This is a genomic window from Bacteroides sp. (assembly GCF_028690125.1).
Taxonomy (GTDB): domain Bacteria; phylum Bacteroidota; class Bacteroidia; order Bacteroidales; family Bacteroidaceae; genus Bacteroides.
In genome coordinates, this window is sequence record NZ_JAQVBV010000008.1 from 115343 (window position 1) to 173013 (window position 57671).

Consider the following 57671-nt stretch of genomic DNA (forward strand, 5'->3'; position numbering starts at 1 on the left):
GAACCTGGCAAATTAGCTTAGGAGTAATTTTCTAAGTTCATTTTGGAGGCGTTGCTTCACTTCGTCCATTGGCACATCACATTTCAATTCCTGACGAAGAGAAGTGACGCCTTTATCTATAAATCCACAGGGATTAATATAACTGAAATAATGTAAATCGGTATTCACATTTAAAGCCAATCCGTGCATAGTGACGAAGTGACTGCTCCGTACTCCTATCGCACAAATCTTACGGGCAGAGGATGTCTCACCTTCCAACCAAACTCCGGTTGCTTTTTCCAACCGACCCGCTTTTATGCCATATGTAGCACAAACACATATTACTGCTTCTTCAAGCAAATGTATATATTCCTTTAATCCAAGTTGAAAATCTTCAAGATTCAGGATTGGATAACACACAAGTTGCCCGGGACCATGATAAGTGATATCTCCTCCCCTGTCAATATGGTAAAGAGTAGCATCTATTGCTTTAAGCTGTTCATCAGCCAGCAACATATTATTTTCTTTCCCGCTACGCCCCAACGTATAGACATGAGGATGCTCGCACATGATAATCCGGTTCTCATATGGTAGGCTCTGTGCCTTCGCATGAACCAGAGCATCAAACCATTCCATTTGTCGTTGCCATGCGTCGGCATACGGCACTAAGTTCCAATTTACAAAAGTTGTTTTCATAAAACAAAGATAAAAAATAAAAAGAAAATGTGTACATTTGCGAGAGTAAATAAAAACGACCGACCTTATGAAAATGGATTTTCCACAAGTAGATTTACCTCTTGAGGTTTTAGCCTGGACTGATGTCACTGAGGATATTCTTAATATTTACAAGCAATCTTGCCGACTTCAAGCCTGCATTGTAGCTATATGTACAGAAGGATACATGAAAGCCTCCATTAATCTGCTGGACTATGAGATACGTCCCAATGACTTGATCACATTACTTCCGGGAACAATCATCCAGTTTAAAGAAAGAACCGAAAAGGTTCGTCTCTGTTTTGCCGGATTCTCTTCGACCTGCGCCGGACGTATCAATCTGATAAAGGCTATCGGCGATGCTTATCCCAAATTACTGGAGCAGCCGGTTATGCCTCTTTCGGAAAATGTTTCCAGATATTTAAAAGAATATTTCACCTTATTATCTCATGTCAGTTGTGACGATTCTTTTGATATAGATCCGGAATTATCTGATATATCTCTTCAAACGATTTTAACAAGTGTACGACTTATCTACCGGAGACTAACTGTAAAAAATGACAATTCGAACCGCAAAAAAGAAATTTGCCGTGAATTGATCCACTCAATTACCGAGCATTACAAACAGGAACGACGTGCGCAATTCTATGCTGATCAACTCGGCATTTCCCTTCAACACCTAAGCACCACAGTCAAGCAAGTGACAGGAAAAAGCGTGCTTGATACGATAGCCTATATTATTATTATGGATGCTAAAGCTAAATTGAAAGGAACCAATATGACTATTCAGGAAATAGCATATTCTCTGAATTTTCCAAGTGCTACCTTTTTTGGTAAATACTTTAGACGGTATGTAGGAATGACGCCCGTAGAATTCAGGAATACATAAAAAAGTATGCCAATGAGTTTCTGCAAATAACTATACTCAGATATTGCAAAGCTCATTGGCAATTTATTATTTTTTCCCCAGACTCAATGAATTGAGAACCACGCTCACACTTGAAAATGCCATAGCGGCACTTGCTAACATCGGATTAAGCAATAAACCGTTAATTGGGAATAAAACTCCAGCAGCAATCGGAATACCAATCAGATTATAAATGAACGCCCAGAAAAGATTCTGGTGAATAAGCCTTACTGTTTGTTTGGATAATTCGAAAGCTTTAGGAAGTAGCAACAGATCGGATGTCATCAATGTTACCATCGCTACATCCATTGCAATATCTGTACCTTTTCCCATCGCAATGCTGACATCAGCTAAAGCTAATGCTTGTGAATCATTGATTCCGTCACCAACCATGGCGACCTTCTTTCCCTGCAACTGCAATTCACGTACAAATTCGGCTTTATCATCCGGCAAAGCATCTGCAACAAAACGTTCAATCCCCAATCGGGAAGAAACAGCCAGTGCCGTACGTTGCCCATCACCTGTCAGCATACATATATCGATGCCCAAACGTTTCAGTTCTCTTACAGCTTCGGCAGAAGTTGCCTTCACGGGATCTGAGACAGCAATAATAGCTAATAGTTGATTCTCACGACCAAAATAGATGATCCCCTGACCATCCGACTCATATTGAACTAGCATATCGGTCATAATATCCACTACTATTGCATTGAAATCTTTCAGAAGTTTATGACTTCCGACCCAATATGTATGCCCTTCATAAGACACTTTTATTCCTTTTCCAGTGATACTCTCAAAGCTTTCTAAAGTAGCGGGCTTGATATCTTCTTCCTGAAGAGCTGATACAATAGCTCCCGCAAGTGGATGCTCAGATTTCATCTCCGCTGCCAAAAGCACATCTTTGAAATGCATCTGCTGTGGCTGCGCCCATAGCCATCCGGTAGCAGTAGGATGACCTTCGGTTAAGGTTCCTGTTTTATCGAGTACAACTATATCTACTTTTCGCATTTGTTCCAAAGCAACAGCATCTTTAATAAGAATATGTTGGCTGGCAGCTTTGCCAATTCCTACCATTAATGCAGTAGGAGTAGCAAGTCCTAAAGCACAAGGACAAGCAATCACAAGCACTGATACAGCAGAAAGAATTCCATAGGATATATATTCACTACCCCCAATCACTATCCACAAAATAAATGTCAAAATAGCAATACCTAACACTACAGGAACAAAAATACTTGTAATACGATCTACAATACGCTGCACAGGTGCTTTACTACCTTGGGCTTCCTGCACCATACGAATAATACGGGCAAGTACTGTTTCCATTCCCACTTGAGCAGCATGAATAATAAAAGAACCACGTTGGTTGATTGTTCCCGCCAGCACTTTATCCCCTTTTTTCTTTTCTACAGGAACAGGTTCACCACTGATCATGCTTTCATCTACATAAGAGTCTCCTTCAGAAAGCTCCCCATCTACGGGAATCTGTTCACCAGGACGAACTACGACCAGATCACCTACTTGCAATTGATCAATCAAAATCTCTTCTTCCACTCCATTCCTCAAAACGCGAGCTATTTTCGGCTGCATTCCCATCAGTTTGCGGATAGCAGTAGATGTATTCCCTTTGGCACGTTCCTCCATCAGTTTTCCAGTCAGCACAAAAGCGATAATCACAGCAGAAGCTTCGTAATAGACGTGTGGTTCCAATCCGCGGTTATACCAAAATCCCGGAAAAAACGTATTAAATAAACTGAATAAAAAGGCAATAGATGTACTCAATGCCACCAGTGTATCCATGTTGCTACGCCCTAACTTCAATTGTTTCCAAGCTCCAGTAAAAAAAGAACCTCCAAACAAAATCATTACCGGAATCGTAAGTACTAGCTGAATCTCATTCGAATAAGGCATATGCATCAACACCATAGAAAACAAAAGTAGTGGAACGACAAATATCCACGCGCCAATAACTTTCCGTTTCAGACGAACATAATGTTTATGCTGCTCTTCTTCCTGACGTTTTTCTTTATGTGATTCTTCAATTATTAAATCGTATCCTGCAGCAAGTACGGCTGCACGAATTTCTCCGGGAGTCAGTTGCCCACCCTCATAAGATACAATCAATGTATTCGTTGCAAAATTGACCGAAGCCTCCACAACTCCAGTCAGTTTCCTCACTGTTTTTTCAACATTATTAGCACACCCTGCACAATGCATATTCAACACAGGGAACGATTTCTTTACTATATTACCCATATGATCTATTTTTTAAAGACGTGTCAAAAGCCTACAATTATTATCTATTAAGCACACACTACAGAGAATACACGGTTTTAGTTAATCAAAGAGCCATAAAGTCCTTATAATCCGAGCCTTAGTAGTTTTATACAAATAGATTATTCTACTTCTGACACAGCCTCCTATTCTTTGATTTATAAACAAGCAGATACGGGGCTTTGTTCAATTACTTCTTATCCGCTTTTTTATCTTCTTTCTTCGTTTCTTTCACAAATTCCGCTTCGTACTCAAACTTCTTAAATCCAGCTTGTAAGTTCTTCACATTTGTCTTTTCAGCATCATAAGTAATGGTTACCGTTTTTGTTTTCAGTTCGGTAGCCAGCTCTTTTACGCCTTTTTCAAAACGTATGTTATTTTTTACTTTCCGTTCACAATTTTCACAGTACATTTGAGACACTTTGAATAATACCACGCGGATATCCTTTGCCATTACGGCTACCACGCTGAAAAGCAACACTATACAAGTAACCATCCATCTTTTTGTTTTCATTTCTTCTTATTTATTTAAATATTATATAATCAATTTCTTGCCAGATTAAATCGTACACCAATATATGCTTTTGCTCCGTGTACAGGTCCCCATATCATTGTAGAATCGAAGTTATCCCCCCAAGGGTTTGAAGCATCTATAATTGGATTTTTCTGTTTAAAATTAGTAATATTTTCTCCTCCAATGTAGATAGACCAACGACGGAAATAACGGGTGATCTGTGCATTTAACTGTTCAAAACTACCGTAACGAGAACTCCAAGATAGTTGTTCATCTGCCAGTTCGTAAGGAGAGGGCATTCTGCCACCCCCGTTCAACTGAAGCGTTGCATCAAATTGCCAGATTCCCAATGGAGTCTGATAAGAAGCGGTCAATAATCCTTTATACTTACTTGTAAGGGGCTTTTCCATTCGCATACCTTTGTAGGTTGTTTGGGCATCTGTCATTCGGTAAGCTCCGGTCAGTGTAAATCCTTTAAAGAAAGGATAGCTCACTTCTAACTGAAATACATGGGAGTACGAACATCCGTCTAAATTATAAAAGGACACTTCGTGTGGATTACTATCCATATCTACAATGACTTGTTTCAGGAAATTCGTGTAATAATATTCAGCATTGATATTTAGTGTTTTTCCAAAAACCGGGATATAAGTAGATACGCTAGTACCATAGTTCCAGGCTTCTTCCATATCCAAATTTTGAGCTATCTCTACTTTACGGCTACTAGAAAGCAAATAATTGTTCTCTGCCAACACATGATTTGCCCGATATCCTTTCCCTGCCGAAAGTCGGAAATGGATGTAATCGTTCGGATTGTATTTAAGATGTGCACGCGGAGTCATAAAGAAACCTGATTTGGTACTGTAATCTCCACGCAAACCTGCCATCAACATCCATTGATCATTTAAGTTCAATGTATACTGTACATAGGCACCAGGAACAGCTTCTTTATCAAAAACTTTACGAGACATTCCCTCTGCATCGTTTTCCAGACGAAAGTATTGATCAAAAGTATCATAATTAAAGCTTAATCCTGCAGAAAGACTATGCTGTTTGTTCAACTCTGTTTCAAACATTAATGAAGCATACGCATTGGTCTGATCTACATTGTAAATTTTCTTTCCGTACAATGCATCCTGATTATGCCATGTAGCAGATAGAATGAGTGCTAAATTTGTATTTTTTTCTTTATTAAAAATATAGGCATTCTTGGTAAAGAGTTCATAACGTTCTGTATCAATTCCCACTTTATATAGGTCTGTAACAGGCTTATTCGCATGATGTGATTGTCCACTCATACGACTTTCCGATAATGCTTTAAATCCTGCTTGAAAGACATAATGATCACCCATATATGCCCAACGGTTCCAAACGTTGTATTGCTCCACTTGAGGAATATCTATAAATCCGTCATCATTACCATCATGAGCTTTTGTCTCATTCTCGTAATGGGCTAGCAGTGAAGTACTCCAACGTTTAGATACTTTCAGAGTAGCATCCGCATTCGCTTCATAACGATTGGTAGAACTTGCGAAAAAATTGGCAAATACCCAATCAGCTTCCGGTAATTGGGGTTTCTTAAATTCTACATTAATTTGTCCGGTAATGGCTTCATAACCATTTTTCACGGTAGAAATTCCTTTGGAAACTTGTATACTTTGCATCCACGGACCGGGAACATATCCCAGTCCATAAGCTGCTGCAGCCCCCCGATAATTCGGAATATTCTCAGTAAGCATTTGCACATAGGTGCCGGATAAGCCTAAAAGTTTAATTTGCTTTGCTCCCGTCGCAGCATCCGAATAACTTACGTCTACCGAAGGATTAGTCACGAAACTTTCTCCCAGATTACAACAAGCAGCTCTGCTTAATTCGGCACTAGTTATTATTTCTTCATTGAGAACACTATTACGCAATTTCATCCTCCCCATCTTACGCCTGACAATACTGATTTCATTCAGTTCTACCCCATCTCGAAGTATAATTTCTAGTTCTTCTTTCTTATTATGAACATGGATTGTATCATTCTGAAAACCGATAAAACTGATGACTAACATATCGTTATGGGCTGGTTTATGAATAGAAAAACTACCATCCTCCTTTGTTGTCACTCCCTTACCTGTATTCATCCAAAACACATTCGCTCCCGGAATTGCTTCTCCGATATTATCTTTTACTATTCCTCGCACTTGTGCCAGCACATTGGCTGCCAATAGCAAGAACAGACTTAACATTAAATATTTCATTTTTCCCTACTTACTTTCAGAATACAAAAATAGATTATTTTTGATGCAACCTGGTTGCATTGCTACACACTCTTTACTTTCAGAAAAGAACGACTAAAAATAAAGTTATAAATTAACGCCGACTATTAAGAAATCCACGTTAGAAAAATAGAAGAAATAGGCTAAATGAGAAGCACAGAATGCATCACCAACTTTTGTCGAGGTAAAACAGGTGGTGGATCCATAAAACGAGAATAAGTTTCCGCATGGTCCATATAGATGGAAGCCATCATTTCGTGTAACTGTTCATGAAAAATAGCAATCACCGGAATAGAAACTGTTATTTCAGAAGTATGCTTCACCAAGTCTACCTTATAAATAGTAGCCGTGCAGCCTTCTTCTTTACAGTCTTTCTTTGAATCACAAGAATAAATTTTCCGGCACTTAGTACAACCATCCACACAACAATTCTGCTCAGTTTCACAACGAGCACAACAATAATGCATAACAGAGATTCCTACTCCTGAATAAATTATCAGAAGAGAAAGAAGCATTATTATAGTATATGATAGTTTTTTCATTATGGGAACAAAGATAAGGATAATAATAGAGTATCCTATATTTTTAACAATAATAATATGTCTTGATATTAGCCGTTGATTCAAGAATATTCAGATAAGCAGTATAGGTAATATATCATAAAAAACTACTCATCAGCACTAAATTCAGATAAATAAGTTCTATTTTATATTAGTAAAGAATATATATAATCTATATTTCATTCGACCAGATATATCATTTATTAAAAAAGACAATGGTAATATTAGACAAAATTCAATTCCGACTAAAACTAATAAGAAAACGGTTGTTTTGATATTTAACAATAGTCAAAATAGCCGTTTTCGAAAATAAATAATATCTTACTTTATTAAATGCTTCTTTAATAGATAATGACCTTTTTACCATAAAGCAGAAAGTCCAGAATTTTCATAATAATATTTGTGCCAATTGGCAAATTCAAAACCTTTACTAGCCTCCAGACTACCTTCTAATCCTTCTGCATACATACCAAAGGTAATAGTAGTCATTTTTTTATCATCTTGTTGTTTTGTATTATAGACTTCAGCACCTTTTTTCAGTTGCTGAAGTCCCTCAATCTAAAAAATAGGTGCAACATCAGACTGGCCAGGATTTGCAAGGCATGCAGTTAAACCATTTACATTTTTGTCAAGCCCAAAGAATTTTCCAATGTGGCGTTGCAACAGACTCCCTGACTGATCACCCAAGAAACGAAGTCCAAGTTTATCAGACATAAATCCTACAATTGCACGGATAGTAACCGAAACTTCAACACGTTCGTTAGGATATTGTTTTTCATGACCTGTTGATACATAATTGGTAATAGTATAATCAACTACTAAATCATTCATATCATAATCGGAGAGATCAGGTCATCCATCTTCAAATATTACACCGCCCGACGTAATATACTTCTTCATTAAATGTTCATCACTAACTGTAGTAGTCCATAAACCTAATAACTCATCTGTTCCTACATCCATACGTCCTCGTTCAAAAAGATTGACATTACAAACAGTAGAAATTTGATTCTGAATTTTAACTTTTGATATATCAGTGATAGACTCTTTCGTCGGATATTTCACATAGAGATATTCATTTGAATCAGGCCACGTCCACATAACCTTCTACCACATTCTCTGGTCCTACAGGTAATTCTGCAACCGAACTTTTAGCCGAACAATCTGCTTCGGTATATATAGAAACAACAGAAGTTACCGGGACAGTTACTGCCAAATTTACATTACGAAAAGTATTCCATGAAAAATCACTTGGAATATAAAAATCAAGAGTCGTTTGCTGAGAACTGTCAGGATCCGAATAATCCTTATCATTATCAACACACATGCCATACATAAATTGTCCCCCCATCAGCGAGTACAATATCCACTTTTTCATTGTTCTCAGTTGTAATAAGACTCCCAACACATCTAATATTTTTTCCTTTTTATTCGTCTGATTCGGTAAATTCATTTATATTTGTCGATAAGGAAAGAGATAACAAATATAGAATTTATAGAAAAAACGAATATGAAAAAACAATATGTCAGCCTGCTTGCGATTATCCTTTCTGCAAACGGCTTTTTGTTTTCTTGTCATGACAAGATGAATAAAAATACAGGGGCACTAAAATTCGATAGTATCCAAGTAAATGAGACTGTACACCTTTTTAGTGATACGGCTAAACCGGCTTGTAACATTGTTATCAACTTTACATATGCTACTAAGTCATCAGATCAGATATTGAAAGACAGTATCAATGCTGATTTCATCTCTGCCTTTTTTGGTGATAAATACATAGGAGAGCAACCTAAAGAAATCTTGAAAGAATACACTGAAGAATATATCAATACATATCTTCATGACCAAGAACCAATGTATCTGGAAAGCGAAAAGAATAAAGATGACGAATCGGCGATTGGATCATGGTACTCCTTTTATAAAAGTCTCGAAAGCCACGTACAACTTTATGAGAAAGACCTCCTCGTTTACCGTATTGACTATAATGAATACACCGGAGGTGCTCATGGTATGTACATGACTACTTATCTGAATATGGATCTCACCTTAATGCGCCCACTTCATCTAGACGATCTTTTCGTTGGAGACTACAAAGAAGCACTCACCGACCTGATCTGGAGTCAGTTAATGGCAAATAACAATGTGACTACCCATGAAGCCCTGGAAGACTTAGGATATGCTTCAACCGGAGACATTACTCCCATCGAAAACTTCTATTTAAGTAAGGATGGCATTACCTTCTATTATAATATATATGATATTACGCCATATTCAATGGGACCAGTAAAAGTAACCATCCCTTTCTCCATGATGGAACATTTGCTAGGTAGCAATCCTATTTTAGAAGATTTGAAAAACTAATAAGTCATAACTGAAAAAATATAATTCAAAACAAGAAAGTGGAAATCATTCTAAAATATTTTCCGAACCTCACGGAACAGCAGCGCATACAATTTGCTGCTCTATACGACCTCTACATTGACTGGAATTCTAAAATCAATGTAATCTCACGTAAAGACATCGAGAACTTATATGAGCATCATGTACTCCATTCATTGGGTATCGCTGAAGTCATCCAATTCCATCCTGGCACAAGTGTTATGGATCTAGGTACCGGAGGAGGTTTTCCAGGAATCCCTTTGGCAATTCTATTCCCAGAAACAAAATTTCATCTGGTAGATAGTATTGGCAAGAAAGTGCGTGTGGCAACAGAAGTAGCCAATGCCATTGGACTAAAAAATGTCACTTTTCGTCATGCCCGTGTAGAAGAAGAAAAACAACAGTTTGACTTTGTCGTAAGCCGTGCCGTGATGCCTTTAGCCGATTTAATAAAGATCATACAAAAAAATATATCACCCAAGCAGCAGAACGCATTGCCCAACGGATTAATCTGCCTTAAAGGCGGAGAACTGGAACACGAAACAATGCCATTCAAGCATAAGGTCGTGGTGAATAGCCTCAGTGACAATTTCAAAGAAGAATTTTTCAAAACCAAAAAAGTCGTTTACGTTCCGATTTAAGGAAAAATCAGATATAAAATCATGAAAATAAAAAGATTTGAATTTAATATGTTTCCTGTAAACTGTTATGTTATATGGGATGACACCAAGGAAGCTGTGGTTATAGACCCCGGTTGCTTTTATGATGAAGAAAAACAGGCTTTAAAAAACTTTATTCAGACTAATGAGCTAAATGTAAAGCATCTACTCAACACTCATCTACACCTGGACCATATCTTTGGTAACCCATTCATGTTGAAAGAATTCGGTCTTTCAGCAGAAGCCAACAAAGCGGATGAATATTGGATTGACGAAGCTCCAAAACAAAGTCGTATGTTTGGTTTCCAATTACGGGAAGAACCCGTTCCATTGGGAAAATATTTGCATGACGGAGACATCATTAGCTTCGGACACACCAAACTGGAAGCCATTCATGTGCCAGGACATTCTCCTGGAAGTTTGGTCTATTATTGCAAAGAAGACAACTGTATGTTCTCAGGCGATGTATTATTTCAGGGAAGTATTGGTCGTGCAGACCTTACAGGAGGTAACTTCGATGAACTGATTGAACATATTTGCAGTCGCCTATTTGTACTTCCCAATGAAACAGTCGTTTACCCAGGACATGGTGCACCTACGACTATCGGGATGGAGAAAGCAGAAAATCCGTTTTTCAGGTAAATCACCTCTAAAAAACTTTAAATTAATACACGTATGGACAATACAGAAATTTCCAGAAATTCTTTTTTCTTTGTCGGAGAAAACTGGGGAACGACTTTTGCCAGTCGTCATATTGGTATCAATGAAGAAGACACCACTGTGATGCTCCGCAAAATTGGTGTGAATTCATTAGATGAATTGATTGAGAAAACAATTCCTGCCAATATCCGATTAAAAACACCACTGGGGCTGACTTCTCCACTGACAGAGTATGAATTCAGCCGCCATATTTCCGAACTTGCAAATAATAATAAGTTATATGCCACTTATATCGGTATGGGCTGGTATGATACAATCACTCCTGCGGTTATACAACGAAATATTTTCGAAAATCCTGTATGGTATACTTCCTATACTCCTTATCAAACAGAAGTTTCACAAGGACGATTGGAAGCTCTGATGAATTTCCAGACAGCAATTTGTGATCTCACTGCCATGCCACTCGCCAACTGTTCATTGCTGGACGAAGCAACCGCTGCAGCTGAAGCAGTCAGTATGATGTACGCTTTACGCTCCCGAACTCAACAAAAGGCAGGTGCTAACGTAGTTTTCGTGGATGAAAACATTTTTCCGCAAACATTAGCAGTAATGAATACACGTGCTATACCGCAAGGGATCGAATTACGCATTGGGAAATATAAAGAATTCGAACCGACACCGGAAATATTCGCCTGCATCTTGCAATATCCTAATTCCAATGGAAATGTTGAAGACTATACCGCATTTACTAAAAAAGCGCATACAGCAGAATGCAAAGTTGCGGTCGCAGCCGATATTCTCAGCCTTGCTCTATTGACTCCTCCGGGAGAATGGGGAGCCGATATTGTATTCGGAACAACTCAACGTTTGGGAACACCGATGTTCTACGGAGGACCTTCCGCAGCTTATTTTGCAACACGCGACGAATTTAAGCGAAATATGCCCGGAAGAATCATCGGATGGTCTAAAGATAAATACGGAAAGCTCTGTTACCGAATGGCTTTGCAAACTCGCGAACAACATATCAAACGTGAAAAAGCAACTTCAAACATCTGTACTTCACAAGCTTTGTTAGCTACAATGGCAGGTTTCTATGCTGTTTATCATGGACAAGAAGGGATCAGAAAGATTGCTTTCCGAATTCACAGCATCACTGTCTTACTCGAAAAAGAATTAAAAAAGTTCGGATATACACAAGTCAATGTACACTATTTTGACACACTCCGTTTCGAATTACCGGAGCAGACCTCCGCTCAACAAATACGCACTATCGCGCTAAGTAAAGAAGTCAATCTACGCTATTACGACAATGGAGATGTCGGCTTCAGCATTGATGAAACGACGGATATAGCAGCTGTTAATATTCTGCTCTCCATCTTTGCTATCGCTGCCGGAAAAGACTATCAAAAGATAGAAGAAGTACCGGAAAAATCTAATATTAATCAAGCACTGAAACGTTCAACACATTTCTTGACACACGAAGTATTCTGTAAATATCATACCGAGACAGAAATGATGCGATACATCAAACGCCTTGATCGCAAAGATATTTCTCTTGCACAATCTATGATCTCACTCGGTTCATGCACAATGAAACTGAATGCAGCATCAGAAATGTTACCTCTAAGCCGGCCGGAGTTCATGGGTATGCATCCCCTAGTTCCCGAAGAACAGGCAGAAGGATATCGTGAATTAATAAAAAATCTCAGTAATGATTTAAAAATTATCACAGGCTTCGCAGGAGTTAGTTTACAACCCAATTCGGGTGCCGCCGGAGAATATGCCGGTCTTCGCGTTATCCGTGCCTATCTCGAAAGTATCGGTCAAGGACATCGTAACAAGATATTAATTCCGGCTTCGGCTCATGGAACAAATCCGGCATCTGCCGTTCAAGCAGGATTCGACACAGTCATCTGTGCGTGTGATGAGCATGGAAATGTAGATATGAATGATCTCCATGCAAAGGCAGAAGAGTATAAAGACGAATTGGCTGCACTAATGATCACATATCCTTCCACACACGGTATCTTTGAGACTGAAATAAAAGAGATCTGTGATACTATCCACAACTGTGGTGCACAAGTCTATATGGATGGTGCAAATATGAATGCACAGGTCGGACTGACAAATCCAGGATTTATTGGAGCAGACGTTTGCCATTTGAATCTACACAAAACGTTTGCTTCACCTCATGGAGGTGGAGGTCCGGGAGTAGGTCCTATATGTGTAGCTGAACATTTAGTCCCTTTCCTCCCTGGTCATAGCAATTTGGGAAACTCACAAAATCAGGTATCTTCTGCTCCTTTCGGAAGTGCAGGTATTTTGCCCATTACTTATGGATATATCCGAATGATGGGAATGCAAGGTCTCACTCAAGCCACTAAAATTGCAATTCTAAATGCCAACTATCTAGCCGCTTGTCTAAAAGATACTTATGGTATTGTATATCAGGGAGCCAATGGATTTGTCGGCCATGAAATGATTTTGGAATGTCGCAAATTACACGAGGAAACCGGAATATCAGAGAATGATATTGCTAAACGTCTTATGGATTATGGTTATCACGCACCAACCCTCTCCTTCCCAGTTCACGGCACATTGATGATTGAGCCAACAGAAAGTGAAAGCCTTTCGGAATTAGATAATTTTGTGAATGTGATGCTGAATATTTGGAAAGAAATTCAGGATGTGAAAAGTGGCAAAGCAAACAAGGATGACAATGTATTGATAAATGCTCCTCACCCAGAATATGAAGTTGTTAGTGATCATTGGGAACACAATTATACACGTGAGAAAGCCGCCTATCCTATTGAAAGCCTCCGTGAAAATAAATTCTGGATAAATGTAGCCAGGGTGGACAATACGCTTGGAGATCGTAAACTATTGCCAACACGTTACGAAACATTCGAGTAGATTTTTACTCCACTAATAAAACAAATTCCACGGTTCACTTTTGTCGGACCGTGGAATTTGTTTTATTAGTAATATTATTATAGAACTTATGAAAAATATAGAAACTGATTCTTCAAAAGTTAATAGGACTATTGAAGTACTCATTTAGATATCAAACTGTGAGAATACTTCAAAAAGTTATTTAACAATTCCCACATTTGAAATTCATTAATTAACCTTTTTATAATGAATAAATAATGTCTATGAACATTTCAAACATCGAACAAAGCAACAATTAATGGATCAGAACTAAACCCAATTCTCCATTAGAGACAACAATTATTTTTTCATATACCAATCAGTATCCTTTGTACCACTAGAACTAACCCAACTTCTAAAAGACACATACTGTCCTTCCTCGTCAATTCTTTTTCTTTCATCGGCCGGCACAAAACCAATTATTGGTATATCAACAGCAAACGGATATTTACCATCTTTATCAACATAATAGGCGTCATTATTTGTATATAGTTTAGCCCTATCCGCTAATTCCGTTGGGGAATGTTTAGGGAGATGAACTTCTGCACGCCCTTTATTCGTTTCACGAATTCCTTTCACCAGAATATATGGATTAAAGTCAGACTTTATTTCATCTTTATTTATTGATGAGCTAAAAGAGCGTACAACCTTAAACGTTTTTTTCTTTATATCTCTCACACTTTTTGTTATGACAATCGAACGAGAACTATTTTCTATTTCACATCCTTCTGGAAGAGTAACAGCTCCCAGATTTTCAATCTGATAAGCAAATATATTCTCAAATGTTGCAGCATTATCCCTTTGCACAGACGTGAAACTTTCTTCTATTTGTTTTGCATTATTATGCTGATCATAAGTGATCATTCTTTTATATTCGATAATTACATCATTCATATCATAATCTCCAGCATTTGGCCAATTATCTTCAAACGCTAACGTACCTTCTACTGTTTCTGTTTCAGGTTTTACTTCTGGATTTCCATCTGGAATTTCAGGAAGATTACCCGCAGACATTTCAGGAGTTGTTTTTACACAAAACAACACATCATCGAAGTCATTATCACCTTGACTTCTTCCAAATTCATCTTCAACACCTACAACAAACAATTTTGATGCTTTATCATATAAAGTAATAAATTGACGCTGATCATCCATTTCATTTGAGAAACAAATATTACGTGTTATTTCATTGGTAACATCAGTATATAATTGATCAATCTTCTTAATATTAATACCATTGTCACTAGCATATGGCGCTCCATTACTCAACAAAAACCATCCAACAACATAACCTTCTGGAAAAGTTTCTGTAGGAACATCTCCATTTTCACCAAAGAAAAGTAACTTTGCCGTATCACCACATTTCAAAGCGCGACTTTCATTTATAACATTAGGGAAAATCACATATTTACGCATATTAAAATAATCGGCACGAGTCTTCGGCTCCTGATCTTTATAATAATAGTATCCAAAAACATTATCAAAAGCTCCTGCTTCACTCAAAAATGTTACTTCGATTTTAGAACCACCCTGCGGAATGACTATATTTAAATCTTTAGCATCTCGACGAAGATTTTCATTTTTTCCCCCATTTACTTTTGCATTTTCTGTCAAATAGTTCTGAACTCTAGAAGTCAATCCATTCATGTCATAAGATGTTTTAATCAAATAATCTGACTGCATTGGTCTCCCATTCGAATTCCATGTACAAAGTGAATACATATTATCATTTCTTCCCTGAGGAGCCAAGAGGTAGGGCACTTGTTCAGTTAATACACCAGCCGCAACTGCACGAGTCACTGCACGAACTCCTGTTGTTTTAGTAGCGTCATATGAAAATCCATTTGAACTAACCTGCAACTGTACACAACGCGGCAATCCTATCCGTTCTGTATAAAGCCATGCTTCTTTCACTACAAATGGAATATCCATTTTAGCTGATAACTTACCATCATTAATAAATGCACTGTAAATAGGCTTAATACCCTCTATCTTTACATTCCTTTCATCAACAGGCTTTTGGCTATAAACCTCCACATTAGCTACAAAACCAGAAACACCATAATTAACATCTAATGCCAATTCTCCTTTCATTTCAAATCCGAAATAAGAATCTTCAGAAGGTAATTTTGACTTTCTGTCATTTTCATCATTGTTGTACAAATCCTTTTCTGCACAACTAGTAACAGCACCTAAAAGTATCAATAGAATAATACTTTTTGCCAATTTCATAGAATAAAATAATTTCTTCATCGTTTTGCTTGCTTTTTATGATGGAAAACAATTTCCATATTGCAAATATAATTTAAAATTGTATTCATTACAAAATAAAAACAAACATATATTATTGAAAATTATAATAATTAACTAAAAAGATTATTCAATACAACGATTTTAAAATATTTTTGCCATATTCACCTTATATACAACAACATAGAGTGCATATGATAAATTCAGCAACCAAAGAAATAATACTTCTTTTTCTTTGGTTTTCAGTAACCTAATGAGATTATACAATACCAGTTTTGAGATATAAATCCATTCCGTTTTATTTCATCTAAAAAAATAGATAGAAAAAAAAATAAATTCTTATAACAAATAAAGAATATCAATATATTTCAGAAGTTTAATCTTTTCAGTTATTTGAGTATATTTTTCATTCTCTCATTTACTGATGAATAAAATGCTAAATCTAATAGGTTTTATGACATCTAAACTATAATAGTAATATTTTTTACTATACTAACGTTTCTGATCAAAAAAAAGTCGAATAATAAAAAGGTATAGAAATCAATGACAATAACTAAATGGAAAAATAAAACCAATATCTTTCAATAATCCCTGAGATTAACTAAGCTAATTCCGCAGATTATTGAAAGATATTGGTTTCAGGACATATTGAAGATTTATAGGAATCTTACTTAACAATAGTCACTGTTCCTACTTTTACAGCTTTTGTTTTTATTAGTGTTTTTGGATTGGCGAATCCTAATGCGACGCAACCATAAACTTTATGGTTTTCCGGAACACCTAAAAAAGTGATGAACTCTCGCACTTCCGGATCATCACAAGTCGTTCCCAACTGATTAATCCAGCATGAACCAATTCCTAAAGAAGTTGAAGCTAAAAACATATTTTCAATAGCACAGGCACAATCCATACCAGCCCACCATTGAGTCGGTTCATTGGAAACAATCACCAGAGTTGGAGCATGGTAATAACAACAATAATTCGGATTGTGTGCTCGTTCCTGCAGATGTAAATCATCACTTTTAGCAAACGCTCCTTTGATACGGTTATTCAATTCTATAAGTTTATCGCAATTCCGAATAGCAGTAAAATGCCATGATTCATAATGCATTCCGTTTGGAGCATAAGTAGCCGCTTCCAAAATAGCCAGCAAATCTTCTTCCGACACTTGCTGATCTGTAAACGTTCTTACACTACGGCGTGCCTTGATATTTTCTATAACCTCATTTATTTTCATATTACTATCCCATTTAACATTAGTTCAATACAAATAAACCCATCCAAATAAGTCATCCGAACAGAAAGGTAATAATCAAAACCAATTTTATTATCTTATGACCTAACTAGCCATCCTTACCGTTTAGTTAATCCAATTTTAGCATTCAACTTGAAATAATACGTGCCATTCTCTTTTTCCAGAAAACCGTACTTATCCTTATCCAACGAACCTTTCTCCAAGCGTGAATTCTGGAACAGGAAATCCTCCATCACCTGTTTTTCTGATTTATGGTAACAGAGAATGTCTCGGTTTCCATCCATGAGTAAAATACCTTCTACCGCAGAATCCTGTCCATTATATATCTTTGCAGGGCGCATTCCTAAACCCAATGCCATGAGAAATTGTTTCATTTTGAACTCATAAAAACAATGCTTACTTATCAATTCATCCTTTATCTTAAGAGGATTGATTTGTTTGATAATTTCAGTAAGTTCACTGATACGAGTTATATCGTCCAAATGCATTATACGAACCATTTCTGCCAACACCCGAGGAAAATGAAGATCTATCATCAGCAGATTGCTACGGAAAACGCGGTCGGCCACGTCTGAATATTTAAGCACACCACCTAAACGTTCAATCATCATGATTCGCTCAGCCACCTCAGTCGGTGATTCCGGTAGCGAATTAATTTTATTTACTGTAGGAGTAGCAAATTTGATTCCACTCTGTTCTAACTTTAAGTTTGCTGCACGCCCTCCATCCAGTAACGGATTCATAACACTTAGTCTTGAACGGACATTAAACCCTCTTAATGGTGCTTCAGGATGCCAGAAAGCAATGGAGAAATCCGTACGGTCCTTGGTGTTTGCTTCCAAATCGAAGATAGCTGCTTGGTCCAAGAACTCTTCTACTGCATCCGGAGAGGCAACTTCATTCTCTGTAGAACTCTTTACAGCCTGTAATATTAAACCAGCTACTATACCAAAGTCTTCACGAGGGATCGATTTATCTTTTTTTTCACTTTCGATGCGTATATCTTCTTTCCCTATATAATAATGACGTGTACCATCATGTTCTTCCCGCTGAATCATAGCGATAGGCCAGTACACATCTCCTTTTTTCGCGTCTGCCGTACCTAACACAACTTTTCCGTCTGAAAGTAGACGAAAAAAAGTTGCCAGCTCACACCATTCTCTTTTTGTTGCTTCAAATGCCATATATGTTTCTATTTTTATTTGTTATCTACAATACGTGCTGTCTCTACCTTTTCAAGCCTTATGCGCAACTTCGACATCATAGAGCTACGGATACGTAATGTCATACTACAATCCATATCATAGGTCTGGCTGAGGATCTCTGGTTCTTCTTCTTTTACGATACGCATTATGTCATTCATAAAAGGATATTCAAACATCACCGTTATTTCTTCATCAACTGTTTTCTCTATTATGGTAGCAGTTGCGATTGCTTCAGCTGCAGCAGCCTTATAAGCCACAATCAGCCCACTGGTACCCAACTTGATTCCCCCAAAGTAACGGACTACAATAATCAGAATATCAGTCAGTTCATTCGAATTTATCTGCCCGAGTATAGGTTTTCCTGCCGTTCCGGAAGGCTCTCCGTTATCATTTGCACGAAAGTCTTTTCGCATTGCCCCCAACATATAAGCATAACAAACATGACGGGCATCATAATATTTCTTCTGATACGTTTCAAGATGAGTTTTAATCTCATCAATTGTTCGCACGGGAAGAGCAACAGCAATAAACTTGCTTCGCTTTTCTGTATAAATACCTTCGGAAGGTTCGATTATGGTTTTATAAGTATCTTCAGCAGTCATGTTGCAAAGATACTGCTTTATTGATAAAACTCCACAGTCAATCTGACTATTTCATAGGATTGATTTTATAAAAGAATTGATCAATTTGACAATTTGGATCTTATAAAAAGAAGCAGTCAATCTGCTACAATCATATTATTGATTGTAGCCAATTGACTGCTCTAATTTATAAAGAATATTTTTTAGTCCAATTTATGAATTACCAGACCTGAACGGAGTTTGGGCTCAAACCAAGTAGTTTTCGGAGGCATAATATTTCCTGTATCTGCAATATCCATTAATTGCTTCATCGATACAGGGTAGAGTGCCAAAGCAACTTTCATTTCACCATTATCGACCCTTTTCTTTAATTCTCCTAAACCACGGATACCACCAACAAAGTCAATACGTTTATCGGAACGAAGGTCCTTTATTCCCAAAATTTCATCTAAAATAAGATTAGAAGAAATAGTAACATCAAGTACTCCGATAGGATCATTATCATTATAAGTACCGACTTTTGCAGTTAAACTATACCATTTTCCGTCGAGATAAAGACCAAAATTGTGTAACCCCGATGGCTTGTAAATGTCAGTACCCTTCTCTTCTACAACAAAATTCTTATCTAAAGCAACTATAAACTGTTCTGGAGTCAATCCATTAAGATCTTTCACTACGCGGTTATAGTCAATGATAGTCAGTTGGTTTGCAGGGAAGCATACAGCCATAAAATAGTTATATTCTTCGTCACCCCGATGATTCGAATTTTGACTAGCTTTCTCTGCTCCGACTAATGCAGCAGCAGCAGAACGGTGATGCCCGTCAGCAATATAAAGAGCTTGCATTTTGGCAAATTCGGCTGTAATAGTTGCAATATCTTCCTGCTGATCTACAACCCAGAAAGCATGTCCGAAACCGTCGCCCGGAGCAATAAAATCATAGACAGGTTTCGCAACGGTATACTTTTTGATAATAATATCCAATTTCGCATTATCAGGATAAGCAAAGAAAACAGGTTCGATATTGGCATTATTCACACGAACGTGCTTCATACGGTCTTCTTCTTTATCTCGACGAGTCAGCTCATGTTTCTTTATGATACCGTTCATATAATCAGGCACATATGCACCGACTACTAACCCATATTGAGTTTTTCCATTCATGGTCTGGGCATAAATGTAGTAGTTTTCTCTTGCATCTTGTACCAACCATCCTTTGTCTTGAAATAGTTGAAAATTTTCAGCTGCTTTCGCATAAACACGTTCATCATGTTCATCCGTACCAACAGGAAAATCAATTTCAGGTTTAATGATATGATAAAGGGACTTTTCATTACCTTCCGCTTCTGTGCGGGCTTCTTCGGAGTTCAATACATCGTAAGGACGTGAAGCGACTTGCTCAACCACGGATTGCGGAGGACGAATGCCCTTGAAAGGTTTAATTATTGCCATGATATTAGATTTTTATATGAAAAAATTAAAGCCACAGACTTATATAAATCTGTGGCTCAAATATACTACTTATTTCTATAATAGACAGTTTGCAGCAAAGTGTTTTTATTCAAAATACTTACTAAGTAACTTTGAATATTACTTATTCACTCTGAATTTCTCGCAACCGTCTTTTAAGAAAGCTACAATCTGTTCAGCAGCAGCAATACCCGCATTGATGTTTGCTTCGGCAGTCTGTGCACCCATCTTCTTTGGAGTAGAAAAGTAACGTCCTGCAAACTTTTCTGCAAATTCCGAATTAGCAACTGGCATGATATCTGTGATATACTTAAAATCAGCACGATCTTCCATCAACTTGATCAATTCTACCTCATTAATAACTTCCTTACGGGCAGTATTCACCAACATCGCTCCTTTAGGCATATCTTTCAACAAAGCATAGTTGATAGAATTTTTAGTTTCAGCAGTTGCCGGAATATGCAAAGATACCACCTGACAAGTTTTATACAATTCTTCTGCTGAGTCGAGTGCTTTTACACCGTCTTTTTCGATCACTTCTTTGGGGCAGAATGCATCGTAAGCATATACTTCCATTCCGAAACCTTTAGCTACACGTGCTACGTTACGACCTACGTTTCCGTAAGCATGGATACCTAATTTCTTACCCATCAATTCTGTACCAGAAGTTCCATTATAGAAGTTGCGAACGGCATAAACCATCATACCCAAAGCAAGTTCGGCAACAGCATTAGAGTTCTGTCCAGGAGTATTCATCACACAAACATTGTGAGCAGTGGCAGCAGCAAGATCTACATTATCATATCCGGCACCTGCACGAACTACTATTTTCAGTTCTTTGGCTGCATCGAGCACTTCTGCATCAATAATATCACTACGGATAATAATAGCATTCGCATCTTTCACTGCATCCAGCAATTGTGCCTTATCTGTATACTTCTCAAGTAAAGCGAGCTCGTATCCGGCTGCTTCGATTTCTTTACAAATTCCGTCTACAGCAACTTTTGCAAACGGTTTTTCTGTAGCTACAAGTACTTTCATAGTCTATCTATAATCTTTTAAAAAGATTCACCACAGAATCCCACAAAGTTTCACGATATGCGTTAGAACCATGTGCCACTCTGTGGTGAATATTATTCATTAATGAAGTTTCTCAAATTCCTGCATACAATCAATCAAAGCCTGTACACTTTCTTTCGGCAAAGCATTGTAGCAAGATGCACGGAAACCGCCAACAGAACGGTGTCCCTTAATACCTACCATACCTTTTTCCGTAGCAAACTTCATAAAGTCTGCTTCCAAATCTTTGTATTCAGGAGTCATTACGAAACAAATGTTCATACGAGAACGATCTTCTTTAACAGCAGTACCCACGAACATTTTGTTACGATCGATTTCATCATACAGCATATCAGCTTTCTCAATAGCACGACGTTCCATTTCTTTCACACCACCTTGTGCTTTGATCCAACGTAAGTTTAACAATGCAGTATAAATAGGTACTACTGGAGGAGTGTTAAACATAGAACCGTTATCGATATGAGTCTGATAATTCAGCATAGACGGTATGTAACGTGAAACTTTACCTACAGCATCATTCTTTACAATCACGAATGTAACACCTGCAGGAGCCAAGTTTTTCTGTGCACCACCATAAATACATATATATTTAGAAACGTCAATCGGACGTGAAAAAATATCAGAAGACATATCAGCAACCATAGGTACCGGAGAATCGATATCTTTCTTCAATTCTGTACCGTAGATAGTGTTATTAGTAGTAATGTGGAAATAATCTGCGTCTACCGGAATCGTGTAATCTTTCGGAATGTATGTATAAGTAGCTTCAGCAGAAGAGGCAACTTCGACAACCTCTCCAAATCCTTTAGCTTCCTTCATTGCCTTTTTAGCCCAAACACCAGTATTCAGATATGCAGCTTTCTTCTCTAGGAAGTTATAAGGTACCATACAGAACTCCAGACTAGCACCTCCACCCAAGAACAGGACCGAATAACCTTCGGGGATATTAAGTAATTCCTTGAATAATACCTCTGCTTCATCAACCACAGGTTGGAAGTCTTTAGCACGGTGACTGATTTCCATCAAAGAGAGACCAGAGCCGTTGAAATCTAAAATAGCCTTCGCTGTATCCTCTATCACCTCACGCGGAAGAATGGAAGGTCCTGCATTGAAATTATGCTTTTTCATTTGAAGTTTGTTTTTGGTTTAACATTTTCGTTAGTTTATGTCTTACGACCCTGCGAATTTACGAATTAATTTCCGCCAGACAAATCTTTCCTTATAAAAACACTGTTTTAAAGCACATTTCTCTTACTTTTTATTGGTTTATACAAGATATATACACCATATTGTTATCTATACATATCAAGTATGGGCTTTTAGACGAAAATAAAAGTTCACAAGAAATATTAATTACAATATAATAGGAAGAGGCCCTAAAAATAATCATCCCCAAACTTATTACTATAAATTCGGGGATATTTGTCAAATCAACGATAAAACCAAAGATTGCAAACTGCTTTACTTTGCTTCTTCAATAATGGTTTTCATTCCTTTGATTTTCTCGCCTTGAATCAGGTTTAATAATTGCTTAACTTTAGTAAGTCGGATTGCCACAAATGAATAATGCTCTTTCACATCAATGGCCCCAACATCTTCACGGTTCAAGTTACCTTTTTTGTATAGGAATCCTGCAATATCGATTCGGCTCAATTTTTCTTTCTTTCCTTTACCTATATATATAGTAGCCCAAACTGATTTTGGAGGCCGAGGAGGATTTTCAGGCAATACAATAGTTTCTATATCTTCCGGAATATAAGGTGGTAACTTTTCTTCCTCAGTAAGAATCAGATACGATTTACCCGTTGCATCCCAACGAGCAGTACGTCCATTACGGTGCGTAAATGCTTCTTCATTAACAGGTAAATGATAATGGATAATATGTTCTATTTCCGGTATATCGAGTCCTCTTGCAGCAAGATCAGTAGAAATCAGAACGTGACAACTACCATTACGGAATTTATACAAAGCCCGTTCCCGATCCGGTTGCTCCATCCCCCCATGAAAACGTTCGGCAGACAATCTCTTCTCAGCCAATAATTTATGTACACGATCCACCGCATCACGATGATTGCAGAAGACAATACTAGAACTACTTCCCAATGTACAAAGCAGATTATAAAGTGTATCTACCTTATCTTTTGCAGGAGATAGTACTTTCATCAAAGTTAAACGGGAATCTTTTTTTTCAGAAGTTTCTAGAAGAAAATTCAGTTTAACCGTCCGGTTTAGTCCTGTGAATTGAGGGATTTCTTCGGCGTCAGTGGCTGACAAAAGCATCCTTTTCTTCAGTCCTGGAAGTTGGGTGATAATCTCCGCCATTTCATCATGAAAGCCAAACTCTAATGACTTATCGAATTCATCAATAATCAGTGTATGAATAGTTTCAGGATTGAAGTTTCCTTTTGATAAATGGTCAGTAATACGCCCCGGGGTACCAATGATGACAGCAGGATGATTACCTACAATACTTTTTTTTTCTTCAGCGATAGGATGTCCACCATAGCAGCAACAGGTTTTCCAAGAAGTCCCCATTGATTTAAATACAATATCTATCTGTAAAGCTAACTCACGTGAAGGCACAAGAATCAATACTTGCACATTATCATCATCTGGTGTTAGGGTGAGCAACAAAGGCAAGAGATACGCCAAAGTTTTTCCCGAGCCTGTAGGTGACAAAAGAATCACATCTTTCTTACCTATGGCTTGTTCTAGTGATGCTTCTTGCATTGGATTCAGCGTCTCGATATTCAAATTACGAAGGGCTGACTCTATTATTTCATTTTTCTGTAACATAGAACAAAAGTACAAAAAGAATAGAAGAATAAGAGGAAATTATCAAACTTTAGCCATACCCGTTAAAATGTAACGACCTTTTAAGTTATGCTCCTTCATATATATTACGACTTCTGCCCGACAAGCTGAAATTAAGGCATATCCTGTAATATTTTCATTGATAGCTTTGGTAAATGAATATTCTGTGTCATTGTGAATAAAAGATATACGATGATATTCCATAACATAATGAGTTTAAAAAATCAATATTGGTGTCAAATATACAAAATTAATAGATAATATTAATGAAAATGGGAAACTATATTCGGGAGGAATATGAAATTCATAGGAACCGGATAAATGGCGAGTGGTAAAAAAGTAAACGGGAAACCTGAAAGGTGTAATTACCTTCATCAGACTTCCCGTTAATTTTATATACTGTATTTTTTGATGTATATCCGAAATTATGCTCCGAAGTTATCAAACATTAAGTTCTGTGGCGGAACACCCAAATCATCAAGCATTTTCTCAACAGCTTTTGACATCGGGCCAGGGCCACACATATAGTATTCGATATCTTCAGGGGCTTCGTGGTTCTTCAGATATGTTTCGTAAATTACCTGATGTACGAATCCCGGAGTATATTTCACGCCTACAGCGTCAGCAGCAGGATCCGGACGGTCAAGTGCCAGATGGAATGTGAAGTTCGGGAAGTCTTTCTCTATTTGCAGAAAGTCTTCCAGATAGAATACTTCGTTCAAAGCACGTGCACCATAGAAGTAAGTCATCTTACGGTCAGTGGTATGCAATGTCTTTGTCAAGTGCATGATCTGCGCACGCAATGGAGCCATACCGGCACCACCACCAATCCACATCATTTCTTTCTTTGAATCAAAAATCGGATGGAAGTCTCCGTAAGGACCACTCATCATCACCTTGTCACCCGGTTTCAGAGTAAAAATATAAGAAGAAGCAATACCCGCAGGTACATCCATAAATCCAGGACCTTGATCTTTCGGTTTGAACGGAGGAGTAGCGATACGTACTGTCAGCATGATACGATCACCTTCTGCCGGATAGTTAGCCATAGAATAAGCACGGATTGTTTCCTCGTTGTTTGTACACTTCAAGCCAAACAGTCCGAATTTTTCCCAAGTCGTCAAATATTCATCACCAATCAAACTCTTATCAATGTCTTTGTTATAATCCATTGCATATTTAGGAATTTTGATCTGAGCATAAGAACCTGGCAGAAAATCCATGTGCTCACCTTTCGGTAAAGCAACAATAAATTCTTTGATAAATGTAGCGACGTTCTTATTGGAAATCACTTCGCACTCCCACTCTTTTACACCGAGAACAGATTCATCGATCTTAATAGCCATGTCGCCTTTTACTTTCACCTGACAGCCCAGACGCCAGTGGTTTTGCTGCTGCTTACGACTGAAGTGAGGAACTTCAGAAGGCAAAATTTCACCACCACCTTCAATTACCTGGCATTTACATTGTCCACAAGAGCCCTTACCACCACAAGCGGATGACAGGAATATTCCGTTTACAGACAGTGTATTCAGCAAAGTAGAGCCGGAAGCTACTTCCATTTCTGTATCGCCGTTAATTGTCAGTTTCACATCTCCTGAGGGCACCAAGAATTTCTTGAGAACCAGCAAGATGATAACAAGCAGCAGAATAACCACAAGGAATACTCCAACGCTCGCTAATATTAAATTCATATCCATTGTTTTTTCCTTTCTTTATTAGATGTTCAAACCAGAGAAACACATAAATGCGATGGCCATCAAACCTACTGTGATAAATGTGATACCTAAACCTTTCAACGGAGCAGGTACATCAGAGTAAGCCATTTTTTCGCGGATAGCAGCCAAACCTACAATAGCCAGCAACCAGCCGATACCTGAACCTAGTGCATAAGAGATAGCATCCCAAATGTCACCAATATATTTCGGATCGCTCGGAGCCACATTGATACGTTGCTGCATAAACAGCGAAGCACCCATGATTGCACAGTTTACAGCAATCAATGGCAAGAAAATACCGAGTGAAGCATACAACGACGGACTGAAACGTTCTACTACCATCTCTACCAACTGGACGATACCAGCAATAACGGCAATGAAAAGAATAAAACTCAAGAAGCTGAGATCAACGCCTTCAATAATAGCATTGGCTGCTAACACCTTGGTTTGCAACAAATAATTGACAGGAAGAGTAACGATCAATACGAAAGTTACAGCAATACCCAGTCCTACGGCAGTCTTCACATTCTTCGATACCGCCAGGTATGAACACATACCCAGGAAGAATGCGAATATCATATTGTCCACAAAGATGGAGCGGACGAATAAACTTAATAAATGTTCCATATCTTTAATTAAGAATTTAGAAAGAAGAATTTAGAATGGACAGAGAATGATAAAGAATATACGGCAAGCATAGCCCAAATCCTCATTCTTATTTTTTCATTCTTCATTTTCTTCTATTCTTCATTTATATTATTACTTTTCTTGCAGTTCTTTGTGACGTGCACGTTGATACCAGATTATGCAAGCTACGATAATCAATGCCATAGGCGGCATCAACATCAGACCGTTGTTTACGTATCCGGTATTCTGGATCGGTGCATAGTTCAATATATTGAAACCAAGCAATGTTCCCGAACCAAGTAGTTCGCGGAAGAAAGCTACGATTACCAAAATCTTTGCATATCCCAAACCATTACCCAAACCGTCAAGGAAAGATTCCCAAGGACCGTTTTGCATAGCAAATGCTTCCAAACGTCCCATCAGGATACAGTTTGTAATGATCAAACCTACGTAAACAGAAAGCTGAACGCTTACATCATAAGCAAACGCTTTCAGGATTTCACTTACAATAGTTACCAAAGCAGCAACCACTACCAACTGAACAATGATACGGATACGATTAGGAATGGTTTTACGCAACAATGAAATAACTACGTTAGAGAATGCAGTAATCACTGTTACCGAAAGCCCCATCACGATGGCAGGTTCCAGTTTAGCGGTTACAGCAAGGGCTGAACAGATACCCAATACCTGTACGGTTACCGGATTATCCATTCCCAGCGGAGCGGAGAATACTTCTTTATTTCTCTTTGAAAACAATTGTCCCATATTCTTATTTCTCCTCCTTATTATTTAGTTAAAAAACTTAAGTAACTATTCAGACAAGCCTTCAACATGGCATCCACACCTACAGAAGTGATAGTACCACCGGAAATACCATCTACCTGATATTCAGGTTTCTCTATCTTACCGTTCTTTACAACACCAAGAGCGACAGCACCGTTATCCAACGTTTTCTTGCCTTCAAACATTTTCTGGAACCAGTCAGTTGCGATTTCCGCACCCAGGCCCGGAGTTTCACTTGCGTGTGAGAAATAAGTACCATAAACGGTATCCTTATCTTCGTTCAGTGCAACATATCCCCAGATAGCTCCCCAAAGACCAGCACCGTAAACAGGAATCACATACTTAGCCTGACCATCTACTTCGCATACAAATACATGCAGACGTTGGTTCTCTTTTGCCTCTTTCTCGTAGTTAGTAACAAAATCGCCTGTATTTTCAGTCAGTGTACCATCTACGTTCATTAGCATGTCACCTTTTACATATTTATTATATTCTGCATCCGCGTTTTCTACATTCTTAATGTTCAATGCAGCAAGAATTTGTTTCTTAGTATCCAGCTGAACATTCTTACTTTGCGTTTCTCTTAGAGAAGAACTAACGAATGCCAACAGGAATGCAACGATAACAACCATTACCGAAGCATAAATGATAGTATAACTATTACTATTCGTATTCATTTTCATTCGGTATTTATTGGTTAGACTTAACAGTACGTTTTTCGCGCCGAGAAATATTACTTTGAACTACACAATAGTCAATCAACGGAGCGAAGATGTTCATCAGCAAGATGGCAAGCATCATACCTTCCGGATAACCTGGATTCAGTACGCGAATAACAATCGCCATCACACCGATCAAGAATCCGAAAATATATTTTCCAGTTTCTGTACGTGCAGAAGTGACAGGGTCGGTAGCCATAAACACAGCACCAAAGCAAAAACCACCTAAAACAAGGTGTTCATACCAAGGCATATGAGCCATTGCAGTATCCGGACCTACAGTATTAAATACCCAAGCCATAAATGCGCCACCAACGAATACAGAGATCATTGACTTCCAACTTGCAACACCTGTCCACAAGAGGATAACGGCACCGATTAGAATAGCGATCACGCTAGTTTCACCGATAGAACCCGGAATCAGACCTGTAACCATATCCATATTGAAAGGAGGAACTGCACCGGTTGTTGCAGCTTGCCCCAATGGAGTAGCTACAGTCAATCCATCTACTGCTTGTCCTATACCAAGAATACTATCGCCAGATACCCAAACGGCATCACCGGACATCTTAGTTGGATAAGCGAAGAAAAGAAATGCACGAGTAATCAATGCTACGTTGAAAATATTCATACCTGTACCACCGAATACTTCTTTCGCAAAGATTACAGAGAATGCAGTAGCTACAGCAAGAATCCACAACGGACAGTCTACCGGAACGATCATTGGGATCAGAATACCTGAAACCAAGAATCCTTCCTGAATTTCTTCTTTCTTCCATTGAGCTATAACAAACTCAATACCCAAACCTACTACATAAGATACGATGATTTTTGGCAATACAGCCAGGAATCCGTAGATAAACATTTCGAAGAAACTACCAGTAGCTCCTGTGTGAGTGAAATGCTGGTAACCTACGTTATACATACCGAACAAAAGTGCCGGTACTAATGAGATAACCACAATCGACATGATACGTTTACTGTCGATGGCGTCGTGTATATGCGTTCCCGTTTTCGCAGTCTTGTTAGGCACGAACAGGAATGTTTCGAAGCCGTCGAACACCGACTGGAATGCGTGGAATTTGCCGCCCTCTTCAAAGTTAGGCTTTATCTTATCGAGATAATTTCTTAACGCTTTCATTAATATATTTACAATTTTACGATTTACAATTTACGATTTGCCATACGAACATTATTATACCATTTCTGCACGAAGCATATCAAGTCCGGCACGGACGATGCGTTGCAGTTCCATCTTCGAAGAGCAGACAAATTCGCAAAGAGCGAAGTCTTCAGGAGCCACTTCGTAGATACCCAATGCTTCCATACGGTCAATATCAGCAGCAATGATCGCTTTAATCAGATACTCTGGCATAATATCCATCGGGAATACCTTATCATATTCACCAGACATGATCATGTGACGTTCGCCACCTTTCACACGTGCATCCAATGTGTATTCCTTTTTGGCCATCAGCCAACTGAAATAAGAGTGGTTGGCACTGTATTGATTAAAACGAGGCATAATCCATCCCAGCATTTCGTGAATTTCATCACCTTCAGGGATCACAGTCAGTTGGCTGTCGAAAGCACCAAGGAATCCGTTTGGAGACACTTGTTTGCCTGTCAATACATTACCACTGATGTATCGCAAATCTTTATCAGTTGTTACATTACCAGCAAAAACGTTTGTCAGCAGTGCACCTACCTGAAGTTTGCAGTATGCTGGTTTCAACACTTCGGAACCTGTAACGGCTACAGTACGTGTGAGATCTACACGACCTGTATTAAAGAGACGACCGATAAAAATAACGGCTTGAGGATCGATAGTCCATACAGTTTCACCTTTAGATACCGGATCCAAGTGGTTGATTTGAACACCGACGTTTCCGGCAGGGTTCGGACCATCAAATGCGGTAATGGTAACGTTCTTAGCCTGAGTTAGAGCAGCAGCAGTTTGTTTCACGCTGATACTCAGGTAAATTTTTGCTATTTTAGCGAGAGCATCAAGACCTGTCTGAAAGTTTGTTTCTTCTCCTTTCAAGGTAAACTCGAAATCGGGAGCCAAAGGATTGGTGTCGAATGCAGAAACGAAGATTCCTTTCGGAGTAACCGTCGGATCAGCAATGATGGCATATGGACGTTGTTTGATAAATGCGAAAATTCCTGCTTCCAACAAAGCAGTTTTCACAGCATCAGCATCCATAGAAGCCACATTTTTTTTACCGAAATCTTCGTAGTCTTGTTCAGCAGCAGCTTCCACTACGATGTTTAATACCTTACGACGGGCGCCACGTTCTACGCTCGTCACTACGCCACTTACGGGCGAAACAAATTTCACTTCAGGATGATTCTTGTCGATAAACAAGGGTCCACCGGCCATCACATACTCCTGTTCTTTCACAACTACCTTCGGTGTAACGCCAGGGAAATCATCGGGTACAAGTGCGTAGAATCCCGGTTCTTTCACTGTTGAATACGTTTCAGCAGCTTTTCCTTTCAGGTTTATGTCAAGGCCTTTACGTAATTTTATTACATTTGCCATGCTATATAAAATAATGGTTTCATAAATTTGGCGCAAAAGTAATAAATAATAATGTGATTTGGAGGGAAAAAGGGAAGGAATTACGGAGATTTTTCCGTAATTCCTTTCGTGCTCGCGCACATTTCTTCTCTTATCTTAAAATAAAAGAAAGAATCAAAGAAAAAATTTCGGCTTTTATATTATTCTTCTCCTGCAAACATGGGATCCCAAGCAGGGAGAAGGACTGGTTTTTGCTTCAATACTTCGAGGGCTTTTGGAGTCACATATTTTGTTTCGACAACGAGACGAAACATATATTCGTTGAACCATTCGTCTGTCATGATAAGATGTCCCTGATAACCAGAGCTCACACCCCAACTATTTTCAACCATCCATTTAATTGGTTTTTCATTTTCTCCGAGATCTACAGCCATGAGAGTCATGGCATGACTGGAACCACTGGAAAAGGTTTGAATTCGTTGTTTCTTACTCATGTTAAAGGTAGTACCCATCAGCGAATCGTAGTCATAGTTTTTGACATCAAGAAGACCACGGTCAGAATTCAGACATTTACCTACATCACAAGAAAAGTACATCATGGTACTGTCTTTAAGAGAAGCAATTGCCATCTCTTTTATATCTTCAATCGGAAGGTTTACATACTTCCAGTTAGTGCCATCATAACGGTGGCGATCATAGTCGATTTCATAACATTTATAATATTCACGGCTCGGGTCATTCATTAACATTACGTAGTTACCAATTAGGTTTTCGTCTCCATATTTTTTCAGAAAAGATAGTGGAGTATAGACAACTGTTTCTACGGCTTCACCTTTAGAGTTATATTGTGTCCAGGTAAATTCTGTCGGAGGGACACCGAGGTTCAACACTAGCATACGGTAGACAGTACCTAACATTTCTGTTTTAGCTTTCTTCAAAGCGGTTGATTTAGTACCTTTTGCCACCATGTCTCGAAGTTGCAATCCTTGTTCGCGGAGTTTCAAAGTTATCAGGCTTGCCATGCGGGAAGTATTTTCACTACTATTAGTTTCGGGCATTGCTTCTTTAGGCACCAAGCCATATTTACTTACAATGTCGGCAACACCTGTAAATGTTCCTCCATCGCTCAAGGGGTGATTGAAAAGCCATTCTACAATTTTATCGTTCATCGGTTTGTCACTAGTGTCGATAATACCTTGTAAAAAAAGGTTTGCTTTTTCCAATTGGTCGAAGAAAAAAGGATAGGTTTGCGAAAATTCAAAAGGCCCGAGGTTATACTTAGTGATGGCTTTAGCGCGCATCACGTTCAGTCCGGTGAAGAGCCAGCAACGTCCTGATGACTTCTGGTCAGTAATACCTTTAGAAGGAACTTTAATAGAAAAATGCACATCCATACCTTTCATATTATCCTGATCCAAAGCTAGTTTACGGATATCATTGCTACCGATAGCGTTGCGGATTGCTTTATCGGCAGGGGTTCCTTGATAAGTTTGCTTGATTTGCTGCAGCATAGCATCGCTGATACCGCCCTTCCCTTCTTGTGCTTGTGCAGAATAATAAAATGCACAGAAAACAAAAACTGATAAAATTCGTTTATTCATAATATATAAATAATTTATTAACTTGTCAATTGGTAAATTGGCACACCGGTATATTATTATTTCGCAAAAATACGATTCTTTTTTAGATTTATTATCTATGAGAATAAAAACTAATCGGAATAAAATAGTTTCCTTTGCAGTGAATTTCAAAAAAGATTATGAAGAAATATATAATAGGAATATTGGTAGCACTTCTGCCTGTTTGCGCTACACTGGCTCAGAACAACAGCACAACGGTAACAACCCCTGAATCGCTAAATACTACCAATTCCATTGGTGAAGTTGCATCGACCGATACTACTCCTACTCTTTCCAAACGCGAATTACGACGCCAACGCGTAGCGAAGCGAAATCTTCACTATAATATCTTAGGCGGACCAAGTTACACTCCGGACTTTGGTTTACTGATAGGAGGTAGTGCATTAATGACCTTCCGAATGAATCCGAGTGATACAACGCAGCGGCGCTCAATATTACCGATGGCTATTGCTTTGATGTTTAAAGGTGGTTTGAACCTGATGACCAAGCCACAGCTCTTCTTTCAAGGAGACCGTTTCCGAATTTTCGGAACTTTTTCTTATAAAAATACGATAGAAAATTTTTATGGGATAGGATATACTGCTAACAAGGATTTTGAACGCGGAAAGGAAACAAGCGAATATCGCTATAGTGGCGTTCAGGTGAATCCATGGTTTCTGTTCCGTTTAGCGAAAAGCGATTTTTTTGTCGGTCCGCAAATCGACTTTAATTATGATAAAATTACCAAACCTGCTCCGAGAATGATTGAACAACCTTCATATATTGCAGCAGGAGGAACAGAACATGGGTATAATAATCTTAGTTCCGGTTTGGGTTTCTTACTTACATATGACACACGTGATATTCCAGCAAATGCTTATAAAGGAACCTATTTGGATTTCCGTGGCATGATGTACAACAAAATCCTTGGTAGTGATAACAACTTCTACCGTTTGGAGATTGACTATCGCCAATATAAAAGTCTGGGACGTCGTAAAGTACTAGCTTGGACAGTACAAACTAAGAATGTGTTTGGCGATGTTCCTTTGACAAAATATGTACTTAGTGGAACTCCTTTTGATCTTCGTGGTTATTATATGGGGCAATATCGTGATAAGTCTTCTCATGTCGTGATGGCAGAATACCGCCAGATGATCAATACAGATAAAAGTAATTGGGTAAAAAAAATGTTGAGCCATGTTGGTTATGTAGCATGGGGTGGATGTGGTTTCATGGGTCCTACTCCAGGAAAAATAGAAGGTGTACTTCCTAATTTGGGAGTTGGTTTACGTATTGAGGTTCAACCCCGTATGAATGTTCGTTTAGACTTCGGTAGAAACATGGTAAACAAACAAAATTTGTTCTATTTCAACATGACAGAGGCGTTTTAAGCAAATATTATAATCAATCTGCATATTTTTTGCAAAATAGAGGGTAAAAAATATCGCTAAATGAACTTAATTGCTACCTTTGTATATTGATAAACAAACAAGAGCAAATATAAAAGTTCAATATGAAGTATTTTAAAGCCTCCATCGTATTGTTATTGCTACTATTAGCGCCTATAAAACACATTGCTGCACAAGAAGTGAGCAGCAATTCTAACTACAATAAAGTTGATTATAGTAATATTATACTTCCTCCTCTTGATGTCCTGTTTGAAAATGCTAAAAACACACCCATTTATGAAATGGCTGACGTAAAAGCTGCCATAGAACGCAAGCTACTCACCAAAGAGAAGCGTGCTTTTCTTGGTTTCTTCAGTTTGCGGGGAAGTTACCAATATGGAATGTTTGGTAACGAGTCTACTTATACGGATGTAGCAATCTCTCCTTATCTTAGTTATTCCACTCAGGCACAAAACGGTTACACCCTTGGCGCAGGCATAAATATCCCCTTAGACCAGTTATTTGATCTAAAGCCACGTGTTACCAGACAGAAATTAGCACTCAGAAGTGCCGAACTGGAAAGAGAAATTAAATACGACGAAATAAAAAGAGAAATCATTCAGATGTATGCTATGGCAACTTCGCAACTGCAAGTTCTCCAAATAAGAAGTGAGAGTTTGGTGCTTGCAACCGTGCAATATGAAATATCGGAAAAAAATTTCGCTAATGGCACTATTGAATCGTCCGAGTTATCTGTTGATAAAGAAAGACAATCGAAAGCACGCGAAGCTTTTGAAAGTAGTAAGTTTGAACTAACTAAAAGTTTAATGATACTTGAGGTAATTTCTCGTACATCGATTATAAAACACAAATAAAATCTATGAACTTCATCATTTCAACAATACGGACTCTTTTTCGCCATTATTGGCAAATCATATTAGTGACCAGCATATGTACAGGAATAGCATATTACCTTACCTTAAATATGCGAGGGGGGTATGATGTGAAGTCCACATTATACACGGGAGTAGCCTCCGGATATAATTTAGAAAGTGAGAAACAGACGAATTGGGCAATGGTACAAAATTCGATGGACAATCTAATTAGTATTATACAGGCAGAAAGTACATTGAAAAGAGTATCCATTCGATTATTTGCCAGGGTTCTTATTGAAGGAAACCCTGATAAAGAAGTAAACGGTATTACTCCTGCCAGTTATAATTATACTTATAATCACGTAAAGAATAGTACTTATGGAAAAGAGATTTTGGCTCTTATAGATAAAAGTAGTGAGGATAAAACAGTAGCTAACTTTTTTAAATATATGCGACCTGAGAAATCGAACTATCTATATGGACTATTTTATTATACCCATCCCTATTACAGCTATGAGGCTCTAAAAAAAATTAAAGTACAACGTAGACTTAGTAGCGATCTACTCGACATTAGTTACACATCTCAAGATCCGGGAATCGCTTACAATACGATGAGTATCCTAATGAAAGAATTTGTGAACGAATATAGCCGCATCCGCTATGATGAGACAGATAAGGTAATTGCATATTTTGAAAAAGAGCTGAGTCGTACCGGCACAAAACTCCGAAGCGAAGAAGACGACCTTACAAAATATAATGTAGAAAAACGTATTATCAACTATACTGATGAAACCAAAGAAATAGCCGCCATTAGCAAAGAGTATGAGTTAAGAGAGCAAGATGCACTTTTTGCTTATAAAAGTGCTAAATCTATGTTAGAAGAGCTTGAAAAGCATATGGATAATAATGCAAAACAAGTTATCAAAAATTTAAATTTCATAGATAAGCTAAAAGAAGCTTCTACCATCACCGGAAAAATATCTGAAACAGAAGCAATATCCCAAAAAGGAGATCAGGATAATAGTGAACTAAAGGCTGATAAGAAACGAATGAATGAAATCCGACAAGAATTAAGTGAATTGGCGGATTCATACATAGGACATAAATATACAAAAGAAGGAGTATCACGTACTAATATCATCGATCAATGGTTGGAGCAAACTTTACTATTTGAAAAAGCAAAAGCAGAGTTGCAAATCGTACAGAGTTCCCGTAAAGATTTGGATGAACGCTATATCTTTTTTGCTCCTGTGGGTACGACGATTAAACAAAAAGAGCGTTCAATCAACTTCACGGAACAAAATTATCTAAGAATACTTCAAAGTTATAATGAAGCTTTATTGAGAAAAAAGAACTTGGAGATGACATCAGCCACTCTCAAGGTATTAAATGAACCGACTTATCCAATATCTCCGAACTCTACTCATCGTAAACAAATACTCATAGCTGTTTGCGTGGTCAGTTTCTTGATTGTTGCAGTATGGCTTATACTTATTGAACTATTGGATAGAACTTTACGTGATGTTACACGTGCAAAGAATATAGCCGGATTCAAGGTCATTGGTGCAGTCCCCGATTCTTCATCTGTACGCTATGGCGGACTGAATAAAACATACACCCAATCTGCAATTAAAGAGATAAGCAATTCACTACTCAGTTTCTTCACTGAACGGAAATCAGGTAACGTATATACAGTCAATTTGTTTAGTACCAGCAATGACTCCAATCAGGAAGAATTAGGCAAGTTACTCTATGAGTATTGGCAAAGCCGTAAACTAAAAACGCGGCTCATTTGTCATGGGGTTGATTTCAATATTGAATCATCTAACTTTCTTTTGGCCAAGAACTTCCTGGATTTCTACACCCCCCAAGGAGAGGACGTACTAATTATAGTTTATCCTTCATTAGAACAATGTTGTATTCCTACCGGATTATTATTGAACACAAATCTCAACCTCCTTGTAGCACCGGCTAACCGAGGTTGGAAAACTGTCGATAAACAGTTAAGTGAACAACTTTCAGTACAACTTGGAAAATCTTCTGTTCCACTACGAATGTGCTTGACATATGCTGACAGAGTTACTGTAGAAGACTTTACGGGGTTGCTTCCGCCATATACTTTTATACGCAAATTCATATACCAACTTAGCCAATTATCACTAACAGAAAAAATAAGAATCAGAAAAAAAGCGGAAGTAGACAACGACGATGATGAATAAATTTACAGGTATTCATTTAATGTTCATTATACAGTTTCTACTATTCATTGTAGGAATGTTTGTCGATATCAAATTAGGGTTAATATTCACAGCCTTTGTTTTGATACTCACAGTTGTCACTCTGGTGAAACTTAGTGAAGATGAGAATACAGACTGGAAAGCCGGGAAAAATGTCATGTTTGGGCTATTTACAGTCTGGTTCTTCTATTATCTTCTCGAATTTTTCAATCCCAACAATGTAATAGAAGCATGGTTTATCAATCTCCCCCCATATGTTCTATTCCCTTTAATATTCGCATTTATTGTTCCAATCGTCATACGTAGCACTAAAAGTATTGAATATTTATTATTTATCTGGTCCGTTTTCGTATTGATATTTACTCTTAAAGGTTATTGGCAAAAAAATCACGGTTTTAGTGATCGCGATCTCTTCTTTTTATATTCACGCGAAGGCTGGCGTACACACATTATCTGGTCAGGTATACGATATTTCTCTTGCTTTTCAGATGCTGCAAACTATGGAGTACATGCTGCCATGTCATCGGTTGTTTTTTCTATATCGGCATTCTTTGTAAAACAAAGATGGAAACAAGTATATTTTCTATTTATAGCAGCGTGTGCTCTTTATGGAATGGGCATTTCAGGAACAAGATCCGCTATGGGTGTTATAGCTGGTGGAATACTAACTATCGCTATTCTTGCTCGCAACTGGAAAGCATTGTTTACAGGAGGCATCTTGATTCTCGCTATTTTCTGTTTCTTTAATTATACAGACATAGGAAGTGGAAATCAATATATCTGGAAAATGCGCTCCACATTCCACCCTAACAAAGACGCCTCTTATTTGGTACGCCTTGAAAATAGATCACAGATGAAGATTCTGATGGCTGACAAGCCAATTGGTTATGGAATAGGTCTTTCTAAAGCAGGAAACTTCGACTCAAATGAAAGGATGCCTTATCCTCCCGATTCATGGCTTGTCAGTGTATGGGTGGAAACAGGAATTATTGGTCTGATTTTATATCTTCTAATACATGGTATCCTCTTTGCATGGTGCGCATGGATATTAATATTCAAAGTACGAGACAAATATTTACGCGGATTAGTTGCTGCATGGTTTAGTATGGATATCGGCTTCTTTATATCCGCTTACGTCAATGATGTTATGCAATATCCCAATCAGTTACCTGTTTATGTGGGTTTAGCCTTGTGCTTTGCCGCACAACATATTGACGAACGAATTCAACTGGAAAAAGAACAAAGACCGGAAAACATAACAGACGAATTAGTATGAAAAACGACCATCCACTTCTTTCATTTATCACGATTTGCTACAATGGATTCAGCGATACGTGTGAATTGATAGAATCTATACAAAAAACAATTTATTCGGTAAACTACGAAATAATTGTTGTAGACAACGCTTCGCGTGAAAATGAAGCCGCAAAATTTCAAAAGCTTTACCCCTCCGTGATAGCTATTCGCAATAACGAGAACAATGGATTTTCTGGTGGAAACAACATTGGTATCCGTCAATCAAAAGGTAAATACATCTTCTTGATAAACAACGATACCTACATCGAAACAGACGGAATTGCTTTTCTCATAAAACGATTGGAAAGCAGTGCAAAGATTGGAGGTGTATCTCCTAAGATACGTTTTGCGTTTTCACCACAGCACATACAATTTGCAGGATTCACACCTTTGTCGCGATTCTCATTACGTAATAGAACATTAGGCTTTGATAGTCCTGACAATGGGATGTTTGACAAAGCTCATTCTACTCCATACCTTCACGGAGCATCCATGCTTCTAAAACGTGAAGTTATAGACACAGTAGGTCTGATGCCCGAAATCTTTTTTCTCTACTATGAAGAACTAGATTGGTGTACCAGCATGAGAAAGGCAGGTTACGAGCTTTGGTATGAACCACGTTTTACCATTTTTCATAAAGAAAGCCAAAGTACCGGGCAACTTAGTAAATTGCGTACATATTATCTGACGCGCAATCGTTTGCTCTACGCACGTAGAAACCTGAAAGGCTTTACACGGTCAGCTACACTCCTTTATTTGAGTACTGTCGCAGCAAGCAAAAATGGTTTACTCTATTTGTTGAAAGGTCGTCTTGATCTATCGGTAGCCATCTTCAAAGGCACTTATGCAGGGCTAACGCTTTCATTGATTAATGAGTAATTATCTCATGAACTACCTCAAAACTACATCGTACCATGAACATCATCGACTGGATACTTTACATTCCTTTGACATTATGTGTTAGTTATCTGCTAATATTCGCCATTGCTTCTAAGTTCTACCGTACCCCCCGGTATCCGGAAGCCAAAACTTATTGTCGTTTTGCTGTATTATTTCCGGCTTATAAAGAAGACCAAGTAATTGTTTCTTCCGTGCGTAGCTTTCTGGAGCAAAATTATCCGCCTGATAAATTTAACATTATTGTCATTTCAGATCAAATGAAACCCACTACTAATAAAGAGTTAAGCTCATTGCCTATCCGATTGTTAATAGCTCACTACACAGAGAGCTCAAAGGCTCGAGCTCTTAGAATGGCCATAGATGCCATAGAAGGTGAGACTTATGACGGTATTATTATCATGGATGCCGACAACTTAACCATTCCAAACTTTTTGAGCGAAATAAACAAAGCTTTCAACAATGGGATTGATTCTGTACAAGCACACCGTACAGGAAAAAACCTAAACACGAGTATTTCCATTTTGGACAGTATCAGTGAGGAAATCAATAATAGTTTCTTCCGAAGTGGTCACAATGTCCTCGGTCTTTCAGCAGGATTATCCGGTTCCGGTATGGCTTTCAATGCCAATTGGTTCAGAAAAAATGTGGCACACCTACAGAGTGCGGGTGAGGATAAAGAATTAGAAGCATTACTTTTGCGGCAAGGTATTCATACCGTCTATTTAAGACAATTACCTGTATATGATGAAAAAGTAGAAAAGAAGGAAGCTATTGGTAACCAACGAAAACGTTGGATAGCGGCACAATTCGGCACTCTTTATACATCACTCCCCTATTTCCCTAAAGCTCTGCTACAAGGTAATCTTGATTATTGCAACAAGATTTTCCAATGGATGCTCCCTCCCCGACTGATACAGCTTGCCGGAGTCTTTGGTTTTACAATATTTTTTACCACTTTCGGTGTATACATGAGCCTACAAGGTCATGAGCAAGAATGGCAGATTAGTATAAAATGGTGGATTCTGTCATTTGCACAGATCACGGCAATGATTCTGCCAATTCCCGGAGAGATGCTCAATAGGCGGTTGTTACTCTCTATTTTACAGCTACCCACACTAACCATTACCACTATCAAAAACTTGTTCAAGTTAAAAGGAGCTTATAAAAAGTTCATTCATACTAAACATGGAGATCATGAATAAATAAAAAAATATGAAAATAGCCATTGAAGCACAAAGAATATTCCGTTCCAATAAGCATGGAATGGATTTCGTCGCTCTTGAAACCATTCGAGAACTACAAAAGATAGACAAGAAGAATGAGTACTTCATATTTGTCACCCCAGGAGAAGATCGCTGTCTGAAAGAATCGGACAACTTTCATATTATCGAGCTATCCTGCCCCACTTATCCTCTATGGGAACAAGTGGCACTACCCAGAGCAGTGAAACGAATAATGCCCGATTTGCTGCATTGTACCAGCAACACGGCCCCATTACACTGTCCGGTTCCCTTAATACTGACATTACATGACATTATATATCTCGAAAAACGACAATCTTCGAGCAAATCATGGTATCAGGAAATGGGCTGGCATTACCGTCGTTTAGTCGTTCCCCGTATTTTGCCTCACTGTAACAAAATAATTACAGTATCACAATTCGAATGCCAACGAATCCGCGAAGTTCTTCATCTTCCCGATGAACAGCTAGTTGCCGTATACAATGGATATAATCCTTATTTCTCTCCCTTTCCGGCAGCATCTGACATTATTCGCAAATACATAGAAACAAATGATTATCTATTTTTTCTTGGTAATACGGATCCCAAGAAAAACACTCCCCGTATGCTGAAAGCATATAGTCTATATTTAAAACAGTCAGAGCAAAAACGTCCCTTGCTTATAGCTGATTTAAAAGAAGACTATATTGACAGTATTCTCGATTCTGAGCAATTGACAGCTATTAAACCCTATTTACGTTTCCCGGGTTACATACCCAATATCGACTTAGCGAATATATATAATGGCGCATTTGCTTTTCTGTATCCCTCACTTCGGGAAAGTTTCGGCATCCCCATTTTAGAAGCTATGGCATGCGGTACACCTGTTATTGCAGGCAACATATCGGCAATGCCGGAAATTGCTGGTGAAGATGCTTGTCTGGCAGACCCATTCAGTCCGGAGGACATAGCTCGACACATCATCAGGCTGGAAAAAGATAAATTATTTTACCAAGAACAAGTAAAATACGGGTTAAAAAGATGTCAGTTATTCTCATGGAATAAAACGGCTGAAAAGTTACTTGAAATATATTCAGAACAATATCTGCATCAATAGTATATAATCAGAAAGAGTGAAGCGCATATAACACTTCACTCTTTTTTCACTTCAAAGCATGGACAAGCCTTAATCTACTTTTCCGGCTCAATCTCTCCGTTCCCATTCAAGTCGGGACTCAAATCACGATGGAGAGAATACGACAACCCGGATAATCGCGCAACAGCGTAAGTATAAGCACACGAAGCGAATGCTTCGGGTATTCGGTACGGGTATCAGCCGGACATCTGTGGCAATCCAGACCATCTTCCTAGCAGACACCAATACTGGTTAAATAAGACGCTCCCGGATTAAAAGAACGGCTCATAGCCTCCGGAATGAATATTAAAAGCAAATATTACACACTTGCACAAGTATGCCTAATCATAGAAGTGCTACAGGAGCCTTGACTCAATGAGCAACAAACAATGAAATCAATTCCTCATTTTGATCTCTAACTAGCCTATTGTCCAATCCTCACTAAACAACTCATTTTCACCAACCAGCAAGAACTATCAAATTTTATATCTCATACTCGCCTATCTAATGGAACCGAAAGGTCTTTCGACTCGACGCAAGGCGAATATCTCCCATTGAAAGGATCGTAAATAAACGTAGCTACTTCTCTCCATCCCGAATGCTTAAATTTCACCTTTTTCCACATAAACACAAGTTATTCCGATTTCATCATCCCTTTCTAAAACCAGCTCGTAGTCGGCTTTATTGTAAAAGTCGGCAGAACCACTGATATCATACATTTCCGGAGGAGTCGTCGTATTCGTCATCAGATTTCGATTCATTTTATGAGGATAAGCACAAGAATGACCAGACAATTGTACTGATTAAAACTTATCTAACAAATTTGACAAATATTGCGTTTTCGTCTGTCCCAGTTGGGGAGTATGATCGAAGCGGTTGAGTGAGTCTAAAACAACGATACGACATCCACGACAAACTACCAATTTGCGAGTTTTAGCAAGCATACGATCCCGCGTGATACTCCCTTTGAGCGAAATATGGCTGACATTATTCGTAAGAAATTGCTCCAAAAGTGCCAGAAGACTGTCTGACATACCATAACCATTTTTAAAACGATGTCCGGTGAGCTTCTCAATCAGTTTGCAAAGATGGTAGACAATGGGTACATTCTCCAGACTGAAAAAGCGATTTTCCACTGATGCCACAAGCAAAGGCATAACACAAGCTCCGTCGATCCATTCAGATTTTCTAGAGCCGAACGTACCCGTGACAATAAGAAGACGACAACGTCCATAAGAGCAAAATTTGTCCATTTCCTCCCATCCTGTATCAGCACCGGGACTAAAACTGTTGTCATAGAGTGTACGCAATTCTCTGTGAAGACCGGCAGCAGTAAAGATACCTTCTAAATATATTTCCTCCGCTTGCTCGATGGCAATACGGAAACTTTCGGCACCATACTTAACAAGATCCTCATTAGCATCTTTGCATTCCCGTCCATAATTCACAATTCCCCAACGTTCAGGTCCTAAACGATTGACCAGCTCTTCACGCAAAACAATTCCTGCCGAATCTGAATCAACAATGATAATAATCTCTTTTTTTCCTCGAAGTGAGTTTCTATAAAGCGGTCAAGCCACATCAGGTTAGCATTAGCTCCAGCAAGTACAGAAATCACATTTTAAAATGCCTTAGCCATGCTCGATGTAGCATCCAGTTCGCCTTCATAAATAATATAGGTCGGCTGTCCCAAAAAACAGAATCAATGTTGTAAGGAATCAATTCAGCTTTTTGTACCATTTAGAAATGCTTCGATCCACTACGAAATGTTGTATTGATCAACTATAATTAAAACAAACGGAATGGAGGCTGGAACATAACGGTAACTGCCAGATACTTACACGCTAAAGCATTCAACCAGCACCTGAAGTCGCTAAAATGTGCACTCAAGCTCCATTTAGTTTACTATCAGATCAATCAGGCAATGACCAATGAAAAATGTTTAGTCTTACTACAGGCGGACTCGAAAGACATACACAAATATGACCAGCGGCTAATTGTCTTTTTACAAGACTCGAGTGACAAGGAAAAACAACAGAGACGAATTATACAAAAACAACAAACATTACATATCAGTGGAAAACTGATAAAACAAAACGGAGAAAAAAGACGTAAAAAGAAATGCATAAAAAAGAGAAAGTTATCATAAGTTTCATTATCTTTGTTCTAACAAGAGTATATGCTCGTCAAAACTAAGTTTAATAAAACATGAACGGTTGTAATACAAACGCGAAAGGAATAAAAGCATTAATCGTTTTTCGGGAAACTGGCGACACAGACAATCTTTTTGCGACTGTATTATGTGACGCCATCCGGTTGGTTGGCATTGAAGTGCAATGCTCTGTGGAAGAATTCTGGAATTCAGATATGGAATATAATATCATTCACTTTCAATGGCCTGAAGAAGTTATAGGTCGAAACAGCAATGACTTCGGTATCATCTCTCGCCTGAAGGAACGAATTGATTTCTTTCGTTCAAGAGGAACCCATTTCATATACACACGTCATAACTTGTGTCCCTCCTCAGCAAACGAAGTCATCAATCATGCCTACGAAATCATCGAATCCGAAAGCGATATAGTGGTACATATGGGTCATTATAGTCTCAATGAATTCGCAGCCGGCCATTCCGGGAGCCGGAATGTCATTATCCCACATCCCGTTTATGAATATACTTACCGAGAAGATATTAGTATTGAACGGGCACGTCAGTACTTGAATTTGCCACAAGACGCGTTTATTGTTACTGCTTTCGGGAAATTCCACAACAATAAAGAAAGGCGCATGACATTGAATGCATTCAGCAAATGGAACAAAAGAAACAAGTTGTTGCTGGCACCCCGTTTTTATCCGTTTTCGAGAATCAATAAATACGGTCACAACTTTCTGAAGCGATGGATCTCTCGTACAGGATATTATCTGCTGATACCACTATTCAACCATTTTTCAAAAATACATGCTGGTGCAAGCGACGAAATGATAGATAGCTGCGATCTGCCTTATTATATTGCTGCTTGCGACATGGTGTTTATTCAACGGAAAGAAGCGTTAAACTCGGCTATGGTTCCCCTCGCCTTCCTATATCACAAAGTAGTAGTAGGTCCCAATGTAGGAAATATTGGCGAATGGCTGCGTGAAACGAGTAATCCGACATTCAATCCTGACGACCCACCAAATATTGTGAAAGCACTGGAAAAAGGAAATTTACAGACTATCTGGTACAAAGGAGAAGGAAATTATTCGTATGCAATGAAACATATGAACATAAAAAAAGTGGGAAAAGAGTACGCCCAAATTTACATGAACTTAACAAACAATTAATGAGTTAAAAACATCTATTTGATGTGTAACTTGATAAAAAAATGAAAAATAATAATAATATAAAGGTAAGTGTTGTGATACCTGTTTACAATACCGAAAAATACATCCGTCAAACAGTGGAAAGTATCATGAGCCAGACACTGAAAGAGTTGGAAATCATTATTATTAACGATGGCTCCACAGACGAAAGTTTGAAAATTATCAAAGCACTTGCACTATTGGACAATCGAATACAATTTTATTCGCAGCCTAACCAAGGACCATCTGTAACACGTAACGCAGGTATTACACACTCCCACGGGAAATATCTATATTTTATGGACAGTGACGATTTGCTCGAAACAGATACATTGGAAATATGTTATCAAAAATGTGAAGAAGATCGGTTGGATTTTGTTTTTTTTGATGCTTGTTGCTTTTATGACAATGATCTCTCTTATGTTCCGCAATTGAGCTATCAGCGTACGGACAAAATGGAGGACAAAATCTACAATGGTATTGAAGCTTTGAAATTTCAATTAGAAAATGAAATCTTTACCCCTTCTGCTTGTCTTAACTTTATTAGCACAAGTTTTCTGAAGAAATGTGATTTACACTTCTATCCCGGGATACTACACGAAGACCAACTATTTTCTACCTTACTCTATTTGCAAGCAGAAAGAACGGCTTGTATACGTCGATCTTTTTTCCAACGCCGCTTGCGCAATAATTCAATCATGACATGCAAGTTTTCAACCAAAAATTTGAAAAGTTACCTCATTGTAGTACATGAACTATTGCAATTCAAGAAGCAAACTCGTGAAGAAAATGTTGGAGTGGTTATTGACCTGCACCTTTCACAAATGCTCAACGCTGTGGTATGGCAAGCACACACTCTTCCTTTTAGGAAACGCATACAATTGGCTATTCGTTCTTTATTTCAATATAAGCGATATATATCAATAAGAAGTATTGGAGTGTTGCTATTTAAATCATTAATTCATCAACAATCTAAAAGTAATGACTAGCAATATCAAGCAACAATTATTTTCCGGCATATTTTACACCGCTATTGCAAAATACAGTGGAATCATTATTTCCTTAGTTGTAGCAGGCATTCTGGCTCGTTTACTTTCACCGGATGATTTTGGCATCGTGGCAATTGCCAGTGTCATTATCGCCTTTTTCAATCTTTTCACTGACATGGGAGTATCTGCTTCTATCGTTCAGAACAAATCATTGACAAAAAAAGAATTATCAGACATCTTTTCATTCACAGTATGGACGGGAATTGGTATCAGCACCTTATTTTTTGCTGCCTCCTGGCTTATTGCTGATTATTATAAAAGCGAAATTTTACGAACACTTTGCCAACTATTGGCAATCAATCTATTTTTTGCGTCAGCCAATATTGTTCCGGGAACAATGTTCTATCGAAACAAAGATTTTAAATTTATCGCCATTCGTAGTTTTACCATTCAGATAATCGGAGGTACTGCCGCTGTGATAGCAGCTTTATCCGGCGCAGGATTATATGCACTGATTATCAGCCCAATACTTTCCAGTATCCTATTATTCGGTATCTCCTACCGCCGCTATCCACAACAGATTCGTTTTACATTAGGATGGAACGTGTTACAAAAAATATTTTCCTACTCCGCTTATCAGTTCCTTTTCAATATTATTAATTATTTCAGCCGCAATCTTGACAAACTACTTATCGGGAAATATATGAATATGTCCGACCTTGGCTATTATGAAAAGTCCTATCGACTGATGATGCTTCCTTTGCAAAATATAACGCAAGTGATTACTCCGGTGATGCATCCCGTTCTTAGCGATTTTCAAAACGATAGAGAATGTTTAGTTTCATCCTATGAACGAATTGTCCGTATTCTAGCATTTATTGGTCTACCATTAAGTGTATTACTTTTTTTCACAGCAGAGGAAGTTACGTTGATTATCTTCGGCGACCAGTGGTTACCCTCCATTCCGGTATTCCGGATTTTGTCTCTTTCAGTGGGCATTCAAATCATACTGTCTTCTTCCGGATCTATATTTCAAGCAGCAGGAGACACACGAAGCTTATTCCTTTGTGGGGTATTCTCTTCTTTTTTCAACGTAATAGGAATATTGCTTGGTATTTTCCATTTCGGTACATTGACAGCAGTCGCTACTTGTATTACAATCACATTCACAATCAATTTTTTACAGTGCTACTGGATGATGTACCGAATGACATTCCGGAAAAGTCTGTGGTCTTTCGTCCGACAGATCTTTTCACCGATAATCATAAGCTTATTAATAGCAACTGTCCTCTTACCTTTGCAGTACACGTTGGAGGGAATGAATCTTTTTATCACATTGATATTGAAAAGTTTCATTAGTTTTATTATCTTTGGAGCGTATATTCAGCTAACGCATGAGTATAATATCATAAAAAAATTACAAGAAATCGCAGGTAAACTAAACAAACAAAACAACAAATAATGAAAAAAGCACTTTTTTTATTATTTCATGGCTTTGGTGAAGCTAATGGCATCAGCAAAAAAATACGCTATCAAGTAAAAGCTCTCAAAGAATGTGGACTGGATGTGCGTACTTGTTACTATGACTTTATGCCGGACGGACGTCGTTGTTGGATGCTGGACGGCGAGATACTTGCTGACTTTGGATTCGGTTTGTCTGCAAAGATCAGAAAGCGATTCGATTTTAGTTTTATTGCTGATTATGTCCGCTGCGAAAAAATTGAATTTGTCTACATCCGTTCATATCATAACGCCAATCCTTTTACGATTCATTTGGTGAACCGCATGAAAAAATATGGAGCTAAAGTGTTGATGGAAATTCCGACTTATCCCTATGATCAAGAATACATCACACGATCTATGAAACTAGATCTTACTGTCGATCAACATTTCCGCTCCCGCCTTGCCCGTTGTTTGGACGGAATTGTCACTTTTTCTAATGCCAAAACAATATTTGGAGGACGAACAATCCGTATTTCGAACGGAATTGACTTTGATCATATTCCGGTAAAAACACAAAAAAATGATACTTCGCGTGAGATGCATCTCCTAGGCGTAGCAGAAATACATTATTGGCATGGCTTTGATCGTCTATTATCGGGACTTGCTGAATATTACCAAACAAATCCTGACTATAAGGTTTATTTTCATATTGTAGGACCGCTTTTCGGAGAACGTGAACAGCAAGAGATTTTACCGATTTTACAAAACAAGGAGTTGAAGGATTATGTCATCCTCCACGGCCCTCTGCATGGCGCTGATCTTAATGCCTGCTTCGAACAAGCAGACTTTGCAATCGGTAGTCTGGGACGACATCGAAGTGGAATCACGTTTATTAAAACACTCAAGAACCGTGAATATGCCGCAAGAGGAATTGCTTTCGCCTACTCGGAAACCGACGAAGACTTTGACTCAATGCCCTATGTCTGTAAGGTCTCTGCCGACGAATCACCTATCAATATCCGGAAACTGATTGACTTTCAGCACTCCATGACACTTACGCCGGAAGAAATACGCGAATCTGTGCGCCCATTATCGTGGAAGGCACAAATGCAAAAAGTAATAGAAGATTTTCATCATGAATAAAAGAATGAAAATAGCCTATTGCATTCCTTCTCTATACTATCCGGGAGGTATGGAACGTGTATTGACTATAAAAGCAAATTACTTTGCCGAACATTTTGGTTACGACATACATATTATCCTGACAGACGGCAAAAACAAGAAACCTTATTATGAATTGTCGCCGTACATCACTGTACATCAACTCGACATCAATTATGACGAATTGTATGATCTACCCTTCCATAAGCGAATCTTAGATTATGTCAGAAAACAGAGTTTATTTAAGAAGCAACTAAACAAATGTCTTTACCAACTCCGTCCGGATATCACAATCTCGCTACTCCGACGAGACATTAATTTTATCAACGAAATGAATGATGGCAGTATAAAACTAGGCGAAATCCATCTCAATAAATCTAATTACCGGGAGATAAATGATCGTTTACCTGGCTTTATACGACAATTCATACAAAAATACTGGATGAAGCAGTTTGTCCGTCATATACGAGAACTGAAACGTTTTATTGTCTTAAGTTATGAAGATGCAGCCGAATGGACAGAATTAGATAGTGTATTCGTCATTCATAATCCCCTTTCATTCTTCCCCGATTCTCAGTCAGACTGTACAAAAAAGCAAGTAATTGCCGTCGGAAGGTATATGCCCCAAAAAGGATTTGATCTACTTGTACCCGCCTGGCGCATTGTCAATGAAAGGCATCCCGATTGGATACTCCGCATTTATGGGGACGGCAAACGTGACGAACTGCAACAATTGATCGATTCTTCCGGAGTCTCTTCTACCTGCATATTGGAGCATAGTGTATCAAATATTGTAGAAAAGTATTGCGAAAGTTCTATATTCGCATTGTCTTCACGCTACGAGGGCTTCGGAGTGGTTATTACTGAAGCAATGGCTTGTGGCATTCCCCCTGTTTCATTCACATGTCCTTGCGGACCTCGAGATATCATTGATGATGGAAAAGACGGATTATTGGTCGAAAATGGAAATGTGGAAAAATTAGCCGAAAAAATCTGCTACTTGATAGAAAACGATAATATTCGTATGGAAATGGGTAAACAAGCACGCATCAACAGCCAACGTTTTAGGATTGAACATATTGCATATCAATGGAAAGATTTATTCGAATCTGTCTTACAGAAAGGAGAAACGGTATGAAATGGTGTGAAAATTACCTGAAAGTATATGAAAAGCCCTTCGAAACAGCTCCACAGTATGCCCTTGAAGTTGTTAGAAACAAAATGAGAAATCTTGAAAAATATGAAAAGCCTTTGGTTTCAGTGGTTTTGATATGCTTTAATGAAGAAAACCGTTTATTGAGTTGTCTTTGGTCACTCTGCGAAAATAAGTGCGACCTACCTATGGAAATTTTGGCTGTAAATAATAACTCTTCCGATAATACGGAGAACGTGCTGCAACAACTTGGGGTAACCTACTATAATGAATTTAAGAAAGGTCCAGGATTTGCCCGACAATGCGGGCTCAACCATGCCAAAGGAAAGTATCACATTTGCATTGATGCAGATACAATGTATCCACCATATTTCATTTCGATACACTTGAATAAGCTAATGAAACCTGACGTGGTTGGCACATTCAGTTTATGGAGTTTTATTCCTGAAAAAGGCCGCCCCAAACTCGGATTGTGGTTCTATGAAACATTAAGGGACATTCATCTGAGTATACAGGCAATAAAGCGCCCTGAACTATGTGTACGTGGCATGGCTTTTGGTTTCAACACTGAACTGGGACGAAAATTCGGATTTCGTACTGATATTCGACGAGGAGAGGATGGATCTCTGGCTCTGGCTATAAAACCTTATGGAAAATTAATATTCATCCACTCAAAAAAAACTAGAGTTTTAACCGGAAACGCTACGCTGAAAGTTGAAGGTTCACTACTCCACAGTTTTACAAAAAGATTAATGGAAGCATTTGTAAATGCATCCATGCTTTTTACCAAAAGAAATAAATATAATGATGACAAAGATAATTTGATTTAACAAGTGTGATTTATAGAATAAACATGAACATTAAACATTATTTAAACTTACTCCTTTCCCTTTTGACTGCAGCGATATTAAATACCGCCTGTATAAAGGATATGAATTTATATAAAGAAAAGGAAGACGAAAACAGCAAGGAAGAAGGAAAAGAAGACAATATAGATAAAGAAGAATCATTCTATCTATATCCTTTCGACAAGGAGATTCAGAATGCTACAACTTCTCTGATTATCCGGACTAATAAACCAATTGACGCAACTCGGATTCAAACAGAAATACCCATATTGAAATACAACAAACAGTGGCTATTAATGCTAACGCAAGATGACTGTCAGCAATCTAGTTATTGCCGAACCTGGGCTGCTATCAACGGTAAGCCAATATCCAGTTCCAAACTCTATCCTGACCCCACAGAGAATAACCCGGATAGACAGATAGACTACTATTATCATGCAGTGCAGTTGAAAAAAGAAGATCTACCACCTACCATCATTCCTGCCGGAAAATCACTCGGAAGCACAGACGGCACGGGAAACGAAGTTCGTTTTGCCTTTACTGCTGCCATCTGGCCTGAAAAAGAAATGATGACACAAAAGATTACGGTAACTCCCGGATTCACAAAAAATTACTACCGTTTTTACAGAGGTGGTTCACTTGTATGGGATGATGTCTCCGAAATCCTCAACTACGGTTCGGGTATCGCTTTCCACGACGTCGAAGTTGAAAATGTAAAAGATCCCGGATCTATACTGGATCATTTTAACATCGCACAAACAATTATTCAGGACAAACTATCAGGACGAGGATGCAAAACGCTAGCAGAACCCAATGGAAACAAGACATATATCGAAGCAGCCAATCAATATGCCTCCATACAAACAATAACCGCACAGACACAAGCAAATGATATTTATCCTTTTAAAGTGACCAATGACCTACACAAGGTTGTGCAGAACAGATACTTCAATGAGAACCCCAATGAATTCAAACAACTTATTCAAAAAGAGATCGACAAATTCCATCCTAAAGAAAGAAAAGGTATCCATATTGGTGTGCACAACACAGACGATAACTGGATAAAACTACTGACATGGATTAATAATACTTATGGAAAAGATGGTGATGACTCCGTTTGGTTTCCTTGCTTAGAAGAATATTATGAGTATAATTACTATCGCATCCATGGTACTACAATGGTTGAACAAATAGATCCGAGCACATTAAAATTAACGATTAATCTTCCTAGCGGGCAATACTTTTATTACCCCTCTATTACTGTCAATCTGTACGGCATTTCATTAGATAATATAGCTTCTATAGAAGCCGATGATATCGTTACCGGGCTGTCATACGCCAACTTTGAAGAAGGTATGATGGTTAATATCGATTGCAGAAAATACCTAACAGAACATGCAGAAAAATTTATAGAGCAATATGAAAAGGATAAATCAAATCAATCTAATAAAGCGGATGCTCTATACTTTGTGAATATACTCAAAGAGTCAAATACTAAAATGAATTTACTGGACCGTCTTAAATAAGAATCTCATGATTATACGTTCCCCACTTGACAGATATGATCTGAATATTAAGAAAAAGGATAAAGTCCTTGAAGTTGGTTCAGGACACAACCCAACATTTCGTTCGAATACGATTGTAGAGAAGTATGTAGATACAAACTATCATCGCTGCGGTGATGTTAAAATATACCCTCATCAAACTTTTGTCAATGCTCCCGGAGAGATACTTCCATTCAAAGATAAAGAATTTGACTATGTAATTTGTAATCAGGTATTGGAACATGTAGATGATCCTGTCCTCTTTGTTCGAGAGCAATGCCGTGTCGCAAAGAGAGGATATTTAGAAACACCAAGTCTATTAGGCGAATTCTTATTTCCTAAAAAGTCACACAAATGGGTGATTCTCTACATCAACAATAAACTTGTACTTTTTGAAAAAGATAAAATGCCAGGCAACTATGGAAATAACTACGGAGAGTTGTTCCTTAACTATCTCCCCTACCAGTCTCTAATCTACAAATTATTATGGTTTACTGAAGGCGACCTGATGTTAAATCGTTGTGAATGGGCAGACGATATAGACATCATTGTGAACCCTACAGATGAGAAATATTTATCGTTTTTCACAGGTCCCTGGAACCGGGGAATGGTACAACAATTATATCCTCAAAGAAGTCTTGCAAAAGAAATTATAAAGTCAATAAAAGCATTAATGTATTTAGTGAAAAGTAAGATCAAGGACAAAAAACATACGGCACTCGACCTGAATGAATATTTGAAATTACACTCTAAATAAGGATGTTTAGTATTAAGAACTGAATCTCAAATTTATAACTAGCATAATAAACAGCCATGAACGATACACTTGTCCTCTGCCTCGAAATTCTTTTCTGGTTTGCCATGTTCATTGTATTCTATACATACCTCGGCTATGGCATTCTACTCTACCTACTCGTCAAACTGAAAGAGCTTTTCATTAAACCCGTGAAACGCTCACTTCCGTCATCAGATAATGACTTGCCAGAAGTGACTCTTTTTATCACTGCTTTTAATGAGGAAAATGTAGTGGATGAAAAAATGGCTAACAGCGTTGGATTAGATTACCCTGCGGATAAACTTCAAATCGTTTGGGTGACGGATGGCAGTGATGACGAGACTAACGATCGCCTGCAAATGCAATGGAACGGAAAGACAACCGTCTACTTCCAGCCCAAACGAGAAGGTAAAACGGCTGCCATGACACGTGGAATGACATTCATCAAAACTCCTATCGTCATCTTCACGGATGCCAACACAATGATAAACCGTGAAGCAATCCGGGAAATTGTACTCGCTTTCCAAAACCCAAAAGTTGGTTGTGTAGCAGGAGAAAAACGCATTGCCGTACAAACGAAAGACGGAGCTGCTGCCGGTGGAGAAGGAATCTACTGGAAATACGAATCGACTTTGAAAGCTCTTGACGCACGACTTTATTCTGCCGTGGGAGCTGCCGGAGAATTGTTTGCCGTACGTCGCGAACTTTTCGAACCGATGGAGCTGGATACATTGCTTGACGACTTTATTCTTTCTCTCCGCATTACGATGAAAGGATACATCATTGCATATTGCACCAACGCTTATGCTATCGAGAGTGGATCAGCAGATATGCGTGAAGAAGAAAAAAGAAAAGTACGTATCGCTGCCGGAGGTCTGCAATCCATTGCCCGTTTGCGTCCTTTGCTAAACCCTTTCAGGTATGGAGTTCTCAGTTTTCAATACACGTCGCATCGGGTACTACGATGGTCTATTACCCCATTCCTGCTGTTTGCCCTTTTCCCGCTGAACATCGCACTTCTGTTATCAGGTAGCACCCCTATACTATATGGAATATTGCTTGTTTTACAGATACTTTTTTATGTAATGGGATATTGGGGATATTATCTGTCTACTAAACAAATTAAAAATAAATTGCTTTTCATCCCTTACTACTTCCTCTTCATGAATATTAATGTACTCAAAGGTATCGGGTACTTAAAACGGAAAAAAGGAAATGGAACTTGGGAAAAAGCCCGACGGGCGAAAGCATAAATATGAATTCACAGTAAATACAAAAGCTCCCTATTGATAATTCTAAGAGTTGTACAAACAAATAACTAATTCTTTTGTTATCTTTGCGGGAGACAAAACTCCTATAATTTAAGGAATGCGCATGAACAGGACATTAAATAATGCAACCAATGCACAACGGATATTGAAACTTACTGCTGACACGATGCTATTGATTGATCGCAAAGGCATCTGTATAGACATCGATACCCACAGCGAACTATGGTTTCTACAAGAAGAAAAATTATTAGGTAAAAATATATTTCAATTACTGCCCAAATATACAAGAGAGAAAATATGCCCAGTTTTTCAGACTGTATTGGAGGAACAACGAAGGATTTCCAAAAATTTCAAACTGGAACTGGAAAATGATACGTATTATTTCAAATGTATCATGTACCCTTACGACGACATGGTGCTCTGCCAATATCGCGACATTACGCGACGAAGTAATGTGAAGCATCTGCTCGAACAAGCAAACCGGAATTTGCGTGAGATACAGAAGGTAGCACAAATAGGTCAGTGGACATACAACACACGAAATAGTATTTTCTATTATTTGGGACATACGGGGATATTATGTGCCGAAGATGTAAAAAGTATCTCACTCATTGATTATCAAAAATTGATCATTGAGGAAGACCGCAGTACATTCAACCAATGGTGTAAAAGAAATATAGAAGGTTTAGATAAGGAAAGCATCAGCTACCGCATTCTCTTCAATGGTGACGTTTACTATGTCCAAGTACAGACCTATCTGCGAGAGCAACTATCCGACGGCAGCTTGAATATTGAAGGATATATCCAGAATATAACGGACATACAGCACCGTAGAAATGATATTAATACGCTAACTCATGCCATCAACAACGCAAAAGAGAGTATCTTTGCAGCTAAAAAAGATGGAACTCTGATTTTTGCCAACCGGCAATTCCTGCAAAATCATAGTATAGCTGAAACAGAGGATATTAATCAGCTGAAAATTTATGAGATTGTAGCGGATATGAATACGCAGAAAGAATGGCAGGATCGATGCAAGAATATCCATACTCATGGAAGTAGTTTCATCGTTCATAATCCTACGAGAAAAAATAAGAATATATTAGCATTCGAAGGTATCATGTATAATGTCACCAACGATGCCGGAGAAGAGAGCTATTGGTCCTTTAGCCACGATATTTCGGAACGGTTACGCTATGAAGCGCAAATCAAATGGTTGAACCGGATTATGGATACAACTATTGACAATCTTCCCGCTGGTATTATAGTGAAAGACATCAACAATGATTTTCGCTATATCTACCGAAACCGTGAATCATATAACCGAGATTTATGCAATTGTTATTCCATCGGCAAAAATGACTTCGATTATTATCCACAGGAAGTAGCGGAAGCCAAAAGAAAGGAAGATATTGAGGTTGCCACTACCGGACAAGGGCTTCACTGGACGCTGGAAGGAAAAGATAAAAACGGTAACTTGCTGATTCTCGACAAACGAAAAATACGTGTGGATGGTGATGACATGACTTCACCCATTATTATTAGCATTGAATGGGACATCACTGCTATGGAACTCATGAAACGAGAACTACAATCCTCTAAAGAAAAGGCGGAATTATCAGATAATCTAAAGTCCGCATTCCTTGCAAATATGAGTCACGAAATCCGTACTCCACTCAATGCCATTGTCGGTTTCTCGAATTTGATTGCCGAAAGCGAAGATAGAGAAGAACGCAAATCGTATTACGATATTGTTGAAGCCAACAATGAACGTCTATTACAACTAATCAATGAGATTCTCGACCTCTCAAAGATTGAATCTGGAATCGTTGAGTTTACTTTTGGTCCGGTAAATCTTCACAAACTCTGTAAGGAAGTATACGACGCTCATATTTTCCGCACACCTCTGGGGGTAAAACTTATCTATGAACCATCGAATGAGAGATTGATGATATCCACTGATAAGAATCGTGTATTCCAAGTATTCTCAAACTTGATCGGGAATGCTTTCAAATTTACAAAAGAAGGAAGTATCAGTTATGGATTTGAGCAAAAAGATAACCGCATTCTTTTACATGTTACCGATACCGGAACGGGTATTGAGCCAAACAAAGTAAATCGTGTATTCGAACGTTTTGCAAAACTGAATAACTATGCTCAGGGAACCGGATTGGGGTTATCAATCTGTAAAACAATTATTGAACGACTGAATGGAGAAATATCTGTTACATCCGAGATTGGAAAGGGCACTACTTTTACTTTTTTTCTGCCTTACGAAGTGGAGAAACCTTCTGTGGAATCATCGACACTATCAAAAGAGGCAGCTCTTTTATCCAATGAATTTCAGCAGTCAGAAAGCAGCGATTCAGCTATAGAAAAACAAGCGTCTTCTTCTGTATCTGAAGTAGAAAGTGTTTCACCCAATAAGCCTACAATACTGATTGCTGAAGATACTGATAGCAATTACGATTTGCTGAATGCCATTCTGGGTAAGCAATACAGACTTTTTCGTGCTCATGACGGTATTGAAGTTGTCACGATGTATGAAGAAGTGAAGCCGGACCTTATTCTGATGGATATAAAAATGCCAAATTTAGACGGACTTGAGGCTACGAAAATCATTCGTGAATTATCGACTACCGTACCTATTATTGCCCAAAGTGCTTATGCGTATGGTCATGACCTGAAATCCGCTAAAGCAGCCGGATGCGATGATTTTATTGCTAAACCTATTGCACAGGTTAAACTAAAAGAAATAATTAAGCAATGGTTGCCGCAAACGTAAAGGAGAAAAATAACCGAAAATATAACGTATAATTAATAAGAAAAAGAGATTAAAAAAAGTATGAAAGCTCTATACAGGTTATTTTATTATATATCTATTCTACTTACAGTAATTCTTGCAATTTTCACATTAGCCGGAGCCTTTTCCGGGAGTACATCACCAGATAGCGCAAAGCTATTACCTTTCATTGGACTTATATTACCGATACTTTTATTAATGAACCTTGCCGTAGCTATCTATTGGATTATTCGTTGGAGATGTTGGTTATTTATCCCACTTATTGCCATAGTAGGTAATTGGGCATATTTAAGCAGTATACTGCAATTCCCGTTATTCGATTCGGCTGCTGAGCCCAAAACTAATATGGCGGCTGAACAGAAAGCCCAGATAGAAAACAAACCAAATGCTCCAACAGAAACCAATCAGAAAACTCAGACAAAATCCAACACTTTTTTAACGCTGGCAACCTATAACGTTGATAGTTTTAATCAGGAACATACAGGTTTTTCCTGCAAAGAAATTGCTGAATATATGAAAAATCTTGGTGTGGATATTTTCTGTTTTCAAGAATTTGGAATCAATAAGGAGTTTGGTGTGGACAGCCTTTATACAGCTTTTTCAGAATGGTCTTATCATTATATTCCTTCTTCTCCAGAAGGAGAGCAACTTCTTCAGCTAGCCGTATTCAGCCGTTATCCTATCAAGGACCAACAGCTTATCACCTATCCGGAATCTGACAACTGTAGTCTCTGGTGCGATATTGAGATCAATGAGCGTACCATTCGACTGTTCAATAACCACCTTCAAACAACTGATGTTAGTA

The 57671-nt window shown here is 38.3% G+C and carries 49 protein-coding genes and 3 pseudogenes (2 of these 52 running past the window's edge); 25 read left to right on the top strand and 27 right to left on the bottom strand.

All coding sequences use genetic code 11. The features are described 5' to 3' along the window. Positions 1 to 35, top strand: partial view of a PorV/PorQ family protein gene (locus tag PHO71_RS07540; RefSeq protein WP_300201175.1) — the end only. Its footprint begins 913 nt before the window's first position; only the last 35 of its 948 coding nucleotides appear in the window; its start codon lies off the left edge, out of view; the stop codon is at positions 33 to 35. Here PHO71_RS07540 and lipB read toward each other — a convergent pair. Further along, complete coding sequence (gene lipB, locus PHO71_RS07545) at positions 13 to 675, bottom strand: lipoyl(octanoyl) transferase LipB (RefSeq protein WP_300201178.1); 663 nt, start codon at positions 673 to 675, stop codon at positions 13 to 15. The genes PHO71_RS07540 and lipB overlap by 23 nt on opposite strands. A 67-nt stretch (positions 676 to 742) precedes the next feature. Between lipB and PHO71_RS07550 the strand changes: the two genes are divergently transcribed. Further along, positions 743 to 1582 (top strand): helix-turn-helix domain-containing protein, encoded by an 840-nt coding sequence (locus tag PHO71_RS07550; RefSeq protein ID WP_300201181.1) that lies wholly within the window; start codon positions 743 to 745, stop codon positions 1580 to 1582. A gap of 66 nt (positions 1583 to 1648) precedes the next feature. Here PHO71_RS07550 and PHO71_RS07555 read toward each other — a convergent pair whose 3' ends face one another. The 8 genes from PHO71_RS07555 to PHO71_RS07590 all read right to left on the bottom strand — a co-directional run bounded on the left by PHO71_RS07555 (position 1649) and on the right by PHO71_RS07590 (position 8665). Beyond that, positions 1649 to 3856: a heavy metal translocating P-type ATPase gene (locus PHO71_RS07555; protein ID WP_300201184.1), complete on the bottom strand. Its 2208-nt coding sequence runs from the start codon at positions 3854 to 3856 to the stop codon at positions 1649 to 1651. Positions 3857 to 4064: 208 nt separating this feature from the next. After that, positions 4065 to 4388, bottom strand: a complete 324-nt coding sequence (locus PHO71_RS07560; RefSeq protein ID WP_300201187.1) for a heavy-metal-associated domain-containing protein — start codon at positions 4386 to 4388, stop codon at positions 4065 to 4067. A gap of 29 nt (positions 4389 to 4417) precedes the next feature. Then, positions 4418 to 6634: a TonB-dependent receptor gene (locus PHO71_RS07565; RefSeq protein WP_300201190.1), complete on the bottom strand. Its 2217-nt coding sequence runs from the start codon at positions 6632 to 6634 to the stop codon at positions 4418 to 4420. A 161-nt stretch (positions 6635 to 6795) separates the two neighbouring features. Further along, positions 6796 to 7194, bottom strand: coding sequence for a hypothetical protein (locus PHO71_RS07570; RefSeq protein WP_300201193.1), 399 nt, complete (start codon positions 7192 to 7194; stop codon positions 6796 to 6798). A 378-nt stretch (positions 7195 to 7572) separates the two neighbouring features. Beyond that, a complete protein-coding gene (locus PHO71_RS07575) occupies positions 7573 to 7701 on the bottom strand; it encodes a hypothetical protein (RefSeq protein ID WP_300201196.1) in 129 nt (42 codons plus the stop codon). Positions 7702 to 7770: 69 nt separating this feature from the next. After that, complete coding sequence (locus tag PHO71_RS07580; protein ID WP_300201198.1) at positions 7771 to 8043, bottom strand: hypothetical protein; 273 nt, start codon at positions 8041 to 8043, stop codon at positions 7771 to 7773. 21 nt (positions 8044 to 8064) lie between these two features. Further along, positions 8065 to 8313, bottom strand: coding sequence for a hypothetical protein (locus tag PHO71_RS07585; protein WP_300201200.1), 249 nt, complete (start codon positions 8311 to 8313; stop codon positions 8065 to 8067). Further along, positions 8297 to 8665, bottom strand: coding sequence for a hypothetical protein (locus tag PHO71_RS07590; protein ID WP_300201203.1), 369 nt, complete (start codon positions 8663 to 8665; stop codon positions 8297 to 8299). The genes PHO71_RS07585 and PHO71_RS07590 overlap by 17 nt, the downstream gene beginning before the upstream one ends. Positions 8666 to 8722: 57 nt before the next feature. Here PHO71_RS07590 and PHO71_RS07595 point away from each other — a divergent pair, with 57 nt between their 5' ends. The 4 genes from PHO71_RS07595 to gcvP are packed head-to-tail and all read left to right on the top strand — an operon-like array spanning position 8723 to position 13824. After that, positions 8723 to 9574 carry a DUF3298 and DUF4163 domain-containing protein gene (locus PHO71_RS07595; RefSeq protein WP_300201206.1) on the top strand — a complete coding sequence of 284 codons (852 nt, stop codon included), beginning with the start codon at positions 8723 to 8725 and terminating at the stop codon, positions 9572 to 9574. Between the two features lie 38 nt (positions 9575 to 9612). Continuing rightward, positions 9613 to 10233, top strand: a complete 621-nt coding sequence (gene rsmG / locus PHO71_RS07600) for a 16S rRNA (guanine(527)-N(7))-methyltransferase RsmG (protein WP_300201209.1) — start codon at positions 9613 to 9615, stop codon at positions 10231 to 10233. 21 nt (positions 10234 to 10254) lie between these two features. Beyond that, positions 10255 to 10893 (top strand): MBL fold metallo-hydrolase, encoded by a 639-nt coding sequence (locus PHO71_RS07605; protein ID WP_300201212.1) that lies wholly within the window; start codon positions 10255 to 10257, stop codon positions 10891 to 10893. Positions 10894 to 10926: 33 nt separating this feature from the next. After that, positions 10927 to 13824, top strand: coding sequence for an aminomethyl-transferring glycine dehydrogenase (gene gcvP, locus PHO71_RS07610; RefSeq protein ID WP_300201215.1), 2898 nt, complete (start codon positions 10927 to 10929; stop codon positions 13822 to 13824). A gap of 318 nt (positions 13825 to 14142) precedes the next feature. On the opposite strand, the gene PHO71_RS07615 is transcribed toward gcvP, so the two are convergent. From PHO71_RS07615 to PHO71_RS07685, 16 genes are all read right to left on the bottom strand, one after another. Then, positions 14143 to 16095 carry an LruC domain-containing protein gene (locus PHO71_RS07615; protein WP_300201218.1) on the bottom strand — a complete coding sequence of 651 codons (1953 nt, stop codon included), beginning with the start codon at positions 16093 to 16095 and terminating at the stop codon, positions 14143 to 14145. Between the two features lie 664 nt (positions 16096 to 16759). Then, positions 16760 to 17329, bottom strand: a complete 570-nt coding sequence (locus PHO71_RS07620) for a nitroreductase family protein (RefSeq protein WP_300201221.1) — start codon at positions 17327 to 17329, stop codon at positions 16760 to 16762. Positions 17330 to 17445: 116 nt separating this feature from the next. After that, positions 17446 to 18531: an HpaII family restriction endonuclease gene (locus PHO71_RS07625; protein ID WP_300201223.1), complete on the bottom strand. Its 1086-nt coding sequence runs from the start codon at positions 18529 to 18531 to the stop codon at positions 17446 to 17448. Positions 18532 to 18545: 14 nt separating this feature from the next. After that, positions 18546 to 19154 (bottom strand): YigZ family protein, encoded by a 609-nt coding sequence (locus tag PHO71_RS07630; protein ID WP_300201226.1) that lies wholly within the window; start codon positions 19152 to 19154, stop codon positions 18546 to 18548. Between the two features lie 182 nt (positions 19155 to 19336). Further along, entirely contained in the window at positions 19337 to 20584 is a 1248-nt protein-coding gene (locus tag PHO71_RS07635; RefSeq protein WP_300201229.1) for a DUF1015 domain-containing protein, read from the bottom strand. 138 nt (positions 20585 to 20722) lie between these two features. Next, on the bottom strand, positions 20723 to 21643 hold the full coding sequence (locus PHO71_RS07640; protein ID WP_300201232.1) for an NAD(P)-dependent oxidoreductase: 921 nt from the start codon (positions 21641 to 21643) through the stop codon (positions 20723 to 20725). A 99-nt stretch (positions 21644 to 21742) separates the two neighbouring features. Further along, positions 21743 to 22810 carry a 3-phosphoserine/phosphohydroxythreonine transaminase gene (gene serC, locus PHO71_RS07645; protein ID WP_300201235.1) on the bottom strand — a complete coding sequence of 356 codons (1068 nt, stop codon included), beginning with the start codon at positions 22808 to 22810 and terminating at the stop codon, positions 21743 to 21745. 333 nt (positions 22811 to 23143) lie between these two features. Then, positions 23144 to 24478: a DEAD/DEAH box helicase gene (locus PHO71_RS07650; protein WP_300201238.1), complete on the bottom strand. Its 1335-nt coding sequence runs from the start codon at positions 24476 to 24478 to the stop codon at positions 23144 to 23146. A 42-nt stretch (positions 24479 to 24520) separates the two neighbouring features. After that, a complete protein-coding gene (locus PHO71_RS26185; RefSeq protein ID WP_367279888.1) occupies positions 24521 to 24700 on the bottom strand; it encodes a hypothetical protein in 180 nt (59 codons plus the stop codon). Between the two features lie 221 nt (positions 24701 to 24921). Further along, on the bottom strand, positions 24922 to 26196 hold the full coding sequence (gene nqrF / locus PHO71_RS07655) for an NADH:ubiquinone reductase (Na(+)-transporting) subunit F (protein ID WP_300201241.1): 1275 nt from the start codon (positions 26194 to 26196) through the stop codon (positions 24922 to 24924). Between the two features lie 18 nt (positions 26197 to 26214). After that, positions 26215 to 26841 (bottom strand): NADH:ubiquinone reductase (Na(+)-transporting) subunit E, encoded by a 627-nt coding sequence (gene nqrE, locus PHO71_RS07660; RefSeq protein ID WP_300201243.1) that lies wholly within the window; start codon positions 26839 to 26841, stop codon positions 26215 to 26217. 132 nt (positions 26842 to 26973) lie between these two features. Next, entirely contained in the window at positions 26974 to 27609 is a 636-nt protein-coding gene (locus PHO71_RS07665; protein WP_300201246.1) for an NADH:ubiquinone reductase (Na(+)-transporting) subunit D, read from the bottom strand. Positions 27610 to 27629: 20 nt separating this feature from the next. Then, positions 27630 to 28304 carry a Na(+)-translocating NADH-quinone reductase subunit C gene (locus PHO71_RS07670; protein ID WP_300201249.1) on the bottom strand — a complete coding sequence of 225 codons (675 nt, stop codon included), beginning with the start codon at positions 28302 to 28304 and terminating at the stop codon, positions 27630 to 27632. Positions 28305 to 28317: 13 nt separating this feature from the next. After that, the gene (locus PHO71_RS07675) at positions 28318 to 29487 is read right to left on the bottom strand and encodes an NADH:ubiquinone reductase (Na(+)-transporting) subunit B (RefSeq protein ID WP_300201251.1); all 1170 of its coding nucleotides are present in this window, start codon (positions 29485 to 29487) and stop codon (positions 28318 to 28320) included. Positions 29488 to 29541: 54 nt separating this feature from the next. Continuing rightward, the gene (locus PHO71_RS07680; protein ID WP_300201254.1) at positions 29542 to 30891 is read right to left on the bottom strand and encodes a Na(+)-translocating NADH-quinone reductase subunit A; all 1350 of its coding nucleotides are present in this window, start codon (positions 30889 to 30891) and stop codon (positions 29542 to 29544) included. A 179-nt stretch (positions 30892 to 31070) separates the two neighbouring features. Beyond that, positions 31071 to 32471 carry a C1 family peptidase gene (locus PHO71_RS07685; RefSeq protein WP_300201257.1) on the bottom strand — a complete coding sequence of 467 codons (1401 nt, stop codon included), beginning with the start codon at positions 32469 to 32471 and terminating at the stop codon, positions 31071 to 31073. Positions 32472 to 32629: 158 nt separating this feature from the next. Here PHO71_RS07685 and PHO71_RS07690 point away from each other — a divergent pair, with 158 nt between their 5' ends. From PHO71_RS07690 to PHO71_RS07720, 7 genes are all read left to right on the top strand, one after another. Beyond that, positions 32630 to 33880 carry a BamA/TamA family outer membrane protein gene (locus tag PHO71_RS07690; protein WP_300201260.1) on the top strand — a complete coding sequence of 417 codons (1251 nt, stop codon included), beginning with the start codon at positions 32630 to 32632 and terminating at the stop codon, positions 33878 to 33880. Positions 33881 to 34002: 122 nt separating this feature from the next. After that, positions 34003 to 34752, top strand: a complete 750-nt coding sequence (locus tag PHO71_RS07695) for a TolC family protein (RefSeq protein WP_300201263.1) — start codon at positions 34003 to 34005, stop codon at positions 34750 to 34752. 5 nt (positions 34753 to 34757) lie between these two features. Continuing rightward, positions 34758 to 36971 carry a hypothetical protein gene (locus tag PHO71_RS07700; protein WP_300201266.1) on the top strand — a complete coding sequence of 738 codons (2214 nt, stop codon included), beginning with the start codon at positions 34758 to 34760 and terminating at the stop codon, positions 36969 to 36971. Beyond that, positions 36961 to 38265 (top strand): O-antigen ligase family protein, encoded by a 1305-nt coding sequence (locus PHO71_RS07705; RefSeq protein ID WP_300201269.1) that lies wholly within the window; start codon positions 36961 to 36963, stop codon positions 38263 to 38265. Before PHO71_RS07700 ends, PHO71_RS07705 begins: the two co-directional genes overlap by 11 nt. Further along, complete coding sequence (locus tag PHO71_RS07710; protein WP_300201271.1) at positions 38262 to 39164, top strand: glycosyltransferase family 2 protein; 903 nt, start codon at positions 38262 to 38264, stop codon at positions 39162 to 39164. Before PHO71_RS07705 ends, PHO71_RS07710 begins: the two co-directional genes overlap by 4 nt. Positions 39165 to 39199: 35 nt before the next feature. Next, complete coding sequence (locus PHO71_RS07715; protein ID WP_300201274.1) at positions 39200 to 40387, top strand: glycosyltransferase family 2 protein; 1188 nt, start codon at positions 39200 to 39202, stop codon at positions 40385 to 40387. A gap of 10 nt (positions 40388 to 40397) precedes the next feature. Beyond that, the gene (locus PHO71_RS07720; protein WP_300201277.1) at positions 40398 to 41522 is read left to right on the top strand and encodes a glycosyltransferase family 1 protein; all 1125 of its coding nucleotides are present in this window, start codon (positions 40398 to 40400) and stop codon (positions 41520 to 41522) included. A gap of 74 nt (positions 41523 to 41596) precedes the next feature. On the opposite strand, the pseudogene PHO71_RS07725 reads toward PHO71_RS07720, so the two are convergent. Further along, positions 41597 to 41790 (bottom strand): annotated as a pseudogene (locus PHO71_RS07725) (N-acetylmuramoyl-L-alanine amidase); the annotation flags it as partial. Positions 41791 to 41803: 13 nt separating this feature from the next. On the opposite strand from PHO71_RS07725, the pseudogene PHO71_RS07730 reads away from it, so the two are divergent. Next, positions 41804 to 41911 (top strand): annotated as a pseudogene (locus tag PHO71_RS07730) (DUF4248 domain-containing protein); the annotation flags it as partial. A 119-nt stretch (positions 41912 to 42030) separates the two neighbouring features. Here the strand turns inward: PHO71_RS07730 and PHO71_RS07735 are convergent. Then, a pseudogene (locus tag PHO71_RS07735) lies at positions 42031 to 43339 on the bottom strand (toprim domain-containing protein); the annotation flags it as partial. Positions 43340 to 43748: 409 nt separating this feature from the next. Between PHO71_RS07735 and PHO71_RS07740 the strand changes: the two are divergent. From PHO71_RS07740 to PHO71_RS07790, 11 genes are all read left to right on the top strand, one after another. Continuing rightward, positions 43749 to 44861, top strand: coding sequence for a glycosyltransferase family 1 protein (locus PHO71_RS07740; RefSeq protein WP_300201279.1), 1113 nt, complete (start codon positions 43749 to 43751; stop codon positions 44859 to 44861). A 41-nt stretch (positions 44862 to 44902) separates the two neighbouring features. Beyond that, positions 44903 to 45868, top strand: coding sequence for a glycosyltransferase (locus PHO71_RS07745; protein WP_300201281.1), 966 nt, complete (start codon positions 44903 to 44905; stop codon positions 45866 to 45868). Continuing rightward, positions 45861 to 47330 carry a lipopolysaccharide biosynthesis protein gene (locus tag PHO71_RS07750; RefSeq protein WP_300201284.1) on the top strand — a complete coding sequence of 490 codons (1470 nt, stop codon included), beginning with the start codon at positions 45861 to 45863 and terminating at the stop codon, positions 47328 to 47330. The genes PHO71_RS07745 and PHO71_RS07750 overlap by 8 nt, the downstream gene beginning before the upstream one ends. Further along, entirely contained in the window at positions 47330 to 48454 is a 1125-nt protein-coding gene (locus tag PHO71_RS07755; protein WP_300201287.1) for a glycosyltransferase, read from the top strand. The genes PHO71_RS07750 and PHO71_RS07755 overlap by 1 nt, the downstream gene beginning before the upstream one ends. Beyond that, positions 48447 to 49610 carry a glycosyltransferase family 4 protein gene (locus PHO71_RS07760; RefSeq protein WP_300201290.1) on the top strand — a complete coding sequence of 388 codons (1164 nt, stop codon included), beginning with the start codon at positions 48447 to 48449 and terminating at the stop codon, positions 49608 to 49610. Before PHO71_RS07755 ends, PHO71_RS07760 begins: the two co-directional genes overlap by 8 nt. Beyond that, positions 49607 to 50455: a glycosyltransferase family 2 protein gene (locus PHO71_RS07765; protein WP_300201292.1), complete on the top strand. Its 849-nt coding sequence runs from the start codon at positions 49607 to 49609 to the stop codon at positions 50453 to 50455. Before PHO71_RS07760 ends, PHO71_RS07765 begins: the two co-directional genes overlap by 4 nt. 23 nt (positions 50456 to 50478) lie before the next feature. Next, on the top strand, positions 50479 to 51999 hold the full coding sequence (locus PHO71_RS07770) for a hypothetical protein (protein WP_300201295.1): 1521 nt from the start codon (positions 50479 to 50481) through the stop codon (positions 51997 to 51999). 7 nt (positions 52000 to 52006) lie between these two features. Beyond that, positions 52007 to 52774 (top strand): class I SAM-dependent methyltransferase, encoded by a 768-nt coding sequence (locus PHO71_RS07775; RefSeq protein WP_300201298.1) that lies wholly within the window; start codon positions 52007 to 52009, stop codon positions 52772 to 52774. Positions 52775 to 52830: 56 nt separating this feature from the next. After that, positions 52831 to 54045: a glycosyltransferase family 2 protein gene (locus tag PHO71_RS07780; RefSeq protein ID WP_300201301.1), complete on the top strand. Its 1215-nt coding sequence runs from the start codon at positions 52831 to 52833 to the stop codon at positions 54043 to 54045. A 121-nt stretch (positions 54046 to 54166) separates the two neighbouring features. Further along, positions 54167 to 56848 carry a PAS domain-containing hybrid sensor histidine kinase/response regulator gene (locus PHO71_RS07785; protein ID WP_300201304.1) on the top strand — a complete coding sequence of 894 codons (2682 nt, stop codon included), beginning with the start codon at positions 54167 to 54169 and terminating at the stop codon, positions 56846 to 56848. A gap of 60 nt (positions 56849 to 56908) precedes the next feature. Beyond that, on the top strand, positions 56909 to 57671 hold the 5' portion of the coding sequence (locus PHO71_RS07790) for an endonuclease/exonuclease/phosphatase family protein (protein ID WP_300201307.1). It continues 401 nt past the right edge of the window; only the first 763 of its 1164 coding nucleotides appear in the window; it begins with the start codon at positions 56909 to 56911; the stop codon falls past the right edge of the window.

Coding starts and splice junctions, on each gene's coding strand:
- lipB (WP_300201178.1), bottom strand. CDS start 675: ATGAAAACAACTTTTGTAAATTGGAACTTAGTGCCGTATGCCGACGCA.
- PHO71_RS07550 (WP_300201181.1), top strand. CDS start 743: ATGAAAATGGATTTTCCACAAGTAGATTTACCTCTTGAGGTTTTAGCC.
- PHO71_RS07555 (WP_300201184.1), bottom strand. CDS start 3,856: ATGGGTAATATAGTAAAGAAATCGTTCCCTGTGTTGAATATGCATTGT.
- PHO71_RS07560 (WP_300201187.1), bottom strand. CDS start 4,388: ATGAAAACAAAAAGATGGATGGTTACTTGTATAGTGTTGCTTTTCAGC.
- PHO71_RS07565 (WP_300201190.1), bottom strand. CDS start 6,634: ATGAAATATTTAATGTTAAGTCTGTTCTTGCTATTGGCAGCCAATGTG.
- PHO71_RS07570 (WP_300201193.1), bottom strand. CDS start 7,194: ATGAAAAAACTATCATATACTATAATAATGCTTCTTTCTCTTCTGATA.
- PHO71_RS07575 (WP_300201196.1), bottom strand. CDS start 7,701: ATGACTACTATTACCTTTGGTATGTATGCAGAAGGATTAGAAGGTAGT.
- PHO71_RS07580 (WP_300201198.1), bottom strand. CDS start 8,043: ATGAATGATTTAGTAGTTGATTATACTATTACCAATTATGTATCAACA.
- PHO71_RS07585 (WP_300201200.1), bottom strand. CDS start 8,313: ATGTGGACGTGGCCTGATTCAAATGAATATCTCTATGTGAAATATCCG.
- PHO71_RS07590 (WP_300201203.1), bottom strand. CDS start 8,665: ATGAATTTACCGAATCAGACGAATAAAAAGGAAAAAATATTAGATGTG.
- PHO71_RS07595 (WP_300201206.1), top strand. CDS start 8,723: ATGAAAAAACAATATGTCAGCCTGCTTGCGATTATCCTTTCTGCAAAC.
- PHO71_RS07605 (WP_300201212.1), top strand. CDS start 10,255: ATGAAAATAAAAAGATTTGAATTTAATATGTTTCCTGTAAACTGTTAT.
- gcvP (WP_300201215.1), top strand. CDS start 10,927: ATGGACAATACAGAAATTTCCAGAAATTCTTTTTTCTTTGTCGGAGAA.
- PHO71_RS07615 (WP_300201218.1), bottom strand. CDS start 16,095: ATGAAGAAATTATTTTATTCTATGAAATTGGCAAAAAGTATTATTCTA.
- PHO71_RS07620 (WP_300201221.1), bottom strand. CDS start 17,329: ATGAAAATAAATGAGGTTATAGAAAATATCAAGGCACGCCGTAGTGTA.
- PHO71_RS07625 (WP_300201223.1), bottom strand. CDS start 18,531: ATGGCATTTGAAGCAACAAAAAGAGAATGGTGTGAGCTGGCAACTTTT.
- PHO71_RS07630 (WP_300201226.1), bottom strand. CDS start 19,154: ATGACTGCTGAAGATACTTATAAAACCATAATCGAACCTTCCGAAGGT.
- PHO71_RS07635 (WP_300201229.1), bottom strand. CDS start 20,584: ATGGCAATAATTAAACCTTTCAAGGGCATTCGTCCTCCGCAATCCGTG.
- PHO71_RS07640 (WP_300201232.1), bottom strand. CDS start 21,643: ATGAAAGTACTTGTAGCTACAGAAAAACCGTTTGCAAAAGTTGCTGTA.
- serC (WP_300201235.1), bottom strand. CDS start 22,810: ATGAAAAAGCATAATTTCAATGCAGGACCTTCCATTCTTCCGCGTGAG.
- PHO71_RS07650 (WP_300201238.1), bottom strand. CDS start 24,478: ATGTTACAGAAAAATGAAATAATAGAGTCAGCCCTTCGTAATTTGAAT.
- PHO71_RS26185 (WP_367279888.1), bottom strand. CDS start 24,700: ATGGAATATCATCGTATATCTTTTATTCACAATGACACAGAATATTCA.
- nqrF (WP_300201241.1), bottom strand. CDS start 26,196: ATGGATATGAATTTAATATTAGCGAGCGTTGGAGTATTCCTTGTGGTT.
- nqrE (WP_300201243.1), bottom strand. CDS start 26,841: ATGGAACATTTATTAAGTTTATTCGTCCGCTCCATCTTTGTGGACAAT.
- PHO71_RS07665 (WP_300201246.1), bottom strand. CDS start 27,609: ATGGGACAATTGTTTTCAAAGAGAAATAAAGAAGTATTCTCCGCTCCG.
- PHO71_RS07670 (WP_300201249.1), bottom strand. CDS start 28,304: ATGAATACGAATAGTAATAGTTATACTATCATTTATGCTTCGGTAATG.
- PHO71_RS07675 (WP_300201251.1), bottom strand. CDS start 29,487: ATGAAAGCGTTAAGAAATTATCTCGATAAGATAAAGCCTAACTTTGAA.
- PHO71_RS07680 (WP_300201254.1), bottom strand. CDS start 30,891: ATGGCAAATGTAATAAAATTACGTAAAGGCCTTGACATAAACCTGAAA.
- PHO71_RS07685 (WP_300201257.1), bottom strand. CDS start 32,471: ATGAATAAACGAATTTTATCAGTTTTTGTTTTCTGTGCATTTTATTAT.
- PHO71_RS07690 (WP_300201260.1), top strand. CDS start 32,630: ATGAAGAAATATATAATAGGAATATTGGTAGCACTTCTGCCTGTTTGC.
- PHO71_RS07695 (WP_300201263.1), top strand. CDS start 34,003: ATGAAGTATTTTAAAGCCTCCATCGTATTGTTATTGCTACTATTAGCG.
- PHO71_RS07700 (WP_300201266.1), top strand. CDS start 34,758: ATGAACTTCATCATTTCAACAATACGGACTCTTTTTCGCCATTATTGG.
- PHO71_RS07705 (WP_300201269.1), top strand. CDS start 36,961: ATGATGAATAAATTTACAGGTATTCATTTAATGTTCATTATACAGTTT.
- PHO71_RS07710 (WP_300201271.1), top strand. CDS start 38,262: ATGAAAAACGACCATCCACTTCTTTCATTTATCACGATTTGCTACAAT.
- PHO71_RS07715 (WP_300201274.1), top strand. CDS start 39,200: ATGAACATCATCGACTGGATACTTTACATTCCTTTGACATTATGTGTT.
- PHO71_RS07720 (WP_300201277.1), top strand. CDS start 40,398: ATGAAAATAGCCATTGAAGCACAAAGAATATTCCGTTCCAATAAGCAT.
- PHO71_RS07740 (WP_300201279.1), top strand. CDS start 43,749: ATGAACGGTTGTAATACAAACGCGAAAGGAATAAAAGCATTAATCGTT.
- PHO71_RS07745 (WP_300201281.1), top strand. CDS start 44,903: ATGAAAAATAATAATAATATAAAGGTAAGTGTTGTGATACCTGTTTAC.
- PHO71_RS07750 (WP_300201284.1), top strand. CDS start 45,861: ATGACTAGCAATATCAAGCAACAATTATTTTCCGGCATATTTTACACC.
- PHO71_RS07755 (WP_300201287.1), top strand. CDS start 47,330: ATGAAAAAAGCACTTTTTTTATTATTTCATGGCTTTGGTGAAGCTAAT.
- PHO71_RS07760 (WP_300201290.1), top strand. CDS start 48,447: ATGAATAAAAGAATGAAAATAGCCTATTGCATTCCTTCTCTATACTAT.
- PHO71_RS07765 (WP_300201292.1), top strand. CDS start 49,607: ATGAAATGGTGTGAAAATTACCTGAAAGTATATGAAAAGCCCTTCGAA.
- PHO71_RS07770 (WP_300201295.1), top strand. CDS start 50,479: ATGAACATTAAACATTATTTAAACTTACTCCTTTCCCTTTTGACTGCA.
- PHO71_RS07775 (WP_300201298.1), top strand. CDS start 52,007: ATGATTATACGTTCCCCACTTGACAGATATGATCTGAATATTAAGAAA.
- PHO71_RS07780 (WP_300201301.1), top strand. CDS start 52,831: ATGAACGATACACTTGTCCTCTGCCTCGAAATTCTTTTCTGGTTTGCC.
- PHO71_RS07785 (WP_300201304.1), top strand. CDS start 54,167: ATGAACAGGACATTAAATAATGCAACCAATGCACAACGGATATTGAAA.